Here is a 53,532-nt window from a genome sequence, read left to right on the forward strand (position 1 = left end):
CGGAACACCACGATGTTCTCGCGCGCCAGCATCAGGTTGCGCCAGGTTTCGCTGAAGGGGTTCCAGTTGATGACCAGACTCGGGTCGGTGGCCGGCGCGGGCGGAATGGCCTGCGCCACGCCGCGCCCCACCAGCGCCAGCAGCAGGCAGGCCACGGCCACCGTGGTGTGGCCGATCTGCGGCATCGCCACCAGCAGCCCGCCCGCCACCTGGCCCAGCAGGATGGCGACGAAGGTGCCCATCTCGACCATGCCGTTGCCGCCCGTGAGCTCGCGCGAATCGAGCACCTGCGGCAGGTAGGCGAACTTGACCGGCCCGAACAGCGTGGAATGCAGCCCCATGAGGAACACGCAGCCCAGCAGCACCACCGCGTCGGCGCGCACGAAGCCCCAGGCGGCGATCACCATGATCGCGATCTCGAGGTTCTTGACGAAGCGGATCATCTTCGTCTTGTCGAACTTGTCGGTCAGCTGCCCGGCCGTGGCCGAGAACAGCAAGAAGGGCAGGATGAACAGCGCACCGATCACCAGCCCCGCCATGGCCGGCGGCATCCAGCTCAGTTGCAACTGGTAGGTCACCATGACGGTGAAGGCGAACTTGAAGAGGTTGTCGTTCGCGGCGCCCGCGAACTGGGTCCAGAAGAAGGGCGCGAAGCGCCGCTGGCCGAGCAGGGCGAACTGGTTCGCGTGGGCGTTGGGCTCATGCACCACGGGCGCGGGCGCGGCGGCGGCGGGGGTTGTCATGCGATGCAATCTCCTCTTTGTCTTCTACCGCTGCGCCACCGGCGTTCCGGTGGTCAGGCCGCGTCACACCGCGATCGCGGCAGGGTCGGGATTGTGCCGCAGCAGGGTGGCGCGCCAGCCCTTTTCGAGGCGGTACAGCGCCATCAGCACGGGCAGACCGGCCAGCGACGCCACCAGGTGCTTGAGCGTGTGACCCGACACGAGGTGGCCGGTGGCTTCGTAGATGGCGTGGTCGCCCAATTCGAAGGCCTTGGCCACCACATAGAACGCGATCACCCAGCCCAGCTTGAGCCCGACGGCGCCGCGCATCGGCGTGGCCAGCGCCAGCGTGAGCACCACCGCCATGCCGCCGAACTGCACCAGCGCCCAGGGCAGCACATTGCCGGTTTCCTGGCAAACCTCGGCCGCCAGCAGGCCGGCCGTGAGCACGAACCAGGCGGCCGGCCAGCCGGCGCGCTGGCTGACGCGCTCGCAGACGGCGATGCCGATCAGGCCCGCGAAGGCCACGGCCATGCCGGCGCGGTCGGCCGCGAGGCGGGGCGCGTCGGGCAGCAGGTGATAGAAGGCCGAGCCCGCGGCGGTGGCGATCAGGCCGGCAAAGAACAGCCAGGCGCAATCCAGCGTGTTGTCGGGCGGGTCGTTGGCGGGCGGCGCCAGCGGGAACCCGGCCAGCGCCTCCTGGTGCGAGCGGTCGATGCGGTTGAGCCGGTACAGGCCCAGGCAGCCGATGGCCAGGAACGGCAGGTTGCTCAGCACGTCCATCGCGTTGGGCAGGTGAAACAGCGGCCGGTTGTCGGCGAACACGGAGGCGATCGCCACGTCGGCGGCCGGCAGCGCCGGGCCGAAGAAGGCGACGAGCAGGAGCAGCGCGAAGGTGAACAACAGTCCGCGTTCGCGGCGTGTCAGGGTGGGCAGAAGCATGGCGTTCCTCGGTGGGGTGGTGGCTGGCGGGTGGAATCTAGTTGCCAGCCCTTCCCCAGGCATCGAGAATCGATACGAGGCACTATTTCACTCCCTTCGGTATCCTTTTCCAATACCTTCAACCCGTACCCTCCCTTCATGAGCACCACCGTCGATCTGGTCCAGGCCCTCAAGAACGAACTCAAAAGCGCCCGCATGACGTATGCCGACCTGGCCCGGTCGCTGGACATGGCGGAATCCAGCGTCAAGCGCATGCTGGCCAAGAGCGACATGCCGCTGTCGCGCGTCGATGCGATCTGCCGCGCCCTGAAGATCGATTTCGCCGAGCTGGCGCGGCGCGTGGCCGACGCCCAGCCGCTGCTGAAGGAGCTGACGCACGAGCAGGAGAAAGCCGTGGTCAAGGACAAGAAGCTGCTGCTGGTGGCGATCAGCGTGCTGAGCCAGTGGACGCTGGAGCAGATCGTGGCGTCGTACCGGATCACCGAGCCCGAGTGCATCGGCTGCCTGGCGCAGCTGGACCGCATCGGCATCATCGAGCTGCGCCCGCTCAACCGGTACCGCCTGAAGCTCGCGAAAACCTTCCGCTGGCGCCCGCACGGCCCGGTGATGGAGTTCTTCCGCGAGAACGTGGTGCTCGACTACTACAAGGGCGGCTTCGACGGCCCGGCCGAGGGGCTGCTGCTGGTGCACGGCTCGATCAGCCGGTCACTCGCGCCGGCCTTCCTGGAGCGGTTGCAGCGCGTGGCGCAAGACTTCGCGCAGCAGCACCAGACCGACCAGAAGCTGTCGGCCAAGGACCGCGAGGGCTACACCCTGCTACTGGGCATGCGCAACTGGGAGTTCGAGGCGTTCACGCGCCTGCGCAGAAACTAAGGCTTGGCGGCTTCGAGCGCGTCGCGCGTGGTGCGCGCGGCGTTCTTCGCCGCATCGGCGAAGTCTTCGCCCGACGAGGCATAGATGATCGCCCGCGACGAGTTCACGATGATCGGCGCGTCGGCGCGCCAGCCGGCGCGCACGGTGGCAACCGCGTCACCGCCCTGGGCACCGACACCCGGGATCAAGAGCGGCACCGTCGGTGCGAGCTCGCGCACACGCTCGATTTCGGCCGGATAGGTCGCGCCCACCACGAGGCCGAGCTGGCCGTTGAGGTTCCACGGGCCCTGCGCCAGGCGGGCGACGTGCTCGTACAGGAAGGGCTGGCCCTCGACGCTCGCAAGCCGCTGGCCCTGCAGGTCCGAACCGCCGGGGTTGCTGGTGCGGCACAGCAGGAAGGCGCCCTTGCCTTCGTGCTTGAGGTAGGGCGCGACCGAGTCGAAGCCCATGAAGGGCGACAGGGTCACGGCGTCGGCGCCGTAGCGCTCGAAGGCTTCGAGCGCGTACTGCTCGGCGGTGGAGCCGATGTCGCCGCGCTTGGCGTCAAGAATCGTGGGCACGTGAGGCGCGTTGCGGCGCATGTGCTCCATGAGGCGTTCGAGCTGGTCTTCGGCGCGGTGGGCGGCGAAGTAGGCAATCTGCGGCTTGAAGGCGATGACTAGGTCGGCCGTCGCATCGACGATGCGCGCGCAGAAGTCATAGATGCGGCTGGCGTCGCCCTTGTACGCCCCCGGGAATTTGGCGGGCTCCGGGTCGAGGCCCACGCAGAGCAGCGAGCCGTTGGTTTGCTGTGCAGCGGCCAGCTTGTCGAGGAAAGTCATGGGGCCCGATTTTACGGACCCCGCCCAACAGGCCTTATTCCGATGGCGAGGCTGCTTGCTGCTGCTCTGCCGCCAGGCACAAGTCGGCCCAGGCGCGGGCCTTGTCGGCCGGGTTGCGCAGCAGGTACGCGGGGTGGTACGTGGCGACCACCGGCACGCCATTCGCCGACGCCAGCGGCACGGCGCGACCGCGCAGCTTGCCCAGCGGATCGCGGCTTTGCATCAGGCTTTGCGCGGCCAATGGGCCCATCGCCAGCACGACGCTGGGCGCCAGCGCCGCCGCGTGGGCGTCGAAGGCCGCGTCGATCGGCTGCGGGCTGCCGGGCTGGCCGGCGGCCACGCCGCGGTGCGTGCGCATCAGGTGCACGGGCGTGCGGCCGTCGTGCAGCTTCAGTGCGCGCAGCATGTTGTCGAGCAGGCGGCCGGCGTCGCCCGCGAAGGGCTCGCCGTGGCGGCCGTCGGCTTCGGGCGGCATGTCGGCCACGACCAGCCAGCCGCCCTGCACCGGCGCCGTGGCATCGGCCTTGTCGGCATACAGGCGGCAGGGCGCTTCGACCAGCACGGCGGCGCCTTGCGCCACGGGCGGTGCTGCGACCGGACGCGGGGCCGGGGCGGCCACGGGGCGGGCGACGGGCGCCGGTGCCGGGCGCTGCGGAGGCGGCGCGTCATAAGACTGGTCGCGCTCGTCGAGCTCCAGCGGCGGGCCTTCGGGCATGTCGGGCATGCCGGAATCAGCGGCCACGGGGGCTTCTGGCTCGGCTTCGACTTCGATCTCGGGTTCCGGCGGCACGGGCCACCAGACCTTCACGCCCATCTCGTCGAGCATGGCGCGCTGGCGCGCGTCCAGGCGCAGGGTGTGTACAGCGGCGGTGTCCGTCATCGCAAAGCTCCCCAGGCGGAGCCTGTTTCGTTGAGGCGCATGCTCATGACGACCGCGTCTTCACGCTTGCCGTCGAACGCCGGGTAGTAGCCCTTGCGCACGCCGACGCTGCGAAAGCCTTGCCGCAGGTAGATGTCGAGCGCGCGCCGGTTGCTTTCGCGCACCTCGAGCCAGAGCCACAGCGCGCCCTCGCCGCGCGACCAGCCGGCCAGCGCCTCGAGCATGAGCGGCGCCCAGCCCTGGCGCTGGAAAGCCGGCGCCACGGTGATGTTGAGCAGGTGCACCTCGTCCACGCCCTTCATGGCGACGAAGTAGCCGATGAGCGTTTCGCCCAGGCTGGTGCAGGGCGACTCGACACCCGGCGCCACGCCGGGCGCCAGCAGGCACTGGCAGTGGTAGCCCACGGCCATCGAATCGGTGAAGTTGGCGCGCGTCCAGGGGTGCGTGTAGGCCGTCTGCTCGACCGCGCACACGGCGTCGATCCGCTCGACGGTGAGCGGTTCAAGACGGGCTTCGACGGACTGGAGGACAGCGCTCATACGGGGCTTGGCGGAACGGCGACAGCAGCGGCAGCGGCCTTGATGGCGGCGCGTTCCTCGGTGGTTTGCGCCACTTTATCGCGAACATAGAGCGGCCAGGCCTGTGCGGCGGGCACGGTGCGTCCGGCCGCGAGCAGCGCGGGCGCCAGCCGCAGCATGGCGACGGCGGTGGGCAGCACCTCGTGGCGGGCCGTGGCGGTCGCCAGGCGCGGGCCGTAGGCGGTGAAGGCATTGCCGGCGAGCGCCCAGCCGGCCGGCACCTCGAGCGCCTCGGGGGCGAGCAGCAGCGGCTCGGGATCACCGCCGAACGGGCCGGCGGTGTCGAAGTCGTAGTGCGCAGCGTAGAGCTGGTCCATGCGCGCGTCGAGCACGGCCACCACGCGCTGCGCGCCGAAGGCGTGGCGTGCCTCGTCGGCCACGGCCAGCAGGGTGTCGACCGGCAGCAGCGGCACCTTGGCGCCGAAGGCCAGGCCCTGCGCCACCGAGCAGGCGGTGCGCAGGCCGGTGAAGGAACCCGGGCCGCGCCCGAAGACGATGGCGTCGAGTTCGGCCAGCGCGAGCCCCGCGTCGGCGAGCAGCTGACGAATCAGCGGCAGCAGCGTACTCGACGCCTGCGCGCCGCCCACGCCGCTGTGCGCCAGCACGCGGTCGCCGTGGCGCACCGCCACCGACAGGTGCTCGGTGCTCGTGTCGAAGGCCAGCAGCTTGTCAGACATTGGGGCGCCCCATTCCTGCCGGGCACGGCGTCGGGCAGACCGGCGCCACGCGCACGGCCGCTGCCTTGCGCACGCCGAACAAAATGCCGCCCGTCACCAGCGCTAGGCCGGCGATCAGGCTCCAGTGCATCGGTTCGCCCAGCCACAGCACCGCGCCGAAGGCCGACAGGCCCGGCACCAGCGCCGTGATCATGGTGGTGCGCACGGGCCCGAAGTGCTGGATCATTTTTGTGAAGGTGATGCCGGAGATCACGACCGAGCCGAGGCCCTGGAAGGCCATCTGGAAGGCGACCTCGCCCCACGGCGCGCTGCCGATGTGGCTGACGACGGCACCCGAGGCCACGAGCAATGTGTAGACCGGCACATAGGTCATGAGCGCGAACACGGTGATGGCGATGGTCGCGCGCACGGCGTCCAGGCCGTGGCGGCGCGCCACGATGCTGTAGCAGGCCCAGCAGAAGGCGGCGCCCATGAACATCAGGTCGCCCTTCCAGACCTCGCCGCCCTCGAAGGCATGCAGCAGGCTGCGCCCGCCGACCACGAGGTCGCCCGCGACGATCATCGCCAGGCCGATGGCGCGCGTGGGCGTGATGCGGTCGCGCAGCACCAGCGCGGCCAGCAGCGTGGTCCACAGCGGCAGGCTGCCGGGCATCAGCACGGCGGCATGGCCGGCCGGTGCGAAGAAGAAGCCGCTGTAGGCGATGAGGGCGTAGGCCACGCCGCCGAAGATGCCGGCCGTGGCCGTCACGCGCAGCGACAGCGGCGACAAACCGAAGAACGACGACACCGCGCCGCGGTGCTTCGTCGCCAGCCACGCGCCCCAGGGCACCAGCACCAGGCTGGCGCCGCAGACGCGCGCAAAGGCGAGGTCGAAGGGCGTGAGCGAACGCGCGGCCGAGGCGCGCGCGATGAGGATGAAGGCGGTCCAGACCACGACGGTGACCACCGCCGCGCCGATGCCGAGCATGCGGGGAGACAGGAGGGGCGGGGAGGTCTGCGGGGGCGCGGCGGGCATCCCGCCATTATCGAGGGCGGACCTCGGCCGCGCAGGGGCGGGGCGAATCAACCAGCCTCGTCGGCGCGCAGGATCGCCAGGCCGGCCGCGCGCAGCGGCGCCAGCGCCTGCTCGGAGGCCTGCGGCGCCACCAGCAGCTGCGTTGCGTCCGCCAGCGGGTTGACCACCCAGGCCGACGCGGCCCCGAGCTTTTCGGACGAGGCCAGCACGACGGTCTCGGCCGCCGCGGCCATCAGCGCGCGCTTGATCTCGGCCTCTTCCGCGTCGCCCGTGGTCAGGCCCGCCTCGGCGTGCACGCCGGTGACGCCCATGAAATACGTGTCGGCATGGATGCGCGAAATGGCCGCCATGGCCGCCGCGCCGACCGCCACCATCGAATGCCGGAAAAGGCGCCCGCCAATCAGCACCACCTCGATGCCGGTATGCGCCTGCAGCTCGACCGCCACCGACGGGCTGTGCGTGACCACCGTGGCCTGCAGCGTGGGCGGCAGGTGACGCGCCAGTTGCACGGCCGTGGTGCCGCCGTCGATGAACACCACCTGCCCCGGCTTCACGAGGCGCGCGGCGGCGCGGCCGATGGCCACTTTTTCGTCGGGCGCAAGATGCTGGCGCCCGGTGAAGTCGGCCTCGGCCGCCGCCACCGGCAGCGCGCCGCCGTGCACGCGCTGCAGCAGCCCTTCGGCCGCGAGCTCGCGCAGGTCGCGGCGGATGGTGTCTTCGGACAGGGCCAGTTCCTCGCTGAGTGCCTTGGCGACGACCTGGCCGTCGCGCCGCAGGACCGAGAGGATGTGTTGCTTGCGCGGGCGAGTGAGCATGGGCCGATGATAGCGAGTTTGCACGCTATTGCACGAATCATCTTGATATTGCACGAATCAGGTTTTATGCTCGCCGCCATGACCATCCACGACCGCGTCCGGGTGCACGAAGTCACCCTCCTGTCCGACAACTGGTACACGCTGCGCACCACCGCCTTCGACTGGCGGCGCAACGACGGCGAGTGGCAGCGCATGCACCGCGAGACCTACGACCGCGGCAACGGCGCCACGCTGCTGCCCTATCACCTGGGCCAGCGCACGGTGCTGCTCACGCGGCAGTTCCGCTACCCGGCCTTCGTCAACGGCCACGACGACCTGCTGATCGAAGCGGCCGCGGGCCTGCTCGACAACGCCGCGCCCGAGGAGCGCATCCGCGCCGAAGTGGAAGAAGAACTGGGCTACCGGCTCGGCGCGGTGCAGAAGGTGTTCGAGAGCTTCATGAGCCCGGGCTCGGTGACCGAGAAGCTGCACTTCTTCGTCGCGCCCTACGAGGCCTCGATGCGCGTCGGCGCGGGCGGCGGGCTGGCGGAGGAGGGCGAGGACATCGAGGTGCTCGAGCTGCGCATCGACGAGGCGCTGGCCATGGTGGCCGACGGCCGCATCGCCGACGCCAAGACGATCATGCTGCTCTACCACGCGAAGCTGCACGTGTTCGCGCCGGGATAATCGGCGGATGCCTCTTGCCTTCCGCCACGCGCCCCGTGCGCAGACTCTTGCGCTGACCCTTGCACTGCTGGCCCCGCTCGGCGCCCTCGCCCAGCAAGCCCTTCCGCCCCAAGTCGATGCCGCCCTTGCGCGTGCCAAGGTGTCGCGCGACGCCGTGACCTTGCTCGTGGCCGATGCCGACGCCGGCCGCGCGCCGCGCCTGGCCTGGCGCTCGCAGGTGCCGGTGAACCCGGCCTCGATCATGAAGCTGGTGACCACCTACGCGGCGCTCGACCTGCTCGGCCCGGCCTACAGCTGGAACACGCCGGTCTACGTCGAGGGCTCGGTGGCCAACGGCGTGCTCAACGGCAACCTCTACATCAAGGGCCAGGGCGATCCCAAGCTGGTGCTCGAGCGCGTGTGGCTGCTGCTGCGCCACGTGCAGGGCCTGGGCATCACCACCGTGAGCGGCGACATCGTGATCGACCGCAGCGCCTTCGAGACCACGGTCGAGAACGACCCGGCCGCCTTCGACGGCGAGCCGCTGCGCCCCTACAACGCCTCGCCCGACGCACTGCTGGTGAACTTCAAGTCGGTGAACATGACCTTCGCGCCCGACCGCGCCGGTCAGTTCGCACGCGTGAGCTACGAGCCCCCGCTGGCCAGCGTGGCGATGCCGCCGACCGTGCCGCTGGCGCCGGGCGAATGCGGCGACTGGCGCGGCGCGCTCAAGCCCGACTTCAGCGACGTGAACCGCATCCGCTTCAACGGCGGTTTTCCCACCGGCTGCGGCGAGAAGAGCTGGGCCGTGGCGTACGCCGACCCGCGCACCTACAGCCTGCGCGCCATCGGCGGCATGTGGGCCGAGATGGGCGGGCGCGTCGGCGGCCAGATGCGCGAGGGCCGCGTGCCCGCGGGCCTGAAGCCGGCCTTCGATTTCGAATCGCCGCCGCTGGCCGAGGTGGTGCGCGACATCAACAAGTACAGCAACAACGTGATGGCGCAGCAGCTGTTCCTCACGCTCGGCCTCACGCAGAAGCAGCGCGGCACCTTCGAGGCCTCGCGCAGCGCGATGGGCCAGTGGTGGCGCGACCGCATCGGCACGGGCGAGGCGTCGCCGGTGTTCGAGAACGGCTCGGGCCTGTCGCGCGACGAGCGCATCAGCGCCGCCGCGCTCGGCAAGATGCTGCAGGTGGCGTGGCGCTCGCCCGTGATGCCCGAGCTGATGGCCTCGCTGCCCGCGATGGGCGTGGACGGCACGCTGAAGCGGCGCACGCTGCGCTCGGGCGGCGCGGCCCACCTGAAGACCGGCACGCTGCGCGACGCCTCGGGCGTGGCCGGCTACGTGCACGGCGCGAGCGGCCGGCGCTACGTGCTGGTGGCCATCGCCAACGGCGAGAACGCCGGCGCCGCACGCGCCGCCTTCGATGCGCTGATCGACTGGACCGCGCAGGACCAGTGACTCGGACGGGGCCTGGCCCGTTCGGCTACTGAATAGGTTCTGCTGGCAAACGCGGCTTGCGCGCGGCCATGGCGCTGCCCAGAATAGGACGCTCGTTCGTTTTCGATACAAATCCAGGAGACGCGTCTTGACCTTGCACCCACGGCATTCTTCCCTCTCGGCCCGCCGGGTCACCGCCACGGCGACGCTCGCCGGCGCCACGCTGTTGCTCGCCGCCTGCGGCGGGGGCGGCGGCGGTGGGGGCGGCATCGGCATCGGCTTTCCGCCGCCGGGCGGCGGCAGCGACACCGGGCGCGGCTCGGTCGTCACCAGCCCGCCCGAGCAGGGCACCAAGCTCACGGCCGACCAGTTCCGGGCCAGCCTGCAGGCCTCCGACCAGGGCAAGGCGCTGCTGCAGGTCACCGGCGCGCCCAAGTGCGGCGTCGACATGCGCTACCTCGAGTACCGCACCGTCGGCGGCAAGAACGAAGCCACCAACGCCACCGCCGCGATCATGGTGCCCTCGGGCTCCGACGTCGCCTGCAGCGGCGGGCGCCCGGTGGTGCTGTACGCGCACGGCACCACGCCGGCGCGCAACTACAACCTCGCCAAGTGGACCGACACCACCCAGCCGGCCGCCGGCGAGGGCCTGATGGTGGCGGCCATGTTCGCGGCGCAGGGCTACATCGTGGTGGCGCCCAACTACGCGGGCTACGACAAGTCGACGCTGCCCTACCACCCGTACCTCAACGGCGAGCAGCAGGGCAAGGACATGGTCGATGCGCTCACCGCGGCGCGCAAGACCTTCTCGGACATCGGCGCGAACGACGCCGGCTCGCTGTTCATCACCGGCTATTCGCAGGGCGGCTACGTGGCAATGGCGGCGCACCGCGAGATGCAGGCCACCGGCAAGACGGTGACGGCCTCGGCCCCGCTGGCTGCGCCCTCGGCCATCAGCCTGCTGACCGACTACACCTACCTGGGCTGGCCGGCGCTGGGCTCCACGCTGTTCGTGCCGCTGCTGTCGACCAGCTGGCAGCAGCAGTTCGGCAACGTCTACGGCAGCCCCAGCGACGTCTACGAAGCGCAGTACGCCACCGGCATCGAGACGCTGCTGCCGAGCCTCACGCCGGGCACGCTGTTCTCCAGCGGCAAGCTGCCGCAGCTGGCGCTGTTCCCGGCCGACGGCAAGCCAGGTCCGGTGAGCCCCGAACTGTCGATCTTCTACGGCGCCAACAACCTCATCAAGCAGAGCTTTCTCACGCAGGCGGCCACCGACATCCAGTCGAACACCTGCCCCGGCAACGCACTGCCGGCCACGGCCGCGTCACTGGGTTCGGCCACGCCGCTGGACTGCAAGCCCGCCACGGGCTTCCGCAAGGCGGCCATCGCCAACGACCTGCGCAACTGGGTGCCGACCAAGCCGATGCTGCTGTGCAGCGGCGCGAACGACCCGACCGTGAACTTCCTGAGCACCCGCGCCACGGCCGGCTACTTCCGCGCCAAGGGCATGCCGGCCGCCGCGCTCGCGGTGGTCGACCTGGAAGACCGCGGCGCCACCGACAGCTATTCGGCGGCACGCGCAGGCTTCGCGCAGGCGAAGGACCTGTTGGCACAGAGCACGCCGGGCAGCGCCGCCGACAAGGCGCGCGCCGTGACCGCGGCCTACCACGGCACGCTGGCGCCGCCGTTCTGCCTGGCGGCAGCGCGCGGGTTCTTCCAGGGTGTGTTGGCGGCCGGGGGCTGAGCCCCGCGGCAGCGATCAGGCGTTGATCAGGCCGCTGCAGCGCGCTGCAAGCGGTCCTTGACGCCTTCCCACTCGGGCGTGTCGGGCGGCGTCTCGACCCAGATCAGCTTCACGCCCTGCGCGTCGAACTCGCGCAGCACCGCGAACAGCTGCTGCGCGGCGGCGGCCGCGTCGTCGGGCATGCGCCGCAGCAGCACGCGCTGCGAGCGGCTGCGCACGTTGCTGCGCGTCCACACGGCGATGTGCGCGGCGTTGGCGCCGAGCACGTCGAGGCCGGTCTGGATGGCCTTGGGGTCCATCAGCCGCACCTTGGCATCGGGCGCGTAGTGCGCCTCCAGCGTACCCGAGGCGCGCGGGTCGGGCGTGTCGAGCACCTCGCGGTCGCGCAACGGCTCGCCGGCGGCGGCCTCGATCTGCGCGCGCGTGATGAGGCCCGGGCGCAGCAGCACGGGAGCGCCGCGGCTGCAGTCGACGATGGTCGATTCGATGCCCACTTCGCAGGCACCACCGTCGATGACGAGCAGCGCATCGCCGAACTCGTCGTGCACGTGCTGCGCCGTGGTCGGGCTGACGCGGCCGAAGCGGTTGGCACTGGGCCCCGCGAGGCCGGGCACGCCCTGTTCGGCGCAGACCTCAAGCAGTGCCTGCGCCACCGGGTGCGCGGGGCAGCGCAGGCCGATGGTGTCCTGCCCGCCGGCCGCCGCCGTGCCCACGCCGGGCTGGCGTGTGACGATCAGCGTGAGCGGGCCGGGCCAGAAAGCCTGCACGAGCTTCTGCGCGAAAGGCGGCAGCGGCTGGGCGAAGCGCGACAGCGCCTGCGCGCCCTTGGCGCCCGCCGCCACGTGGACGATCAGCGGATGGTCGGCCGGCCGGCCCTTGGCCGCGAAGATGCCGGCGACGGCGGTGTCGCTGCTGGCGTCGGCGCCCAGGCCGTAGACGGTCTCGGTCGGGAAGGCGACCAGCCCGCCCGCGCGCAGCACGCGCGCGGCCTCGGCGATGGCGTCGGGAGCGTGGCCGTCGAGGATCATGCGAGCGCCGGCAGGCCCAGCAGCAGCGCGGCCTGCGAGGCGTTGGCGCGCACGCTCTCGAGCGTGGCGCCGGTGAGGGTCAGGTGGCCCATCTTGCGACCGCGGCGCGGTGCCAGCTTGCCGTACAGGTGCAGGTGCGTGCCGGGCACGGCGAGCACTTCGCTCCAGCGCGGCGCGACCGGCTTGATGCCGTCGCCTTCGCCGTCTGGGAACCACAGGTCGCCCAGCAGGTTGAGCATGACGGCGGGGCTGTGCTGGCGCGGCGCGGTCAGCGGCAGGCCGGCGAGGGTGCGCACCTGCAGCTCGAACTGCGACACGTCGCAGGCCTCCATCGTGTAGTGGCCGCTGTTGTGCGGGCGCGGTGCCATTTCGTTGACCACCAGCGAACCGTCGGCCAGCGCGAAGAACTCGACGCACAGCACGCCCACGTAATCGAGGCCGCTGGCGATGCTCTTGGCGGAATTGACCGCGCCCTGCGCCACGGTCTTGGGCATGTTCTGCGGATGCACCTCGGTCACGGCGAGGATGCCGTCGCGGTGCAGGTTGCGCTGCGGCGGGAAGTGCACGATCTGGCCGTCGCGGCCGCGCGCCAGGATCACCGAGCACTCGAACTCGAGCGGCAGCATCTTTTCGAGCACGCAGGGCACGCAGCCGGCGGCCTGCCAGGCCTCGACCAGCTCGGCGCGCGTCTTCACGCGCTGCTGGCCCTTGCCGTCGTAGCCCAGGCGGGCGGTCTTGAGGATGCCGGGCAGCAGTTGTTCGTCGATGGCGGCCAGTTGCTCCGCGGTCTCGATGACGGCATAGGGCGCGCAGGGCACGCCGCAGCGGGTGAAGTGCGCCTTCTCGGCGATGCGGTCCTGTGCGATGGCGATGGCCGAAGCGGCGGGCGACACCGGCCGCGCGACGGCCAGGTGCTCCAGCGAAGGCGCGGGCACGTTCTCGAACTCGGTCGTCACCGCGTCGGCCAGGCCGGCGAGGCGGGCGAGGCCGTCGACGTCGGCGTAGTCGGTGTGGATGTGGTGGTGGCTCACGCGGCCGGCGGGGCTGTCGGCATCGGGGTCGAGCACCGCGGTGAAGTAGCCCATGCGCTGGGCCGCGTGCGCGAACATGCGCCCGAGCTGGCCGCCGCCGAGCACGCCGAGCGTGGCGCCCGGGAGGATGGGCAGGTCGCCGGCATGGCCGGTGACGCCGCTCACAGTGCACCCCCGCCTTGCGGCGAAAACGGTGACACGGGAGACACAGCGCCCGCTTCGGGCGGCGGCAGCACCATGGCCTCGGCGGCGGCGGTCTGGGCCGTGCGGAAGGCGTCGAGCTTCGCGCGCAGCGCGGGGTTGTTCACCGCCAGCATCGCCACCGCGAACAGCGCCGCATTGGCCGCGCCGGCGGTGCCGATGGCAAAGGTGGCCACGGGCACGCCCTTGGGCATCTGCACGATGCTGTAGAGGGAATCGACGCCCTGCAGGTGGCGGCTGGCCACCGGCACGCCGAGCACCGGCACCGTGGTTTTGGAGGCCAGCATGCCCGGCAGGTGGGCCGCGCCGCCCGCCCCGGCGACGATCGCCGTGAGCCCGCGCCCGGCGGCGCTTTCGGCGTACGCGAACAGCGCATCGGGCATCCGGTGGGCCGAGACCACCTTCGCTTCGTGGCTGATTCCGAATTGCTGGAGAATCTCGACCGCGTGGCGCATCGTCTCCCAATCGGAGTTCGAGCCCATCACTACACCGACCTGAATGGTTTCGTTCATGGTTTCAATTTTACGTTTCACCCCCAGCTGTTCCCGATGATCGACATCACTCTCGAAAATTTCCAGTCCGAGCTGATCGAAGGCTCGGTCGCCACGCCGGTGCTGCTGGACATCTGGGCCGAATGGTGCGGCCCCTGCAAACAGCTCGGCCCGGTGCTCGAAAAACTCGAAACCGAGTACGCCGGCCGCTTCACGCTGGCCAAGCTCGACGCCGACAAGGTGCCGCAGATTTCGTCGCAACTGTCCGAAATGTTCGGCGTGCGCAGCATCCCGTTCTGCGTGATGTTCAAGGACGGCCAGCCGGTCGACGGCTTCGTCGGCGCCATTCCGGCCGAGAAGATCCGCGAATTCCTCGACAAGCACGTGCCGGGCGCCGACGAGGCCGAAGCCGCCTCGGAAGGCGCTGCCGCGCAGGAAGCGCTGGCCGAGGGCGACACCCTGGGCGCGCTCGAGAAGCTGCAGCACGCCGTGGCCACCGACCCGGCCAACGACGACGCGCGCTTCGACTACATCAAGCTGCTGCTGCAGGAAGGCCGCATCGACGACGCCAAGGTCGCCTTTGCGCCGGTGATCGCCAAGACCACGCTGGTGCGCCGCTTCGATTCGCTGCAGCGCTGGATGGACGCCATCGATTTCGCAGCACCCGTCACAGGCTCCGCGCCGACGCTGGGCGATTTCGACGACAAGATCGCGGCCAACAAGCGCGACTTCGACGCCCGCTTCAACCGCGCCCGTCTGCTGATGGCCGCCCAGCGCTGGACCGACGCGATGGACGAGCTGCTCGACATCCTCATGCGCGACAAGAGCTGGAGCGAAGACCTCGCGCGCAAGACCTACATCGCGATCCTCGACGTGATCGAGCCGCCGAAGGTGAAGGTCGCCGACGGGCAGATTCCGCCGGACGATCCGGTCGTGGCCACTTACCGTCGCCGCCTGAGCAGCGTGGTGTTGAGCTGAACGGCTGAACGACGCATTGCGCCTTTCAGTACGCAATTGAACAAGAAAGCGACCCGAGGGTCGCTTTTTTATTGCCGCCACCACCCCATATAGATAGTATTGCTACTCAATTTCCGATAAAAGCGCATTGCAATGCTCCAACTCACTGAAGAACTCGAAAAAGCCCGCAAGGCCGGCGGCCTGAGCCAGGAGGCGCTGGCCACGCGCGCCGGGCTGTCGCGCATGACGGTGCAGCGCATCGAAAGCGGGCAGATCGATCCGCGCCTGTCGACGCTGCTCGAAATGGCGCGCGTGCTGGGGCTCGAACTCATGCCCGTGCCCGCCAGCCTGCGCCCGCAGCTCGAAGATTTCGTGCGCTCGGGCGGTCGCCTGCTCGGCCAGCCGGCGGGCGTGGGCGCGCCGCCGTCCATCGCGCAGAGCCTGGCTGACGAGAACCGGTGAGGCGGTGAGCACGCGCGCCGTCTTCAGCACCGGCATCCGCTACCTGCGGATGCACCTGCACCTGCCCGGTGGCGGGCGGCGCGCCATCGGTTACCTCTCGCAGTACGGCGACATCCTGCGTGTGTCGTTCGACGAGGCCTACATCGCCGACCCGGGCCGCCCCACGTTGTCGCTGGCCTACCGCGGCGCGGATGAGGCCGCCACGCGCGCCATCCTCGCGTCGGCGCGCGACACCCGCGTGTCGCGCAGCGACGGCCGCTGGCCCAGCTACTTCCAGAACCTGCTGCCCGAGGGCCACAACCGCGAGCGTCTGGCGCAGCTGCGCGGCTGCGCGGCCGACGACGAGTTCGAGCTGCTGGCCGCCGCCGGCCACGACCTGATGGGCGCGCTCGAGGTCGAGCCCGTGCCCACGTCCGAAGGCATTCCGGACACCGTGCGCCACTGGCACACGGCGCTGGGGCTCGACGTGCTCGAACCCGGCTTTGTCGAGATGCCGGTGGAAGACGCCGCCGCCATCCCCGGTGTGGTGACCAAGTTCTCGGCGGTGCAGGACGGGCGGCGCTACGTGGTCAAGCGCCACGGCGCGGCGGGCTCGTTCATCCTCAAGCTGCCGAGCACGCGCCACCCCGACCTGGTCGCCAACGAATACACCGGCTACCGCCTGTGCGGCGCGCTCGGCCTCGACTGCGCGCAGGCCCACGTGATCGACCGCGCCGATGCCGACCTGCCCGAACAGGTGCCGTTCGCGCAGATCCTGGCGGTGCGCCGCTTCGACCGCACGCCCGAGGGCGGACGCATCCACATGGAAGAGTTCGCGCAGGTGCTGCAGTACGAGCCGCGCCAGAAGTACGGCCGCGGGCTGGCCACCGACTGGCCCGCGATGCTGCGCGTGCTCGACCGCCTGTCGCCCCACCCGGTGGCCGACGTGCGCGAGTGCGTGCGCCGCCTGGTCGCCTTCATCCTGCTGGGCAACAGCGACGCGCACCTGAAGAACTGGGCGCTGCGCTACCCCGACGGCGTGGCGCCGGTGCTCGCGCCGCTGTACGACCCGGTCTGCGTGGCCGCCTTCTTCGAGGACGTGCCGGCGCACGACTACGGCGTCAACCGCGCCATCGACGCCACGCTGCGCGCGTTCGACGGGCCCGCGCTGGAGGCGCTGCTGCGCGCGGCCGGGCTGCTGCGGCCGGCACGCTTGATGGCCATCGCGCGCGACACCGTGCGCCAGGCCCAGGCCGAGTGGCCCTCGCTGCTGGCACAGGACGGCACGCCCGCCAGCGTGCGCCGCTGCGTCGAGGCGCGCCTCGCGGGCGGCGTGGCCCTCGCGGCGCTGGCCGCCTGAAGAAGAAGCCCGGACGCGCCGACGGGCCTGTCTTCGCACCGGTCACGGCGTCGCATACGATGGCGCCGGTTTTAACTTGTTGCAGATTGAAAAGGAAAATTGGCCATGCGTTCCTTCGCCCGCCGTACCGCGCTTCCCGCCGTTGCCTCGGCCGCGCTGCTGCTGACCGCGCTCACCGGTTGCGGCAGCGGCATCAGTCTCGACGAGCCGATCGAAGGGCCGGTGTGGCGCCTGGTGCAACTGGGCGACGAGCCCATCGCGCCGGGCGGCGATGCCCAGCTGCAGTTCGACCGCAACAGCGGACGGGTCAGCGGGTCGGGCGGCTGCAACCGCGTCACGGGATCGTTCACGCGCGCGGGCGTGTCGCTCAAGCTCGGCCAGATGGCCGCAACGCGCATGGCCTGCGCCGACCCGGTGCGCGGCGCCAACGAGGCGCAGTTCCTGTCGGCGCTGCAGAGCACGGCCAGCTACCGGCTGGCGCCGGGGCGGCTCGCGCTGCTCGATGCGGGCGGCCGCACGGTCGCGCTGCTCAGCAGCGGCAACCGTTAAGCAAAAAAAGGATCGATCAGCCGTGGGTGAGGCGGTCCAGCGCCTCACGGTACTTGGCGGCCGTCTTCTCGATGACTTCGGCCGGCAGGCGCGGCGCCGGGGGCGTCTTGTCCCAGGGCTTGCCGTTGATCTTGGTGGCTTCGAGCCAGTCGCGCACGAACTGCTTGTCGTAGCTCGGGGGGTTGGTGCCGGCGGCCAGAGCGGCCTCGTAGCCCTCGACCGGCCAGTAGCGCGAGCTGTCGGGCGTGAGCACTTCGTCCATGAGCACCAGCGTGTCGTTCTCGTCCAGGCCGAACTCGAACTTGGTGTCGGCAATGATCATGCCCTTGGTGAGCGCGATCTGGGCCGCGGCCTCGTAGATGGCGATGCTGATCTCGCGGATCTGCTGGGCCAGCTTGGGGCCGACGATCTCGACCACGCGCTCGTAGCTGATGTTCTCGTCGTGCTCGCCGGCCGCGGCCTTGGCAGCGGGCGTGAAGATCGGGCGCGGCAGCTTGCTCGCGTTGGTCAGGCCCTCGGGCAGCGGCACGCCGCAGACGGCGCGGTTGTCCTGGTATTCCTTCCAGCCGCTGCCGGCCAGGTAGCCGCGCACCACGGCCTCGACCGGGATCGGGCGCAGGCGCTTGACCAGCATCGAGCGGCCCGTGACCTGCGCCACCTCGTCGGGCTGCACCACGCTCTCGGGCGCTTCGCCCGTCAGGTGGTTGGGGCACAGCGCGCCCAGGCGGTCGAACCACCACAGCGCCATCTTGGTGAGGATCTCGCCCTTGCCGGGGATGGGCTCGCCCATGATAACGTCGAAGGCGCTGAGCCGGTCGCTCGCGACCATCAGGATGCGGTCTTCGCCGACGGCGTAGTTGTCGCGCACCTTGCCGCGCGCAAGCAGGGGCAGGCTCTGGATGGAGGAGGTGTGAACGGTGGTCATGGACGGATGCTCGGCTGGGAAACGGTGACGGGGAAAGCGGATTGTGCGCGCAGAAAAAAGCCACCGCGAGCGGTGGCCTGCGGCGCGCAGTCTGTCTTCGTTAGATGACTTGCTGCGCCAGGTCGCCCTTGGCGTACTTGGCAGCGACGACCTGCAGCGTGTCGCCCTTGATCTTGGCGCCCTGGCCTTCGCAGCCGAACTCGATGTAGCGCTGCTTGCAGATCAGCTTGGCGGCTTCGCGCGCGGGCTTGAGCCATTCGCGGGCGTCGAACTTCTCGGGGTTCTCGGCCAGGAACTTGCGCACGGCGCCGGTCATCGCCAGGCGGATGTCGGTGTCGATGTTGATCTTGCGCACGCCGTGCTTGATGGCTTCCTGGATTTCCTTGACGGGCACGCCATAGGTTTCCTTCATGTTGCCGCCGTACTGGCGAATGATGGCCAGCAGCTCTTGCGGCACGCTCGACGAGCCGTGCATCACCAGGTGGGTGTTGGGAATGCGGCGGTGGATTTCCTTGATGCGGTCGATCGCCAGGATGTCGCCGGTGGGCTCGCGCGTGAACTTGTAGGCGCCGTGGCTGGTGCCGATGGCAATGGCCAGCGCGTCGATCTGGGTGCGCTTGACGAAGTCGGCGGCCTGCTCGGGGTCGGTCAGCAGTTGCTCGCGCGTCATGGTGTCGTCGGTGCCGTGGCCGTCTTCCTTGTCGCCCTTCATGGTTTCGAGCGAACCGAGGCAGCCGAGCTCGCCTTCGACGGTCACGCCCAGGCGGTGGGCCATGTCCGACACCTTCTTGGTGACGTCCACGTTGTAGTCGTAGCTGGCGATGGTCTTGCCGTCGGCCTCGAGCGAGCCGTCCATCATGACCGAGCTGAAGCCCAGTTCGATGGCGCCCTTGCAGACGTCGGGGCTCTGGCCATGGTCCTGGTGCATCACCAGCGGGATGTTCGGGTACTGCTCGATGGCGGCCTGGATCAGGTGCTTGATGAAGGCTTCACCCGCGTACTTGCGGGCGCCGGCGCTGGCTTGCAGGATGACGGGCGCACCGGTTTCCTTGGCGGCCTCCATGACGGCCTGGACCTGTTCCAGGTTGTTGACGTTGAAGGCCGGAATGCCGTAGCCGTTGGCGGCGGCGTGGTCCAGCAGTTCGCGCATCGAGACGAGTGCCATGGGAAATACCTCGTGGGAATAGAAAAAACGGGAAAAAAGAGAAGGCGGAAAGTCGGGAGAAAACTACCCCGATTCTACCGAGCCCCCTTGTGGGACAGCACCGACGCCACCCCGGGCGTCACGGGTACTGCCGCGCAGCTCTTTTTCAACTTTTTCAGATCGGCAACTGCGTGGTCGACAGCACCTGCTTGAGCACCACGAACGTCCGGATCTGCCGCACGCCCGGCAGGTACAGCAGCTGCTCGGCATGCAGGCGGTTGAAGCTGTCGTTGTCGCGGGTGCGCACGAGCATGAAGTAGTCGAACTCGCCCGTGACGACGTGGCATTCGAGGCAGCCCGACACCTTCTGCGCCGCCTTCTCGAAATCGGCAAAGGAGTCGGGCGTGGAGCGGTCGAGCACCACGCCGATCATCACGAGCATGCCGACGTCGAGCGCATCGGGGTCGAGCAGGGCGACCACGCCCTTGATGAGCCCGCTGGCCTTGAGCCGCTCGACCCGCCGCAGGCAGGCCGGAGCGCTGAGGTTCACCTTGGCGGCCAGCGCCACGTTCGACACCGAGGCGTCGCGCTGCAGGGCGCGCAGGATCGCGCGGTCGGTGCGATCGAGCTCGGTCGGGGCGCGCAACTTTGTTGTGCTCATGGCTTCCTTCCCGGATGAAAAACTGTCTTCCTGGCCATCCTGCCTTCTTTTGAGCAGCGAATCCAGCGAACTTCGCAAGCACATTGCAAACCCTTCTTCCTACGATCGACAGCTTCACCCCCACCTCTCGGAGCCGCGTCGATGAACCTGAAGAAATTCCCCCGCCACGTCCTGACCTTCGGCCCCACGCCGATCCAGCCGCTGAAGCGCCTGAGCGCCCATCTCGGCGGCAAGGTCGACCTCTACGCCAAGCGCGAGGACTGCAACAGCGGCCTGGCCTTCGGCGGCAACAAGACGCGCAAGCTGGAGTACCTGATTCCCGAGGCGCTCGAAGGCGGCTACGACACGCTGGTGTCGATCGGCGGCATCCAGTCGAACCAGACGCGGCAGGTGGCCGCGGTGGCCGCACACCTGGGCCTGAAGTGCGTGCTGGTGCAGGAGAACTGGGTCAACTACTCCGATGCGGTGTACGACCGGGTCGGCAACATCGAGATGTCGCGCATCCTCGGCGCCGACGTGCGGCTGGACGCGGCTGGCTTCGACATCGGCATCCGCCAGAGCTGGGAGCAGGCCATGGCCGACGTACGCGCGGCCGGCGGCAAGCCCTTCCCGATTCCGGCCGGTTGCTCCGAGCACCCGCGCGGCGGCCTGGGCTTCGTGGGCTTTGCCGAGGAAGTGCGCCAGCAGGAGGCCGAGTTGGGCTTCAAGTTCGACTACATCGTGGTCTGCTCGGTCACGGGCAGCACGCAAGCCGGCATGGTGGTGGGCTTCGCGGTCGACGGCCGCGCCGACCGGGTGATCGGCATCGACGCCTCGGCCAAGCCGCAGCAGACCTATGACCAGATCCTGCGCATCGCCAAAAACACGGCCGAGCTGGTCGAGCTGGGCCGCGACATCACCGAGCAAGACGTGGTGCTCGACCGCCGCTTCGGCGGGCCCGAGTACGGGCTGCCGAACGAAGGCACGCTGGAGGCGATCCGTTTGAGCGCGCGCTTCGAGGGCATGCTGACCGACCCGGTGTACGAGGGCAAGTCGATGCACGGGATGATCGAGAAGGTGCGGCTCGGGGAGTTTCCGGCGGGCTCGAAGGTGCTGTATGCGCACCTGGGCGGCGTGCCGGCGCTCAACGCCTACAGCTTCCTGTTCCGCAACGGCTGAACCCAACCGCGCAATGAAAAAGGCCGGCATGTGCCGGCCTTTGCTTGGCTGCGAGTGAACGAACTCAGCTTGCGCGGCAGATCTTGAGCATGTTGGTGCCGCCGGGCGCGCCCATCGGCTCGCCGCAGGTGATCGCGTACACGTCGCCGGTTTGCACGATGCCGCGCTTCTTCAGATGGGCTTCCGCCTGTTCGAGCGCGGTGTCGCGGTCGGTCTGCGAGTCCATCAGCAGCGGGCGCACGTTGCGGTACAGCGCCAGCTTGCGCTGCGTGGCCAGGCGCGAGGTCAGTGCGTACATGGGAATGTGCGCGCGGTGGCGGCTCATCCACAGGATGGTGGAGCCCGATTCGGTGAGCGCCACGATGGCCTTGGCGCCCAGGTGGTGCGCCGTGAACAGCGCGCCCATGGCGATCGACTGGTCGATGCGGCTGTAGGTCTTGCCGCTGAAATCGGCGTCGAGCGTCTGGTCTTCGGCGCCTTCGGCGGCTTCGCAGATGCGGCTCATTTCCTGCACGGTCTCGAGCGGGTAGCGGCCCGAGGCGGTTTCGGCCGAGAGCATCACGGCGTCGGTGCCGTCGAGCACGGCGTTGGCCACGTCGCTCACCTCGGCGCGCGTGGGCACGGGGTTGGTGATCATCGACTCCATCATCTGGGTCGCGGTGATGACCACCTTGTCCATGTCGCGCGCCATGCGGATCATCTTTTTCTGCAGCGCGGGCACGGCGGCGTTGCCGACTTCCACGGCCAGGTCGCCGCGGGCGACCATGATGCCGTCGCTGGCACGCAGGATTTCTTCGAGCTTCGGAATGGCTTCGGCGCGCTCGATCTTGGCGATCATGCCGGGCTTGTGGCCGTACTCGGCCGCCGCCACGTTGCACAGCTGGCGCGCCATTTCCATGTCGGTGGCGTTCTTGGGGAAGCTCACGGCCACGTAGTCGGCCTGGAAGCTCATCGCGGTCTTGATGTCTTCCATGTCCTTGGCCGTCAGCGCGGGCGCCGTGAGGCCGCCGCCCTGCTTGTTGATGCCCTTGTTGTTCGACAGCTCGCCGCCCAGCTTGACGGTGGTGTACACCGCGTCGCCCTTGACGCCGTCGACCGTGAGCACGATCAGGCCGTCGTTCAGCAGCAGCTTGTCGCCGGGCTTCACGTCGCGCGGCAGGTCCTTGTAGTCGAGGCCGACGGCATCGATGTCGCCCGGCTCGGTGCGCGAGGCGTCGAGCACGAACTTGGCGCCGGGTTCGAGCCAGATCTTGCCCTGCGCGAACTTGCCGACGCGGATCTTCGGGCCCTGCAGGTCGGCCATGATGGCCACCTCGCGGCCCACCTTGCGGGCCGCTTCGCGCACCATGGCGGCGCGGTTGATGTGGTCCTGCGCGGTGCCGTGGCTGAAGTTCAGCCGCACCACGCTGACCTTGGCCAGGATCATCTGCTCCAGCAGTTCGGGCGTGTTGGACGCCGGGCCGAGGGTGGCGACGATCTTGGTGGCGTGGCGGGGAATGCGGTCCGTGCTCATGAAGGGGGTCTCCGTTTTGTATTCGCTACTGTATACACTTTGTGTGTCGAACGGAAGTCAGTCGCCCCGAGGGATTTCCCCTCCGTCGCCGGACCGCCGCCGAAATCAGCCGGCCGCGCGCTTGGCCAGGATCTCGAAGGCCGGCAGGGTCTTGCCCTCCAGCACCTCGAGAAAGGCGCCGCCGCCGGTCGAGATGTAGCCGACCTGCTTTTCGATGCCGTACTTGGCGATGGCCGCCAGGGTGTCGCCACCGCCGGCGATCGAGAAGGCGCTGCTCTCGGCAATCGCCTGCGCGATGGCCTTGGTGCCGCCCGCGAAGGCGTCGAACTCGAACACACCGACCGGGCCGTTCCACACGATGGTGCCGGCTTCGCGCAGCTGCGCGGCCAGGATGGCCGATGTCTTGGGGCCGATGTCCAGGATCAGGTCGTCGTCGGCCACGTCGGTGGCGGCCTTGACGGTGGCGGGCGCGTCGGCCGCGAAGGTCTTGGCCGTGACCACGTCGACCGGGATCGGCACGTCGGCGCCGCGCGCGCGCATGGCGTCGATCACGGCCTTGGCCTGGTCGAGCAGGTCGGGCTCGGCCAGCGACTTGCCGATCGAAAGGCCCGCGGCCAGCATGAAGGTGTTGGCGATGCCGCCACCGACGATCAGCTGGTCGACGTTGGCCGACAGGCTCTTCAGGATGGTGAGCTTGGTGCTGACCTTCGAGCCCGCCACGATGGCGACCAGCGGGCGCTTGGGCTGGGCCAGCGCCTTGCTGATGGCGTCCATTTCGGCCGCCAGCAGCGGGCCGGCCGCGGCAATCTTGGCGAACTGGGCGATGCCGTAGGTGGTGGCTTCGGCGCGGTGGGCGGTGCCGAAGGCGTCGTTCACGTAGATGTCGGTGAGCGCGGCCAGCTTGCGGGCCAGCGCTTCGTCGTTCTTCTTCTCGCCCTTGTTGACGCGGCAGTTCTCGAGCAGCACGACCTGGCCGGGCTTCACGTCGACGCCGTCGACCCAGTTGGCCACCAGCGGAACTTCACGACCCAGCAGCTCGCCCAGGCGCTTGGCGACGGGGGCCAGCGAGTCTTCGGGCTTGAACTCGCCTTCGGTCGGACGGCCCAGATGCGAGGTGACCATCACGGCCGCGCCGGCATCGAGCGCCAACTGGATGCAGGGCACCGAGGCGCGGATGCGCGTGTCTTCGGTGATGTTGCCGGCGTCGTCTTGCGGCACGTTGAGGTCGGCACGGATGAAGACGCGCTGGCCGGCGGCCTTGCCTTGCGCACAGAGGTCGGTGAATCGAATGACGTTCATGGGTCTGAGGATGGTGAAAGACGGAAAGGCGGGACTGCGTGCATTGTAGTTTTCACCCTCCGGCGCCTCTGTGCGCCTGTTGCGCCGCTTCGATGTTTTTCAGGCTTTCGGCTGCGCGGTCGCAAACTGCGCGAGGATGCCGACGAAGCTCGCCGCCGCGGGCGACAACGAACGCCGCGCTGCGCTGTACACGCACACCTCGCGGTGGAAGTCGGGCGACTCGAGCCGCACCATCTGCAGCCCGTGCGCACGCACCAGCGACGCCGAATACGTCGGGCACACGGTCAGCCCCAGCCCCGAGGCCACCATGCCGAGCGCGGTGGTCATGTACGACACCTCCTGCGTGCCGGGCCGCAGCATGTACGCGCGCTCCTCGGGCCCCAGCTCGGGCAGCACGCGCTGGCGAAAGTCGCGCGTGGGCGCAATGAAGGTGTAGGGCGCCAGCTCGTGCCAGCGCACCTTGCGGCGCTTGGCAAAGGCGTGGCCGGGCGGGCAGATCAGCCAGTGGCGGTCGCGGAACAGCGTGCGGCGCTCGATGGCGGCGGCGTCCACCGTCACGTCCTGGCCCACGGCCAGTTCGACGTCGCCGGCCGCCACGCCCAGCAGCAGGTGCTCGGGCAGCGTGTCGGCCAGGCGCACGTCGACATCGGGATAGGCCTCGCGGTAGGCGGCGATCACGCGCGGCATCAAGGTGCAGGCCATGAGCTGCGGTGCTGCAAGCCGCAACAGCCCTTTCTTCTTGTCACGCAGATCAGTCACGCCGGCTACCGCGCTCGTGAGGTCGCCGAGCAGGCGGTGCACCGACGGCAGGAACTCGCGCCCCGCCTCCGACAGCTGCACGCGCCGCGTGTTGCGGTCGAGCAGCTGCACGCCCATCTCGCGCTCGAGCTCGCGCACCAGCACGCTGAGCGCCGACTGCGTGAGGTGCAGCTGCCCGGCGGCGGCGGTGAAGCTGCCGGTTTCGGCCACGGCGGCGAAGGCGCGCAGCTGGCGCAGGGTGAGGTTCATATATATGGTTATTTCATCAATCGATGAATTAATTTCGATTGCATCATAAGACGCGGCATTGCCCAATCGCGGCCTCAACGGAGACACGCATGCCGACGACGACCGCCCCCACGTCCGCGCCGCCCATTCGCGGGCTGCACCATTTCGCCTGGCGCTGCCGCGACAGCGAGGAAACCCGCCACTTCTACGAAGACCTGCTGGGCCTGCCGCTGGCCCACGTCATCAAGAACGACCACGTGCCGAGCACGGGCGAGTACTGCCCCTACGTGCACATCTTTTTCCAGATGCGCGACGGCGCGTACATCGCCTTCTTCGACCTGGGCGACGACACCGCCGCGCTGCCCTCGCCCAACACGCCGTCGTGGGTGAACCACATCGCGCTGCGCGTCGACTCGGGGGACGACCTGCTCGCCGCCAAGGCGCGGCTCGAAGGCGCCGGCATCGAGGTGCTGGGCGTGACCGACCACCACATCATCGAGTCGATCTACTTCTTCGACCCCAACGGCATCCGCGTGGAACTCACCACGCCGACCGTGCCGCAGGCCGAGATGGACGCGCATGCGCGCCATGCCCACTCCGACCTTGACGCGTGGACCGCACGCAAGGCCGCGCTGCGTGCCGCCGCCGGAGGCGCCTCGCATGTCTGAGCTGCAACTCGCCGTCATCGACGTGAAGCCCGGCGCGGCCATGGACAGCCAGTCGGGCCTGCAGTTGCTGCGCCCGCGCATCTACGGCGCCTTCCGCGCGCCGCCGGGGCCGAAAAAGATCGCGGCCATCGTGATGCACCCGACCAGCAACTTCATGGGCCACTACCTGATCGGCCCGCTGGCCGAGCGCGGCATCTGCTGCATGGGCCTGAACTCGCGCTTCGTCGGCAACGACACGGTGCTGCTGATGGAGCGCGCCATCCAGGACCTGGGCGCCGGCGTGCAGTACCTGCGCGCGGCCGGCTACGAGAAGGTGTTCCTGGTCGGCAACTCGGGCGGCGCGGCGCTCGCGGCCTTCTACCAGGCGCAGGCCGAACAGCTCACGGCCACGCACCTGCCCGACGGGGACCCGACCCACCTGCACCAGAGCGACCTGCCCCCGATCGACGGCCTCGCGCTGTGCGCCGCGCACCTGGGCCGCACGCGGCTCATGCGCGACTGGATCGACCCTTCGGTCACCGACGAGCACGACCCGCTCTCGGTCGACCCCGAGCTCGACATGTACGACCCGCGCCACCGCGTGCCCTACGAGGCCGACTTTCTCGCGCGCTTCAGCGCAGCGCAAAAAGCGCGGCTGGACCGCATCGAACAGTGGTGCCTCGACCGCCTCGCATTGCTGCGCAGCACGCCGGGCGCGCCGCGCGACCAGACCTTCGTCGTCTACCGCACGCACGCCGACCCGCGCTGCATCGACCTGTCGCTCGATGCGAACGCGCGCCTGCCCGGCAGCGTCTGGGGCGATGCGCGCCAGGTGAACTACTCGGCCAACGCGATGGGCCGCACCACCTCGCTGACCGCGTTCCTCTCGCAGTGGTCGTCGCGCTCGCAGGCCGACGGGCCCACCAACCTCGCGCGCACCACGGTGCCGAAGCTGCTGCTGACCTACACCGGCGACCAGTCGACCTTCCCGAGCACGCGCGACGCCTGGATGGCCGCGGGCGGCGCGCGCATCCGCAACGTCGACATCGTCGGCGGCAACCATTACCTGGCGGGCCAGCCCGAGCTGATTCCGCAAGCGGCGGACGCCATCGCCGAATTCGCCCACGCGCTGTGAGCCCCGACACCATGGAAAGCTTTGCATTCGCGCCGGCCTACGAGCTGCCGGTCTGGCCCTTCACGCCGCCGCCCGAACTCGGCAGCGCACAGGTCGTGCGCCACCCGGTCGTGATCGTCGGCGCCGGCCCCTCGGGCCTCACGCTGGCCTGCGACCTCGCGCAACGCGGCGTGCGCGCCGTGCTGCTCGACGAGGACGACACCGTGGGCGTGCGCGGCGCCTCGTCGCGCGGCATCTGCTACGCGCAGAAGAGCCTGGAGATCTTCGAGCGCCTGGGCATCTACGCGCGCATCGCGGCCAAGGGCATCACCTGGTCGTTCGGTCGCACCTTCTCGGGCGACGAAGAGGTCTACAACTTCAACCTGCAAGCCACGAGCGTCTCGAAGCAGCCGCCTTTCGTGAACCTGCAGCAGTTCTACATCGAGTGGTTCCTGGTCGATCGCATTCTCGAACTCGGCGTGACCGACCTGCGCTGGAAGAGCCGCGTGACGCGTGTCGAGCCATTGGCCGACGGCGTGCGCATCGACATCGAGACGCCCGCCGGCAGCTACACGATCGAGGCCGACCACCTGATCGACGCCACGGGCGCGAACAGCCCGATCCGCACGCAGCTCGGTGTCGAGTCGCATGCCTCGCGCAGCACCGACCGCTGGTGCATCTCCGATGTGCGCTTCGAGAAGCCGCTGCCCACTGAGCGCTGGACCTGGGTCGACGCACCCTTCAACGAAGGCCGCGGCGTGTGGCAGCACCTGATGGCCGACGGCGTGTGGCGCATCGACTACCAGATGCCCGAAGACTGCGACCCGGCCGAAATCAGCCGCCCCGAGGTGGCCGGCGCGCGATTGCGCGAACAGCTCGGGCCCGACGTGGCTTTCGAGTTCGTGTGGATCGGCCCCTACGGCTACCGCGACCACTTGCTCGAGCGCTTCCGCCACGGCCGCGTGTGCTTCATCGGCGACGCCGCGCATGTGGTGAGCCCCTTCGGCGCGCGCGGCGGCAACACCGGCATCCAGGACGCGGCCAACCTCGGCTGGAAACTCGCGCTGGTTGCGCAAGGACAGGCCGGCGATGCGCTGCTCGACAGCTACGACGCCGAACGCCGCCCGGCCGCGCAGGAGAACCTGACGGTCACGAGTCGCTCGGCGCGTTTTCTTGCGCCACGTTCGCCGGCCGAGCACACGCTGCGCCGCGCCGTGGTGGCGCTGGCCAAGCGCCACACCTTCGCGCGTGCGCTGGTCAACACGGGCCGCATGTCGGTCGCCAACGACTATCCCGCCGCGCCGCAGTTGCCCGAAGGCGCGCGCACGGTGCAGAACCTGCCGCTGCAGTGGGCCGACGGACGAGAGACCACGCTGATGCAGCTGTTGGCCGAGGGCACGCAGTGCCTGGGCCTGTGGTTCGCACCGACGCGCGCGCAGGCGCAGGCGGCGTGCGACGCCACGGCCGGATTGCCGCTGCGCCTGCTGGCCGTGGGCGGTGACAGCGGCCTGCCGACCTTGCAGGCCGACGAGACGCTGGCGCGCCACCTCGGCATCGACCCCAACGTGGGCGGCTTCGTGCTCGTGCGCCCCGATGCCTACCGCGCTGCGCTCCTTGCGCAGGCCACCCCCGACACGATCACCGCTGCCGTGCGCACAGCGCTCGCACTCACCGCTTCGTCCTCATGATCACCGAGCCCCGCATCCCCGACCCCGACGGCTTCTACGCCGCCCTGCTGGCCGCGCACGAAGGCCGCACCGAGGCGCAGAGCGCCGACCTCAACGCCCGCCTCGTGCTGCTGCTGGCCAGCCAGTGCGCCGACCAGGCCGTGCTGCTCGCGTGCATCCGCGCGGCGGCCGAGGCCGACGAAGACATCCCCACGACCACGACAACACTTCCATGACCGCTCCCGTCTCTTTCGCTTCCGCCTCCGACACCCGGGAGCAGAAGCCCCGGCTGCAGGAACTCGCGCCGGGCGCCTACGGCTACATCAGCGACTTCGATCCCAACTGCGGCTTCGTCGTCGGCGAGGAGCACGTGGTGCTGATCGACACCCGCCCCACGCCGCGCATGGCGCGCGACTTTCTCGCGGCGATCCGCGGCGTCACCGACAAGCCGATCCGCACCATCGTGCTCACGCACTATCACGCGGTGCGCGTGATGGGCGCGAGCGCCTTCGACGAGGTGCAGGAGATCATCGCCAGCAACGGCACGCTCGACTGGATCCGCACGCGCGGCCAGGCCGACTTCGAATCGGAGGTGGGCCGCTTTCCGCGCCTGTTCGCGGGCGTGGAAGAGATTCCGGGCCTGACCTTCCCGACCACGGTCTTCGAACGCGAGATGACGCTGCCGCTCGGCGGCGGCCGCGAGCTGCAATTGATGGCGCTGGGCCGCGGCCACTCGGGCGGCGACACCGTCGCCTGGCTGCCCGACTGCGACGTGCTGTTCTCGGGCGACGTGGTCGAGAACCACTGCGGCGTGTACGCGGGCGACGCCTACATCGGTGACTGGGCCGGCACGCTCGACGCGGTGCGCGCGCTGCAACCGCGCGTGCTGGTGCCCGGGCGCGGCGCGGTGCTGCAGGGCGAAGCGACCTGCGCCGAGGCGATCGGGCTCACGAAGGATTTTCTCTCGACGCTGCTCGACAGCGTGCGCGCAGGCATCGCCGCGGGCGACACGCTCAAGGGCTGCTTCGCGCGCGCCGAGGCGGCCATGACGCCGCGCTTCGGCGGCTGGCCGGTGTTCCAGCACGTGCTGCCGTTCGACGTGTCACGCGCGTATGACGAACTGCGCGGCATCGAGCACCCGGTCGTGTGGACCGCCGAGCGCGACCAGGAACTCTGGCAGGTCCTGCGCGGGACCTGAGCCGACCTTCACTGATTTTTTCAACAAAGCAACGGAGACAAAACGATGAAACGCTTCCTTCCCCTGCTGGCCGCAGCCCTTGCGCTCGCCACCGCACCCTTCGCGTCGGCGCAGCCGGCGGCCTACCCCAGCCAGCCCGTGAAATGGATCGTGCCCTACGTGGCCGGCGGCGGCACCGACAACCTCGCGCGTTCGCTGGCCGAGGCCATGCAGCCGTCGCTCGGACAGCCGCTGATCATCGACAACCGCCCCGGCGCATCGACCAACATCGGCGTGTCCGTGATGATGCAGGCCAAGCCCGACGGCTACACGATCATGCAGGCCGAGAACGCGGCACTGCTGTTCAACGAGCACATGTTCGCCAAGCTGCCCTACAAGCCGGCGACCGACTTCACCTACATCGGCACCATCGGGCGCTTTCCCGTGGCGCTGGTCGTGCACCCGGACTTTCCCGCGAAGAACGTGGCGGAGTTCGTGCGCTACGTGAAGGCCAACCCCGAGAAGGTGAGCTACGCCTCGCCCGGCAACGGCTCGCCGCACCACATGGCGATGGAGCTGTTCAAGCAGAAGGCCGGCCTCACGATCACGCACGTGCCGTACAAGGGCGCCGCGCCCGCCATGACCGACGTGATGGGCGGCCAGGTGCCGACGATGATGCTCGACCTGGCCTCGGGCCTGCCGATCATCAAGTCGGGCAAGGTGCGCGTGCTGGCCATTGCGCTGCCGCAGCGCGCCAGCGCCCTGCCCGAGGTGCCGACCTTCGTCGAGGCCGGCTTCAGCGACGTCAACGCCTACGCCTTCCACGGCCTGATCGGCCCGGCCGGCATGCCGCCCGAGGCCGTGGCGCGCATCAACACCGAGCTGCACAAGGCGATGAAGGCACCGAAGGTGGTGAAGCTGTTCTCGGAGTTCGGCTTCGAGGCGCTGCCCGGCACGCCGCAGGACTTCTACAAGCTCTCGCGCGCGGAGAGCGAGCGCTGGGGCAACATCATCAAGACCGCGGGCGTGAAGCTCGATTGAAAGGCCCCCCGGCTTTTCACTCCGCTTCGCTGCGTGTAACTCCACCCCCCGAGGGGGAGGCGCGGCCCGCCTTGGGGCGGCCCGGCGGCGGCCGCCCGGCCTACCAGCCCAGGCCGAGGTGCAGGGGCAGGTAGACCGCCATGCCCGCCAGCATCGTGCCGAGCACGCCGCGCCGCCAGAAGTAGTAAGCACCGCCGACGACCGCCGCATAGAGGCGGGCGTCATGCAGCGTGGTGATCAGGTGGCCCTGCGTCATCACGATCTCGGGCGCGATCACGCCGGCCAGCGCGGCGGCCGGTGCGTAGTGCAGCGCGCGGTGCGCCCACTCGGGCAGGCCCCAGGGCCGGTCGAGGATGAAGAAGAAGCAGCGCGTGAGCACGGTGACGGCCGCGAGGCCCGCGATCACGGCGATGGACCACCAGTCGGTGCCGCCGCTCACTTGTCGTCCTCCGCGTCGGGGTCGAGCCCGAACTGCTTTTCGAGCCAGAAGCACAGCAGCACGGCCACGCCGATCGCGACCACGATGTTGAGCTTGAGCGGCAGCGCGTAGGCCGCGACCGCCGTGGCGCCCGCGATGAGCGCGGCCAGCACGCGCAGCCGGGTCGTCGCCATCGAGCAGACGATGGCCACCAGGCTCAGCACGCCGGCAAAGCCCAGGCCCCAGGTCTGCGGAATGAAGTTGGCCAGCGCGATGCCCAGCAGGCTCATGCCCATCCACGCGCACCAGGTCACGAAGTAGTTGCCGGTGAGGTAGGCCTCTTGCGACAGCTGCTCGACGGCCGTCGTCGGTGGGGCCGTGTACTGCTTCGTGAAAAGCGCGTAGCTCAGGTCGGCCGTCAGGTAGCCGTGCAGCAGGCGGCGCCAGCGCGGCATGTGCATGAGGTAGGGCCGCAGGTGCAGGCTGAACACCACGAAGCGCAGGTTGACGCAGAAGCCCGTCGCCAGGATCACCCAGGCCGGTGCGCCCGCGGCCAGCAGCGGAATGGCGGCCAGTTGCGAGCTGCCAGCGTAGACGAACAAGGTCATCGCCACGGCCTCGAGCACGCTCATGTCCGACTTGACCATGGCCACGCCGGTCATCAGGCCCCAGGCGCCGATGCCGAGCGCGGCCGAGGCCATGTCGCGCATGCCGGCGCGGAACTCGGGCTGGCGGCGCAGTGTGGGCGAGAGGAACATCAGCCGAAGACCTGGCCGGCCTTCAGGTCGAAGCCGCGCAGGAAATCGGCCGCGGGCAGGCGTTTGCCACCCGGACGTTGCAGTTCGGTGAGCACCACGGTTGCATCCGACGCCGCCACGGCGACGCCGGTTGCGTCGGCCGAGACGATGGTGCCGGGCGCAGCGCCTGCGGTGCCGGGCGCCACGTGCGCGGCCCAGAGCTTGACGGTCTCGCCGCCGAGCGGGCTGTTGGCGCCGGGGAACGGATCGAAGGCCAGGACACGGCGCACGATGGCGCCGGCCGGCTGCGTCCAGTCGATCAGCGCTTCGTGCTTCTCGACCTTGTGGGCGTAGGTGATGCCTTCGGTGGGCTGCGGCGTGCGAACCAGTTGCCCGATCTGCGCCAACGCCTCGACCACCATGCGGCCGCCGAGCGCGGCCAGCCGGTCGTGCAGGCGGGCGGTGTTGTCGTCGGGGGCAATGTCGACCGACTCGCGCAGCAGCATGTCGCCGGTGTCCAGGCCCGCGTCCATCTGCATGATCGTGATGCCGGTCTGCGTGTCGCCGGCCTCGATGGCGCGGTGGATCGGCGCGGCGCCGCGCCAGCGCGGCAGCAGGCTGGCGTGGATGTTGAGGCAGCCGTGCAGCGGCAAGTCGAGCACCCACTGCGGCAGGATCAGCCCGTAGGCCGCGACCACCATCACGTCGGGCTGCCACGCCAGCAGCGTGTCGCGCGCGGCGGTGGCCTCGTCGGGGTACTTGCCATCGAGCCGCAGGCTGCGCGGCTGCGCCACGGGCCAGCTGTTGGCAACGGCGCACTGCTTGACGGGCGAAGCCTGCAGCTTCATGCCGCGACCGGCAGGCCGGTCGGGCTGGCTCATCACGCCGACGATGTCATGGCCGGCGGCGGCAATGGCCTCCAGGGCGACGCGCGCGAACTCGGGCGTGCCCGCAAAAACGACTTTCAACGCGCTCAATCCCGGACCCGTTCGAATTCGAGGTCATCCCCCGTGTGATAGCGGCGAACCACGCCGGTGGGGTCGATGTAGATATAGAGCATGCGGCGCTCGTTGATGGCCTTGTAGCGCCAGGTCCAGACGGCGCCGTCGAAGGAGCTGACCCGGCTGACTTCATACGGCTTGCCGTAGAAGGCCAGCACGTCGTTCTGGCGCCAGCGGTCGACCTGGATGTCGTGGCCGAAGCGCACCTCGCTCAGCACCTGGGTCACCGAGACGACCTTGCCGGACGCGTCGAGGTCGATGTCGACCACTTCGAAGCCCGCCGGCATGCGCGAGTACTGCAGCCGTTCGCCACCGCCGTTGAGCGGGTAGCGGCCCGTGGGCGCACCGAGGCGCTGCAGGGTCTCGGCGGCGGAGGTGCCGGGCTGGATGCGCGTGGGTTCGCTGACGCAACCCGCCAGGAACAACAGTCCGGCGGCGGCCAGCGCGCTCGCAGCCCGGTGGCTCATACCCGTGCGTCTTTCAGGTCCTCGCGCTGCTGCTTGAGGAGCTTGCTCTTGATGCGGTTGCGCTTGAGCGGCGACAGGTATTCGACGAACACCTTGCCCAGCAGGTGGTCGAGCTCGTGCTGGATGCACACGGCCAGCAGGCCGTCGGCCTCGAGGGTGTGGCTGTTGCCGTCGGCGTCGAGCGCCTGGACCTTCACCGAGGTGGAGCGCATCACGCCGTCGTAGATGCCGGGCACCGAGAGGCAGCCCTCTTCGTTGAGCACCTTGTCGTCGCTGGCCCAGGTGATTTCGGGGTTGATGAGCACGATCGGCTCGTTGCGCTCTTCGGAGACGTCGATCACCACCACGCGCTCGTGCACGTCGATCTGGGTCGCGGCCAGGCCGATGCCGCTCGCGTCGTACATCGTTTCCAGCATGTCGGCCACCAGCGTCTTGATGCGCGCGTCCACGCCCTGCACCGGCTTGGCCACCGTGTGCAGGCGCTTGTCGGGGTAACTCAGAATGATTCGTTTGGCCATGAAATCGGGGGGAAGTTGTGGCTATTTTCGCCAATTCCGCGACGCGTCGCGGCGCAATGACGCGAAAACGTTGCCCTTGCAAGGGCTTCGGGCGCAGAATTCGTAGCAAATTGTGAGATTCGTATGCGCCACGATACTTCGTGCGCTCACCCATCCAGACATGACACAGCCCAGCTCCACCGAACACCAGCGCCCGACCCTCTTTGCCTTCTGGACGGCCGCCTTGGCGGTGGCCAGCAGTTGCGGCGCCACGGCGGCCTGGGCGCAGACGACCTACCCGGTCACGCCCCAGCAGCGCGCCACCGCCCAGCAGACCGCCCAAGCCGGCGTGCCGCTGAGCGAACTGTCGCCGAAGGCGCCCGACGAATACACCGTCAAGCCCGGCGACACGCTCTGGGCCATTTCGCGCCTGTACCTGCTGCGCCCCTGGCGCTGGCCGGAACTCTGGGGCATGAACATCAATGACATCCAGGACCCGCACCGCATCTACCCGGGCCAGGTGCTGTACCTGGACAAGAGCGGCGGCCGCGCCCGTCTGACCACCCGCCGCGGCGCGGCCGGCGGCGACGGCGGCACCATCAAGCTGTCGCCGCGCACCCGCTTCGACTCGCTCGCGGGCATGGCCCTGCCCACGCTCAACCCGAGCCTGATCGAGCCCTTCCTCAGCGAACCCATCGTGGTCGACGCCAACACGCTCGACGCCGCACCGCGCATCGTGGCCGGCAACGACAGCCGCGTGCTGCTGTCGCGCGGCGACCGCGCCTATGCGCGCGGCAATGCCGAGTCGCCGCTGGTTGAAAAGCCCGGCCCGGTGCAGCACTACCGCATCTTCCGCAGCGCCACGCCGCTGAAAGACCCCGGCACCGGCGAGATCCTCGGCTACGAGGCGCAGTACCTGGGCAAGGCGCAATTGCAACGCGGCGAATCGACCACCATCGAGACGACCGGCGACAAGGATGTCATCACGGTCGTGCCGGCCAGCATCGACATCATTGCGTCGCGCGAGGAAATGCGCGCCGGCGACCGCCTGCTGCCCGAGCCGCCGCGCCAGCTGCTGAGCTACGCACCGCGCGCACCGTCGACGCAGGTCGACGGACGGATCATCTCGGTCTATGGCAACGCGGTGCAGTACGCGGCGCAGAACCAGGTCGTGGCCATCAACAAGGGCACGCGCGACGGCGTCGACAACGGCCACGTGCTGGCCATTCTGAAGAACGGCGAGACCATCCTCGACCGCACCGGCGCACGCAAGGAAACGATCAAGCTGCCGAACGAACGCATCGGCCTGCTGATGGTGTTTCGCACCTTCGAGAAAGTCTCTTACGCATTGGTGCTCGAAATCAACGACACTCCCCGCGCCGGCGACTTCCTCGTCAATCCTTGACACGCGCCTGAGGCTTTTTTCTCGCACACTCGTTTGGAACGCGCAGAACTCGCAGGCTGGCTGCGACTTTCACTGACACCTGGCGTCGGCGACGGCGCCGCACGCCGTCTGCTCGCGGCCTTCGGGCTGCCTGAAGCGATCTTCGCGCAGCCCGAAGCGGCGCTGTGCGAAGTCGTCAGCAACGCCCAGGCCGCCGCGCTGAAGCAGCTGCCCTCCGGCCTGCAGGCGCAGGTCGACATGACCTGGCAATGGCTGCACCCCGCGGACGGCACCACCGGCGGCGCCGTCACGCGCCGCGTCGTGACGCTCGGCGATGCCGCCTATCCGAGTTCGCTGCTCGAGATGGTCGACCCACCGCTGATGCTCTACGTGCTCGGTGCCCCCGCCTTCGACCTCACGCAGCTCGGCCGCAGCCTCGCCGTGGTCGGCAGCCGCAACCCGACGCCGCAGGGCGCGAGCCACGCGCGCGCCTTCGCGCGGGCGCTGGGCGAAGCCGGCCTGCCCGTGATCTCGGGCCTGGCGCTCGGCATCGACGGCGCGGCGCACCTGGGCGCGCTCGACGCGGCCGGCGACGCACCGGTGCTCGCCACCGTGGCCGTGGTCGGCACCGGCCTGGACCGCGTCTACCCCGCGCGGCACCGCGACCTCGCGCACCGCATCACGCTGCAGGGGCTCATCGTGAGCGAGCTGCCGCTGGGCACGCCGCCGCTCACGCAGAACTTTCCCAAGCGCAACCGCCTCATCGCGGGCCTGGCGCGCGGCACGCTGGTGGTCGAGGCGGCACTGGCGTCGGGCTCGCTGATCACCGCGCGGCTCACGTCGGAGCAGGGCAAGGAAGTGTTTGCGATCCCGGGCTCGATCCACTCGCCGCAATCGCGCGGCTGCCATGCGCTGATCCGCCAAGGCGCGAAGCTGGTCGAGTCGGTGAACGACATCCTCGAAGAGTTGCCGCCGCTCGCGCCGGCCGCTCGCCCGGTTGCCAACGACACGCCTTCATCGGCCCCGGAGCATCCGCTGCTCGACGCCCTCGGCTTCGATCCCGTGAGCCTCGATGCGTTGAGCGCGCGCACCGGCTGGAGCGCGGCCATGCTGCAGGCGAAGATGCTCGAGCTTGAACTCGACGGGCATGTGGCGCGTTTGCCCGGCGGCCTGTTCCAAAGAGCCGCCGTCGGCTGACGCGCGAAGTGCACGAAAGCCTGGGGACGCACGACAGATTCCTGGGCTATATTGGCCCCATGTTCGAAGTGCTCGTGTTTGTGTATGAAAACTACTGGCGCGGCGATGCCTGCCCCGAACCCGAACAGCTGGGCCGCAAGCTCAGTGCGCACGGTTTCGAGGCGGAAGAAATTCGCGACGCCCTGCAGTGGCTCGACGGCCTGAGCCTTGCCACGCAAGGCCTGCAGTTCGAACCCCACCACGCCCCTGAAAGCGACGGCGACAACGCCATCACCGCCGCCCGCGTCACGCTGCGCGGCGCGCCCGAAGCGGCACTGCCCCAATCCAGCCAGTCGATGCGCGTGTACTCGCCGTCGGAACAGGAACACCTCGGCGCCGAATGCCTCGGCTTCATCCGTTTTCTCGAACTGTCGAACGTGCTGCCCTGCGGCCTGCGCGAGATCGTCGTCGAGCGCGCAATGGCCGCACCGGGCGACCCGGTGGCGCTGGACGAACTCAAGATCATCGTGCTGATGGTGCACTGGAGCACCGGCATCGAGCCCGATGCGTTGGTGCTCGACGAACTCTGCGAGAGCCGCGAAGGTCGCACAGCGCACTGAGCGCGCGCTAAGCCCCTACTGGGGCAACACCAACGGCCAGGCAGCGCCAGTTCCGTGGTGTTTCGCGAACAGAGAAAACAGCCGAGTTGGCTGACTAATTCAGAAGTCGCTCAGGATTCGCATCGAGCTTCGCCAGCGCCTCGCGCGTGGCGCGCACGGTGAGCGTTTCTTCCTCGGCCGGCACCAGCAAACCGGCCTGCAGGTACATCGCCAGCCGCCCCGCCTGGATGAGGAAGCTGCGGCCGTCGGCCGAGGCGAACAGGTGCAGCTGCTTGCGGTCGCTGCGCCACACGAACTGGACCTGGGTCACGCGGTCGTTGTGGTCCAGCATGAACCAGTTGCCCACCTGCAGCTCGTGGGTCCACGCGAGCATGTCTTCCGCGACCTTGACGCCGGCGGTGTCGGGAATGACCTCGATGGCGGTCGCGTCCACGCCGAGCAGCAGCTCGATGCTCTGCGCGTCGAGCGGCAGGCTGGAGGCGCTGCCGTCGTCGGTCACGAAGTCTTCGAGGTGCGCCAGCCGCTCGGCCATGGCTTCGATCTTGGCCTGGGGAATGGCCTCGGTCTTCGACATGAAGGCGTCGGTCAGCGTGGCGCCGATGGTCTTGATGTGGCTTTCCTGCGGCTCGCCGACGATGCCCAGCAGGTCCATGCCCTGGCGCAGGCGCTGCAGCAGCTGCGGCAGGTCTTGAATGACGCGGGCCCGGTCGGCGCGGTTGGGCTTGGCGCTCGCGGCCCAGACCAGTTCGGAGGCCACGCGCTTGAGCATCACGGTGTGCTCACCCTGCGCGCCATAGCGCAGCGCGGCGATGGCCAGCACCTCGGCCCAGACCTTGAACAGGAACTCGCGGATCTCGTCGCGCACCGGCATGTCGTTGAGCATCTTGCGCAACTCGATGGTGTACTGGATCGCCATCGTCTCCTTCTGCTCGACCTGCTGCGCCACGCTCATGACGCGCTGCGTGGCGTCGCTCTGCGTGAGGTAGCGGCCGAGAAAAGCAACGAACTCGTCGAACACCAGCTTGAACACGCGCTGGCCGGTTTCGGGGTATTGCTCGATCACCTGCACCACGCGCTTGATCTCGTTCTCGAGCGCGCTGCCGGTGATGGCGGCGGCGTCGAAGCCCATCACACAGGACCCCATGCGGTCGATCAGCATGCGGGCAGGGTGCTGCAGGGTGCCGAAGAATTCGGGCTCGGCGATGGCCACGCGCAGCACGGGCATCTGCAGCCGCGCGAACCACACGCGGGCGGAGAACGGAATGCGCTCTTCCGCGAGGATGGCCTGGAACATCAGCGCCACGATCTCGACCGTGGCCTTGTCGGCCGTGGTGGGCGCGCGCTTCTTGAGTTCGGCAGTGCGGCGACGCAGATCGACCGCGGTCTGCTGGATCAGCGTGGCCTGCTCGCCGCCGCCGTCCATGTACTGCGTGGCCGCCATGCGGTAGGCGACCTCGGCATCGGCGATGGCACCGGCAAAAGTGCGTGAAAACACGCGGGGTGCGGCCACGCCGCCGCCGGTGCCGGTCACCCCGCCCGGTTGCGAGGCACCGGCCTCACCACCGATGCGCGCGGCAACGAAACGCTTGAGGCTCAGCAGCGCGGTCTGCGCGCGCTGCCGTGCGAAGGCCAGCGGCGAGCTGGCCATCATCGAGCTGGAGGCCGGCCCTGACGCCGGCACCGACGCCGCATCCGACGCCTGGAAAGCGAAGCCTGGACGCTGTGGCTGCTGCGGCTGCGATGACTGCGGGCCGCGCGACACCGCCGCACCTGCCGGCGAAGCCTGCCCCATCGGCATGCTCGACGACGTCGGCATGCCCATGGACGAAGAACCGCCCGCATCGCCCGTGCGGCGCACGAAGCTCTTGAGGTCGATTTCCTGCATCACGCCCTGCGCGATCAGGAAGGCGTTGGCGCTTTCATAGGCCTTCACGACCACGTCGGCCAGCGCCTGCTGCACCGTGCCCTGCACGCGGCCCCAGGCCTCGCGGCTCAGGCCGGCGGCCAGCCACTGTTCCACCAGCAGCTTGGCCAGCGTCTCGGGTTTCAGCACGTCGCGGGCGTCGAGCTCGTGCGTGCCTTCGAGGTGCTGGATGCGCAGGCGCAGGTCGCTGAGTTCGAAGCTGGCCTTGTCGTGGATGGTCTGTGCGAGGCGCGAGGCGAGGATGTTGCTCTCGACCACCTCGTCGCCGATGAGTTCCAGCCGCAGTGCCGCGGGGGCCGAGGAGGTGGCGCCCGCCGGGCCCGTGCCCAGAGCCTTGCGCCAGCCGACTTGCGTGAGCGACACCCACTGCGAGGCGTGGCCCTGGAACGCCACGAGGTCGTCGCGGCTTTCCTGCATGGTGCGCGCGCTGCCGACATCGGAAGCCACCGCGCTCAGGCGGTCGCGGATGGCCTGGGCCATCGGAGCAATCGCACCTTCCGTGGCCGCCACGAAACGCTCACGCGCCTCGCGTGCGAGCTGCAGGGAGGAGGCGGACCGCGCAGTGCTCATTGAAGAATCGGAAAGGCCGGAGGATACGGTTCGTGGACGACAGCCCCGAGCTTGCATCGGGATGCGTCACCGCACAAGTGCGGGTGACGCGAAGCTGGCGCCGAAGTATCCCTCAGACCACCGCGCCGGCGTTCGGGTCGTCGCCGCCCGGATCGCCGTCGCGCTTGACCGGCGGGCCCTTGATCAGGTCTTCACGCTTCACGCCCAGCCACATCGCGATCGCGGCAGCCACGAAGCACGACGAGTAGATGCCGAAGCAGATGCCGATGGTCAGTGCCAGCGCAAAGTAGTGCAGCGTCGGGCCGCCGAAGAAGAACATCGACAGCACCACGAGCTGCGTGGAGCCGTGGGTGATGATCGTGCGGCTGATGGTCGAGGTGATCGCGTTGTCGATGACTTCGGTGGTCGTCATCTTGCGGTAACGCCGGAAGTTCTCGCGCACGCGGTCGAAGATCACGACCGACTCGTTCACCGAGTAACCCAGCACCGCCAGCACCGCCGCCAGCACCGCCAGCGAGAACTCCCACTGGAAGAAGGCGAAGAAGCCCAGGATGATCACCACGTCGTGCAGGTTGGCCAGCACGGTGGACAGTGCGAACTTCCATTCGAAGCGGAACGCCAGGTAGATCATGATGCCGATCACCACCATGGCCAGCGCCTTGATGCCGTTGGAGGTCAGCTCGTCGCCGACCTGCGGCCCGACGACCTCGATGCCGCGCTGCGTGGCCGACGGGTCGACCGACTTCAGCGCCTGCATGACCTGCGCGCTCTGCTGGTCGGAGTTCATGCCCTTCTGGGTGGGCAGGCGAATCTGCACGTCGCGCGAGGTGCCGTAGTTCTGCACCTGCACTTCGGGATAGCCGAGCTTGGTGACGGCCTCGCGCACCTTGCCGATGTCGGCCGATTGCTCGTAGGCCACTTCCATCACCGTGCCGCCGGTGAACTCCACCGACAGGTGCAGCCCGCGATGGAACAGGAAGAACAGCGCCAGCGCAAAGGTTGCGAAGGAAATGATGTTCAGCACCAGGGCATGGCGCATGAACGGGATGGTCTTGTGGATGCGGAAGAATTCCATGGCGATGGTCCTCGGCCGTTACTTGGTTTCGACCACGGCTGCGCCGTCGGTCTTTGGCCGCCAGACGGTGCCGATCGACACAGACTTGAGCTTCTTCTTCTGGCCGTACCAGAAGTTCACGAGGCCGCGCGAGAAGAACACGGCCGAGAACATCGAGGTGACGATGCCGATGCAGTGCACCACCGCGAAGCCGCGCACCGGGCCCGAGCCGAAAGCCAGCAGCGCGATACCCGCGATGAGCGTGGTCACGTTCGAATCGAGAATCGTGCCCCAGGCGCGTTCGTAGCCCGCGTGGATGGCGGCCTGCGGCGAGGCGCCGTTGCGCAACTCTTCGCGCACGCGCTCGTTGATGAGCACGTTGGAGTCGATGGCCACGCCGATGGCGAGCGCCATGGCCGCGATGCCGGGCAGCGTGAGCGTGGCCTGCAGCATCGAAAGGATGGCGACCAGCAGCATCAGGTTGACGGCCAGCGCGATCGACGAGAACAAGCCGAACAGCGCGTAGTACAGGCACATGAAGACCATGATGGCCAGGAAGCCGTACATCACGCTCTTGAAGCCTTTTTCGATGTTGTCGGCGCCGAGCGTCGGGCCGATGGTGCGCTCCTGGATGATCTCCATGGGCGCAGCCAGCGAGCCGGCGCGCAGCAGCAGGGCGAGGTCGCTGGCTTCGGCCACCGTCATCGAGCCCGAGACCTGGAAGCGGTTGCCCAGCTCGCCGTTGATCGAGGGAGCCGTGAGCACTTCGCCCTTGCCCTTCTCGAAGATCAGCATGGCCATGCGCTTCTTGTAGTTCTCGCGGCTGACGTCGCGCATGATGCGACCGCCCTTGGCGTCCATGGTCAGGTCGACCTTGGGCTGGTTGTTCTGCTGGTCGAAGCCGGGCTGGGCGTCGGTGAGGTTCTCGCCGGTGACGAGCACCTGCTTCTTCACGATCACCGGGCGGCCGCTGCGGTCGAGGAATTTCTCGGAGCCGAAGGGCACGGGCGCGCCGCTCAGTTCGGCCGCGCGGCCTTCGGCGCTTTCGTCCACCATGCGCATTTCGAGCGTGGCGGTGCGGCCCAGGATTTCCTTGGCCTTGGCCGTGTCCTGCACGCCCGGGAGCTGCACGACGATGCGGTCCAGGCCCTGCTGCTGGATCACCGGCTCGGCCACGCCGAGTTCGTTGATCCGGTTGTGCAGGGTCGTGATGTTCTGCTTGAGCGCGGCGTCCTGCAGGCGGCGGGCCGCCTCGGGCTTGATGGTGGCGGTCAGGCGCCAGTTGGTGCCGTCTTGCGTGTCGGTGGTGCTGAGGTCGGGGAACTGGTCCACGATCAGGCGCTTGGCGGTCTCGAGCGAGGCCGCGTCGCGGAAGGTCACCTCGACGGTCTGGCCGTTGCGGCTGACCTGGGTGCCGCGGATGCTCTTGTCGCGGAAGGTGGTGCGCAGGTCGCTCGCGAACGATTCGGCCTTCTTGTCGATGGCGCCCTTCATGTCGACCTGCAGCAGGAAGTCGACGCCGCCGCGCAGGTCCAGGCCCAGGTACATCGGGTACGCATGCAGCGACGTGAGCCACTTGGGCGAACGCGACAGCAGGTTCAGCGCCACCGTGTAGGGCGGGTCGCTGGCGTCGGGCACCAGGGCGCGCTGCACGACGTCGCGCGCCTTGAGCTGGTCGTCGGTGGTGGTGAAGCGGGCGCGCAGCGAGCCGGCGTCCAGCGTCACCAGGTCGGGCGTCAGGCCGGCCGCCTTCAGCGCCTCCTCGACCCGGGTCTGGGTGGCGGCATCGACCTTGACGCTCGTCTTGGCCGCGGACACCTGCACCGCGGGTGCTTCGCCGAAGAAATTGGGCAGGGCGTAAATGAGCCCCACGAGTAGCACGATCACGATGATCGCGTACTTCCAGACCGGGTAACGGTTCATGAGAAGGCGCTTTTCACAAGCGTTTCAGAAAGGGAACACGGCGTGACTTGGGGCCCTGCGCCGCGAAGCGCAAGGTTCAGCTCACGCTTTTATTGCTTGACGGCGCCCTTGGGCAGCACCTGGACCACCGCGCTGCGCTGGATCTTGATCTCGATGCCGTTGGCGATCTCGAGACCGAGGTACTGGTCGCTGATGGACGTGATCTTGCCGAGCACGCCGCCGGCCGTGGCGACTTCGTCACCCTTGGCCAGGGCTTCGATCATGGCGCGGGCTTCTTTCTGGCGCTTCATTTGCGGGCGGATCATGACGAAATACAGCACCACGAACATCAGCACCAGCGGCAGCATGCTGCCCAGCGAAGACAACATGTCGCCACCACCGGCGGCTGCGGGCGCGGTTTGTGCGAAAGCAGAGGAAATGAACAAGAGAGTCTCCAGCAGAGGGAAGAGAGAAGAAAAAGACTTCAGATGCGCAGGCCGGGCCCGCGGTTCCGCGCCCACGAAGGATGCGGGCCGCAAGTCAGAGGCTCGGCGGGGGAGGCCGCGCGCAGTCGGGCATTGTATTCGTCGCAGATGGCCGTTTCGCGCCCTTATCCGGCGCGGTGGGGAGGGCTTTTCGCTATTGTTTAAATAGCAAAGAGCGCCGCAAGGGCGCTCTTTGTCAGGGGAAACGGGCCTGTGGAATCAGGCCGCTGCGCGCTGCGCCTCGGGGTGGCGCCACTTGCCCAGCAGCTCGTTCCAGCGGGTGCGGGCCGCCGCCAGGTTGCGCTCCTTCACATGGCCGTAGCCGCGAATCTGCTCGGGCAGCGCCGCGATCTCCAGCGCCAGCGCGTGGTTGTCGGCGCGCAGGCCCTTGAGCACTTCCTCGATGCTGGCGCGGTACTCGCCGATGAGGGCGCGCTCGGTCTTGCGCTCTTCGGTGCGGCCGAAGACGTCGAGCGCCGTACCGCGCAGGCCCTTGAGCTTCGCCAGGAAGCGGAAGCCCGTGAGCATCCAGGGGCCGAACTTCTGTTTTTGCAGCTGGCCCTTGGTGTTCTTCTTGGCCAGCAGCGGCGGTGCCAGGTGGTAGTTGAGCTTGTAGTCGCCTTCGAACATGCCCTCGACGCGGTCCAGGAAGGTGCGGTCGGTGTGCAGGCGGGCGACTTCGTACTCGTCCTTGTAGGCCATGAGCTTGAACAGGTAGCGCGCCACCGTTTCGCTCAGGGCCGTGCTCTTGCTGCCGACGGCCGCCTCGACCTGCTGCACACGGCCGACGAAGGCCTTGTATTCCTCGGCGTAGGCGGCGTTCTGGTAGCCGGTCAGGAACTCGGCGCGGCGTGCCACCAGGGCCTCGACCGTTTCGCGCTTCTTGAACTCGATGACCTGGCCCGGGCGCACGCGCTTTTGCAGCTCGTCCGGGCGCACGGCGGCCTGGCGGCCCCATTCGAAGGCGGTCTTGTTGTTCTCGATGGCCACGGCGTTCAGCTCGATGGCGCGCATCAGCGACTCGTGCGCCAGCGGCACCCAGCCCTTTTGCCAGGCGTAGCCCAGGATCATCGGGTTGACGTAGATGGTGTCGCCCATCAGCGCGGTGGCGGCGGCATCGGCGTCGAAGGCGCCCAGGCCGTCGATGCCCACGGCGCGCGCAATTTCAGCGGCGCAGGCGTCTTCGGGGTTCTGCCAGTTGGCGTTGCGCACGAAGGCGGCGGTGGGCGCGCTGTGGCTGTTGAGCGCCACGTGCGTGCGCCCTTCGCGCATGCGCGCCATGGTCTCGGCGTTGATCGTGACGAGTGGGTCGCAGGCGAGGATCAGGTCGGCGGCCGCGGTGCCCACGCGGGTGGTGCGGATGTCGTCCTGCGTGTCGCCGATGAGCACGTGGCTCCAGGTGGCGCCGCCCTTTTGCGCCAGGCCCGCCGCGTCCTGCGTGACGATGCCCTTGGCCTCGATGTGCGCGGCCATGCCGAGCAGCTGGCCGATGGTGATCACGCCGGTGCCGCCGACGCCGGCCACCACCACGCCCCAGACCTTGCCGCCGACCAGCGACGGAATGACGGGCTCGGTCAGCAGGCCGAACTCGGCCGGCGTGGCCGCCTTGTTTTTGCCCTTCTTCTTGAGCTGCCCGCCCTCGACGGTCACGAAGCTCGGGCAGAAGCCCTTCAGGCAGCTCATGTCCTTGTTGCAACTGCTCTGGTTGATGGTGCGCTTGCGGCCGAATTCGGTTTCCAGCGGCTCCACGGAGAGGCAGTTGCTCTGCACACTGCAGTCGCCGCAGCCTTCGCAGACCAGCTCGTTGATGACCACGCGCTTGGCCGGATCGACGGCCGTGCCCCGCTTGCGGCGGCGGCGCTTCTCGGTGGCACAGGTCTGGTCATAGATGATGGCCGTGGTGCCGGCCATGGCGCGGAACTCGCGCTGGATGTCGTCCAGCAGATCGCGGTGTTTCACCTGCACGTGGTCGCCCGGAATGGTCACGCCCTCGTACTTTTCGGGCTCGTCGGTGACGATGACGACCTTCTTCGCGCCCTCTGCATGCAGGCTCTCGGCAATCTGCAGCACCGAGTGGCCCTCGGGGCGCTCGCCGACCTGCTGGCCGCCGGTCATGGCGACCGCGTCGTTGTAGAGGATCTTGTAGGTGATGTTCACGCCCGCCGCGATGCTCTGGCGAATGGCGAGCAGGCCGCTGTGGAAGTACGTGCCGTCGCCCAGGTTGGCAAAGATGTGCTGGTCGGTCGTGAAGGGCTGCTGGCCGACCCATGGCACGCCCTCGCCGCCCATCTGCGTGAAGCCGATGGTGGAGCGGTCCATCCAGGTCGCCATGAAGTGGCAGCCGATGCCGCCCATCGCGCGCGAGCCTTCGGGCACGACGGTGCTGGTGTTGTGCGGGCAGCCCGAGCAGAACCAGGGCTGGCGCGTGGCGTCGGCCACGCTGGTGGACGCCTGCTGCACCACCATCGCGCGTTCCTTGGCCTCGAGGATGGCCAGTTGCGCATCGATGCGGGCGGCCATGTCGGCGCCGGCGGCGGCCAGCAGGCCGGTCTTCTTCAGACGCGCGGCAATGGCCTTGGCGATGAGCGCCGGGTTCAGGTCGGCGTTGGCGCGCAGCAGCGTGTGCGAGGTCGGGTTGGGCATCGACCATTCGCCACCGGAGTAGCCGTCGTCCGTGGAGCTGGCGCCTTCGTCGAACTTGCCGACCACGTTGGGGCGCACGTCGGAGCGCCAGTTGTAGAGCTCTTCCTTGAGCTGGTATTCGATGACCTGGCGCTTCTCCTCGACCACCAGAATCTCTTGCAGGCCGGTGGCGAAGTCACGCGTGAGCTGCGCCTCGAGCGGCCACACCACGCCCACCTTGTGCAGGCGGATGCCCAGCTGGCGGCAGGCCGCGTCGTCCAGGCCCAGGTCGATGAGCGCCTGGCGCGTGTCGTTGAAGGCCTTGCCGCTGGCCATGATGCCGAAGCGGTCGTTCGGGCCTTCGATCACGTTGTGGTTCAGGCGGTTGGCGCGGATGTAGGCCAGCGCGGCGTACCACTTGTAGTGCATGAGTCGGGCTTCCTGCTCCAGCGCATGGTCGGGCCAGCGGATGTGCAGGCCGCCGGGCGGCATCTCGAAGTCGGTGGGAATGACGATGTCGACGCGCTCGGGGTCGATCATGGCCGTGGCGCTCGACTCGACGATCTCCTGGATCGTCTTCATGCCCGACCACACGCCCGAGAAGCGGCTCAGCGCAAAGGCGTGAATGCCGAGGTCGAGGATTTCCTGCACGTTGGCCGGGAAGAACACCGGCGTTCCGCAGGCCTTGAAGATGTGGTCGCTCTGGTGCGCGGCCGTGCTGCTCTTGGAGATGTGGTCGTCGCCGGCCACCGCGATCACGCCGCCGAATTCGGTGGTGCCCGCCATGTTGGCGTGCTTGAAGACGTCGGAGCAGCGGTCCACGCCCGGGCCCTTGCCGTACCAGATGCCGAAGACGCCGTCGAACTTGTTGGTGCCTTGCGGCGAGAAGCCCAGCTGCTGCGTGCCCCACAGCGCCGTGGCCGCGAGCTCTTCGTTCACGCCGGGCTGGAAGACGATGTTCTGTTCCTTGAGGAACTTGCTGGCCTTCCACAGCGCCTGGTCGTAGCCGCCGAGCGGGGAGCCGCGGTAGCCGCTGATGAAGCCGGCGGTGTTCTTGCCGACCTGCTTGTCGCGCAGGCGCTGCAGCATCGGCAGCTTGACCAGGGCCTGCACGCCGCTCATGAAGGCGCGGCCGTAGTCGAGACTGTATTTATCGTCGAGCGTGACGGTTTCCAGCGCTTTGCGAATGTGCTCGGGCAGCGGGGCGTTCATGCTGCACCTCCTTCGCAAACAGGCTCGACGCCAAATCCAGTACGGCCGACTGCGTCGCCCGCGTCATATTTGTGCCTACGGCGCAACCCGCGTTGCGGGTTGTCGTCGAGCGTGACGGTTTCTAGCGCGCGGCGAATGTGCTCGGGCAGCGGGGCGTTCATGTGTTCTGTCTCCGTATTGGCAGGGCTTTGTGGGCCTGGCTGATGGGGTGTGGGTCTGTGCCCGGTAGGGCGCGAGCCCATGGTCACGCAAAGTGTATGCCGGGGTCCGCGACAGGTGTTTGCGTTTTTCGTCCCCAAAAAGCGGCTTTCAGAAAGAATCTTGCTTAACATCCATGCCCATGGAAAGCATTGACAAGTTCGACCTCGCTATCCTGCAAGAACTGCAGACCGATGGCCGCCTCACGAACGCCGAGCTTGCGCAGCGCGTGGGCCTGTCGGCAGCGCCCTGCTGGCGCCGCGTGCGCGCGCTGGAAGACGCCGGCTTCATCAAGGGCTACCGCGCCGAGATCGACCGCCACAAGATCGGGCTGGGCGTGCTCGCTTTCGTGCGCGTGGACACCGAGCGCGTCACCCACGAAGCCACGCGCAAACTCGAAGACGCGATCCGCAAGATGCCCGAGGTCGTGGCCTGCCACTACATCAGCGGCACCGGCACCTTCGAGTTGCAGGTGGTGGCGCAGGACCTGAACGGTTTCTCGGCCTTCGCGCGGCAGAACCTCATGAACTTGCCGAACGTGAAAGACCTGCACACCAGCTTCTCGCTGGGCGAGGTGAAGGCGAACAGCGCGCTGCCGCTGGGGCACCTGGCGAAGTAGCCGCCCTCCAAAGAAAAAGGCCGCCTCCCGCGAGGGAGCCGGCCTTGTCATCCGCCCGAGGGCGGTGCACCTCTATTAGTTAGAAGGTGATTTCCTTCTCGACGTCCTGCAGCTTGCGGCGGGCCAGCGCCAGGTTCGACTTCGCCTTGTCGAGCACGAAGTAGATGAACACGCCTTCCTTCTGCGCCATCGGGCGCAGCAGGTGGTACTGCTTGCCCAGCGTGATCAGGATGTCTTCGATGGTGTCGCTCAGGCCCAGCGCGCGCATCGTCTTGAGCTTGGCACGCATCACTTCGGTGTTGCCAGCGGCAGCCACTTCGAGGTCCACGCCGGAGCCGGCGGCGCCGAGCATCATGCCGCTGGCGGAATCGACCACGGCAGCGCACAGGGCGCCGTCGGCGGTCAGAAGGTTGTCGAGGCTGGTCTGGATCGAGGCCATGTCAGTGAGTCCTGGTATTGAAATTCATGCGAATGAAAGAAGAGGGTGGAGACGTCGCATGCCAATTCGTCCCCGCCCGTGAATTCGTAGCGAAGGCCTAAGGCTGCGGCGCCTCGAGCGCCCGCACGCAGGCCGCCGTGCGGTACATCGCCTGCGCGAGCACCGCGTCAGCGTCGGCGATGACGTTCACGATCAGCGCGGTCTCGCCGTTGTGCACCGGGCTGACCAGCGCAAAGCCGTTGTCGGTCGCGACCGTGATGCAGGTGCAGCGGCCCAGGCCGGCCTCCTGCGACACCACGGCGCCGATGGCGGCGATCGAGCTGGCCATGGCGGCGATGCGCGCGGGCTCGACGTCGCGTCGGGCGACGCTGGCGATCTCGAAGCCGTCGGGCGTGGCCACCACCACCGAGGCGACGCCGCTCACCTCGTCGAGCACGCGGCGGGCTTCGACCGCGGCGCGCAGCTTCAGGGCGTGGGGAATCTTCATGGCGCGGTCTCCTCGTCGAGCACTTCGATCTGCATCAGCAGCGTTTCGATCAGCGCGACGACGTCGTCCTTGCGGCGCGGATCGACCGCCAGCAGCGGCAGCACCAACCCGCGCGCCGCCAGGGCCTGCGCGTAGTCGTCGAGCGTGGGTGTGGGGTGCGACGGCAGGCGGCTCACGCCCACGGCGCAGGGCATGCGCTCGAGCGCGCCGGCAAAGCCGTCCAGGTACTGGGCCAGGTCGGCCATCGGGTCGGGGCGGCTGTTGTCGAGCAGGATCGCCAGGCCCAGCGCATCGCGCACCAGGATCTTCCACATGAAGTCGAAGCGGCTCTGGCCCGGCGTGCCGTACAGGCGCAGGCGGTCGCCGTTGTCCAGCGTGACCTGGCCGAAGTCGAGCCCCACCGTGGTGGTGGCCTTGGCGACCGAGGTGTCGGCGTTGGCGACCTCGGTGGCGATCGGCGCGGTGTCGCTGATGGTTGCGATGGCCGTGGTCTTGCCCACGCCCATGGGGCCCGTGAAGACGAGCTTGAAGTCCCTCATGTCGGCGCCCTCTTCAGGCCAGCCCGAGGCGTCGGCGGATGCGCGAGAGCAGGCCCCGCTTGTGCTGCGCGGCCTCGCCGCCGGCAACGCCCCCCGAGGGTCGCGGCCCGCGGGCTTCCTCCGACCAGGTCAGCGCGCCTTCTTCCTCCAGCAGGCCGAGGAAGGTGCTGCACTCCTGCACGTCGATGCGGCCCAGCACGCTCAGGCTTTCGGCCGATTGCGCGCTCTTCGACAGGGCCGCCGCGAGCCGCACGTAGATCGGGTGGCGCTGCAGGGTCACCTGCGAGGGCCAGCGAATCAGCGAGGCGCGTGCGCGGATCGAGCGCACCATGGCGCGCGCCGCGTCGCCCGAGGCCCCGCTCGGCGTGATCTGGTTGAGCAGCGCGACCAGCTCTTCCGCGTAGATGGGACGCGCCAGCGTGCGGCGCGCGGGGGCTGCTGGCGCTGCATCGCCGCGCGCCACCATCGGCACCACGAAGCGTGCCGCCGGCGTCTGCCGCTCGGCGGCCGGGGTGTCGCCGTCCACCAGCAACAGGTCGCACGGTTGCGATTCGCTGACGGTCCAGAGGGACCCAAGATTGGAGCTGAGGCGAACGATGATCCTCAAGAGCTCGACCTCGACCTGAGGGAGCCCCATGACGCCCAAAACCAATGGCATAACCTTCTTCCCTGACCAATTGTTTTTAATAGTTCCTTATTGTTATATGTGTTAACTAATTGATGCGTCGTGTATCGAAACAATGCCCAAATATGGGTGCGCACCGAGAAGTAACGCACACGATTGGGAGCGCCGAACGGGCGTGGCCGCCCTCCGCAAGACCTCTGGGACACTTGGCCGCATGAACTCCGAAGCCACCGGCCTGCGGGCCCTGTCGCACCTTCACACCCTGGGCCTGCTGACCGACGCGGAACACGCGCAGGCGCTCGCGCACCCCGACCTGCCGAACACCGCGCTGCGCACCCCGAGCGAAGCACTGGGCTGGGCGGCGGCCAAGGACATCGTCGCGCGGGAATCGTTGCCGGGCCTGCGCGCCCGTGCCGCCCCCGGCGCGGAAGACGAAGCGCACCGCACCGTGGCGAACGCCGTGGCCATGGTCAGCGGGCAGGCGCCGGCCTGGGTGCTGTTCGAGATCGGCCTCATGGCCCACCGCCTCGAAGACGGCGTGACCGACAGCGCGCTCGACCAGTTGCAGGCGCTGCAGCTGATCGACCCCGTGCAGCACTTCCAGGCCCGCAGCCTGCTGCCCGAACAGGAACCCGAATGGGCCGCGCCCGCTTCGCCGGCCGCCACGCTGGCCTGGGCCGTGCGCACCGGCGTGCTGACGCCCGCGCAACTGCAGACCCTCGCATCGCCGACGTCCGCGGTCCCGCCGGAAGGTCGGCAAGTCGTGGCCGACGCGCTCGCCCGCACGGAACGCAGCAGCGGCGGCCACACGAAGACCGTGCACACCCGCAGCGTGACGTGGCACAGCACGGGCGCGCCCCGTACGTCGCGTGCCAGCAAGGTGATCGCCGTCGTGGCGGTGGTAGCCGTCGCGCTCTACTTCCTGTTCGCCCGGTAACCGGCAAGGGGTCCCGATAGCGACCGCCTAAAATGCTCGCCCACCGCTTCCCGCCGGCGGCAAGACACAAGGACCCCGAATGAACTCTCTCCGCCGCGCCCTGGCCCTCGGCCTCGCAGCCGTTTCGCTCACCTTCGGTGCCCAGGCCCAAGCCCAGTACCGCGAACTCACCGTGGCCTCCAGCGCCACCTACGCGCCGTTTGCCTTCGAGAACAAGGACAAGCAGATCGTCGGCTTCGACATCGACATCATCAACGCCATCGCCAAGCAACAGGGCCTGAAGATCAAGGTCGTCAACACGCCCTTCACCGGCATCTTCGGTGCGCTGAACAACGGCGACGTCGACCTGGTGATCTCGGGCGTCACCATCAACGAGAAGCGCAAGCAGAGCTACGACTTCACGCCGCCGTACTTCGCGGCGCGCCAGCTCATCGCGCTGCCGAAGAACAGCACCGTGGCCTCGCTGAAGGACCTCACGGGCAAGAAGATCGCCGTGGTCAGCGCCTCCACTGCCGACGACATCGCCTCGCGCGAGTTCGGCAAGACCAGCCCCAACATCCGCCGCTTCGAGAGCACGCCGCTCATCATTTCCGAGCTGGCCGGCGGCGGCGTCGATGCCGCCATGGGCGACAACGGCGTGATCGCCTACCGCGTGGCGCAGCACGCCGAGCTGAAGACGCTGGACGACAAGTCCTTCCCCGAAGAGGGCTTCGGCATCGTCGTGAAGAAGGGCGACAAGGCGCTGCTCGACAAGCTCAGCGCCGGCCTGGCGGCCATCCGCGCCGACGGCAGCTACGTGACGATCTACAAGAAGTGGTTCAACAAGGACCCGAACGTGCGCTGAGCCGCACGGCATTTTCCTGAACACGGCCGCCCTCACGCGGCCGTTTCGTTTTTTTCGCAGACAGACAGATAGACAGAGTGGAGGACGCAGGCATGGAACAACCAGTGCTGCTTTTTGGATGGTTCCGCTGGGACATCCTCGTGGAATACAAGGACCTGTTCTGGCAGGGCGCCTGGATGACGCTGCGCATGACCGTGGTCTGCGTGCTGCTCGGGTCGACCTGGGGCCTGTGCCTGGCGCTCGCGCGGCTGGCACAGGCGCGCCATGCGCCGTGGACCTGGGTCACACGCGTGCTGCTGCGCTGGCCGGCCACGGTGTACGTGAGCTTCTTCCGGGGCACGCCGCTGTTCGTGCAGATCCTGCTGATCCACTTCGCGGTGATGCCGGTGTTCATCCACCCGAGCACGGGCCTGCTCATCGACGGCGAACTCGCGCGCACGCTCAAGCAGGAGCACGGCGCACTCATCTCGGGCGTGGTCGCGCTCACGCTGAACTCGGCGGCCTACATCTCCGAAGTGTTCCGCGCCGGCATCCAGTCGATCTCGCGCGGACAGTTCGACGCCGGTCGCTCGCTGGGCCTGAGCCCGTCGCAGGTGATGCGCTACGTGGTGCTGCCGCAGGCGTTTCGCCGCATGCTGCCGCCGCTGGGCAACAACGCGATCGCGCTGCTGAAAGACACCTCGCTGGTGTCGGCCATCGGCCTGGCCGAGCTGGCCTACGCCGCGCGCACCGTGGCCGGCGCCTATGCGCGCTACTGGGAGCCGTACCTGGCGATCTCGGTCGTGTACTGGGTGATGACGCTGGTGCTGACCACGCTGCTGCGCCGGCTGGAACACCGTCTCGCCCGCAGCGACCGGGGCTAAGGTCGGTCGTTGGGCTCCAGGGATGGCGCACCCGCGCCTCCCCACTTGTGCGCATACAACGGATAGAGCCTGGCCCATTCCGCGCTCCCGAAAGCACCGCCGCTTTGGTGCTTCACGGAAATCGGCCATGTCCCCAAGCGCAGCCCCTGCCGGCGCGCGGTTCTGCAAAAGTCGATGTCGTAGAAGTGGAAGTCGAACTGCGGATCGAACGCCACCGCTTTGGCCAGGAGCGTGCGCCGGTTCGCCGCCAGGAACACGCCATCCAGCAGCTCGCAGTCGGCCGGAACCGTGCCAAAGCAGTCGATGCGGCTGAACGGTTTCTGCCCGTGGGCAATGATTCCCGAGAGGTGCGCCAGGTCGTCCCACACCAGGTCGGTGCCGATGTAGTTCCAGCTCACATGCTGTTCGGACTGGCGCCGGTTGCCTGCCAGGCCGATCACGTCGAAGGCGCGCAATCCCTGCGCGACACGGTCGGCCAGAAAGAAGTCTTCGAGCCACACATCGTCATGCACGAAGACGAGCATGTCGTTCGCATCGGGTGCCGTGAGCGCGCTGTTGTAGACCTCGGACAAACCCCGCCGGTTCTCGAAGCTCACGCGCGGCCTCAGGCGGCCATCGAACTGGAGGCGTTGCAGCGATTGCCCCAGGGCGGAATCGGCCCAGAACTCGGCTTCGGAACATCTTGTCGCGCTGACGATATCGATCATTTTTCTCTCGAGAAGATGAAGCCGCGGGCCTCCGCGGCAGTATTGCATAGGCCATGCGACGAGAGCTTCGCGCCACAATAACGCCACATGCCACCCATATCCCCCGAAGAGACACCCCTCCCGCCGGCCAAGCCGCAGCCCTCGAACCTCGCGGCGCTCGAGCCGCTGAAGCTCCCCGTGTTCCGCATGCTGTGGAGCACCTGGCTCATCGCCAACATCTGCATGTGGATGAACGATGTGGCGGCGGCGTGGATGATGACCTCGCTCACCACCTCGCCGATCTGGGTGGCGCTGGTGCAGTCGGCCTCCACCCTGCCGGTGTTCCTGCTCGGGCTTCCGAGCGGCGCGCTGGCCGACATCCTCGATCGCCGGCGCTGGCTGGTGGCCACGCAGTTCTGGCTGGCCGGCACCGCCGTCGTGCTGTGCGCCGCCATCGCACTCGACGTGATGACCGCGCCGCTCCTGCTGGCGCTCACCTTCGCCAACGGCATCGGGCTGGCGCTGCGCTGGCCGGTGTTCTCGGCCATCGTGCCCGAGCTGGTGCCGCGCCAACAGCTGCCAGCGGCGCTGGGCCTGAACGGTATCGCCATGAACGCCTCGCGCATCGTCGGCCCGCTCACGGCCGGCATGCTGATCGCGAGCGCGGGCAGCGTGTGGG

General features: G+C 68.7%; 56 protein-coding genes. 23 read left to right on the forward strand and 33 right to left on the reverse strand.

The window, feature by feature from the left end; translation table 11 throughout:
• Nucleotides 1–743 (reverse strand): MFS transporter (locus AAG801_RS09785; protein WP_341888221.1); only part of this gene is annotated, 743 nt, incomplete at its 3' end.
• Nucleotides 744–806: 63 nt separating this feature from the next.
• Nucleotides 807–1,664: a hypothetical protein gene (locus AAG801_RS09790; RefSeq protein WP_341888222.1), complete on the reverse strand. Its 858-nt coding sequence runs from the start codon at nt 1,662–1,664 to the stop codon at nt 807–809.
• 138 nt (nt 1,665–1,802) lie between these two features.
• Here AAG801_RS09790 and AAG801_RS09795 point away from each other — a divergent pair, with 138 nt between their 5' ends.
• Nucleotides 1,803–2,537 carry a helix-turn-helix transcriptional regulator gene (locus AAG801_RS09795; protein ID WP_099793925.1) on the forward strand — a complete coding sequence of 245 codons (735 nt, stop codon included), beginning with the start codon at nt 1,803–1,805 and terminating at the stop codon, nt 2,535–2,537.
• Here AAG801_RS09795 and pyrF read toward each other — a convergent pair.
• The 6 genes from pyrF to AAG801_RS09825 form a co-directional block, all read right to left on the reverse strand.
• Nucleotides 2,534–3,358 (reverse strand): orotidine-5'-phosphate decarboxylase, encoded by an 825-nt coding sequence (pyrF, locus tag AAG801_RS09800; RefSeq protein WP_056577070.1) that lies wholly within the window; start codon nt 3,356–3,358, stop codon nt 2,534–2,536. The genes AAG801_RS09795 and pyrF overlap by 4 nt on opposite strands.
• Before the next feature lie 34 nt (nt 3,359–3,392).
• Nucleotides 3,393–4,238: a uracil-DNA glycosylase family protein gene (locus tag AAG801_RS09805; protein ID WP_341888223.1), complete on the reverse strand. Its 846-nt coding sequence runs from the start codon at nt 4,236–4,238 to the stop codon at nt 3,393–3,395.
• Nucleotides 4,235–4,777 (reverse strand): ribosomal protein S18-alanine N-acetyltransferase, encoded by a 543-nt coding sequence (gene rimI / locus AAG801_RS09810; RefSeq protein ID WP_062483095.1) that lies wholly within the window; start codon nt 4,775–4,777, stop codon nt 4,235–4,237. The genes AAG801_RS09805 and rimI overlap by 4 nt, the downstream gene beginning before the upstream one ends.
• A complete protein-coding gene (tsaB, locus tag AAG801_RS09815; RefSeq protein WP_341888224.1) occupies nt 4,774–5,493 on the reverse strand; it encodes a tRNA (adenosine(37)-N6)-threonylcarbamoyltransferase complex dimerization subunit type 1 TsaB in 720 nt (239 codons plus the stop codon). The genes rimI and tsaB overlap by 4 nt, the downstream gene beginning before the upstream one ends.
• The gene (locus AAG801_RS09820) at nt 5,486–6,460 is read right to left on the reverse strand and encodes a DMT family transporter (protein ID WP_341888225.1); all 975 of its coding nucleotides are present in this window, start codon (nt 6,458–6,460) and stop codon (nt 5,486–5,488) included. The genes tsaB and AAG801_RS09820 overlap by 8 nt, the downstream gene beginning before the upstream one ends.
• 95 nt (nt 6,461–6,555) lie before the next feature.
• Nucleotides 6,556–7,323, reverse strand: coding sequence for a DeoR/GlpR family DNA-binding transcription regulator (locus AAG801_RS09825; protein WP_341888226.1), 768 nt, complete (start codon nt 7,321–7,323; stop codon nt 6,556–6,558).
• 78 nt (nt 7,324–7,401) lie between these two features.
• Here AAG801_RS09825 and AAG801_RS09830 point away from each other — a divergent pair, with 78 nt between their 5' ends.
• The 3 genes from AAG801_RS09830 to AAG801_RS09840 all read left to right on the forward strand — a co-directional run bounded on the left by AAG801_RS09830 (nt 7,402) and on the right by AAG801_RS09840 (nt 11,156).
• Nucleotides 7,402–7,989, forward strand: a complete 588-nt coding sequence (locus AAG801_RS09830) for a GDP-mannose pyrophosphatase (RefSeq protein ID WP_319358002.1) — start codon at nt 7,402–7,404, stop codon at nt 7,987–7,989.
• A gap of 7 nt (nt 7,990–7,996) precedes the next feature.
• Nucleotides 7,997–9,430: a D-alanyl-D-alanine carboxypeptidase/D-alanyl-D-alanine-endopeptidase gene (dacB, locus tag AAG801_RS09835; RefSeq protein ID WP_341888227.1), complete on the forward strand. Its 1,434-nt coding sequence runs from the start codon at nt 7,997–7,999 to the stop codon at nt 9,428–9,430.
• A 127-nt stretch (nt 9,431–9,557) separates the two neighbouring features.
• Entirely contained in the window at nt 9,558–11,156 is a 1,599-nt protein-coding gene (locus tag AAG801_RS09840; protein ID WP_341888228.1) for a prolyl oligopeptidase family serine peptidase, read from the forward strand.
• A 26-nt stretch (nt 11,157–11,182) separates the two neighbouring features.
• Here the strand turns inward: AAG801_RS09840 and AAG801_RS09845 are convergent, their stop codons facing one another.
• The 3 genes from AAG801_RS09845 to purE are packed head-to-tail and all read right to left on the reverse strand — an operon-like array spanning nt 11,183 to nt 13,928.
• The gene (locus AAG801_RS09845) at nt 11,183–12,184 is read right to left on the reverse strand and encodes an L-threonylcarbamoyladenylate synthase (RefSeq protein WP_192194091.1); all 1,002 of its coding nucleotides are present in this window, start codon (nt 12,182–12,184) and stop codon (nt 11,183–11,185) included.
• Nucleotides 12,181–13,380, reverse strand: a complete 1,200-nt coding sequence (locus tag AAG801_RS09850) for a 5-(carboxyamino)imidazole ribonucleotide synthase (RefSeq protein ID WP_341888229.1) — start codon at nt 13,378–13,380, stop codon at nt 12,181–12,183. Before AAG801_RS09850 ends, AAG801_RS09845 begins: the two co-directional genes overlap by 4 nt.
• Complete coding sequence (purE, locus tag AAG801_RS09855) at nt 13,377–13,928, reverse strand: 5-(carboxyamino)imidazole ribonucleotide mutase (RefSeq protein WP_101490892.1); 552 nt, start codon at nt 13,926–13,928, stop codon at nt 13,377–13,379. The genes AAG801_RS09850 and purE overlap by 4 nt, the downstream gene beginning before the upstream one ends.
• A 36-nt stretch (nt 13,929–13,964) precedes the next feature.
• On the opposite strand from purE, the gene AAG801_RS09860 reads away from it, so the two are divergent.
• From AAG801_RS09860 to AAG801_RS09875, 4 genes are all read left to right on the forward strand, one after another.
• On the forward strand, nt 13,965–14,885 hold the full coding sequence (locus AAG801_RS09860) for a tetratricopeptide repeat protein (protein ID WP_341888230.1): 921 nt from the start codon (nt 13,965–13,967) through the stop codon (nt 14,883–14,885).
• Between the two features lie 132 nt (nt 14,886–15,017).
• The gene (locus AAG801_RS09865; protein WP_062481916.1) at nt 15,018–15,326 is read left to right on the forward strand and encodes a helix-turn-helix transcriptional regulator; all 309 of its coding nucleotides are present in this window, start codon (nt 15,018–15,020) and stop codon (nt 15,324–15,326) included.
• A gap of 49 nt (nt 15,327–15,375) precedes the next feature.
• Nucleotides 15,376–16,665, forward strand: coding sequence for a type II toxin-antitoxin system HipA family toxin (locus AAG801_RS09870; protein ID WP_341888259.1), 1,290 nt, complete (start codon nt 15,376–15,378; stop codon nt 16,663–16,665).
• A 105-nt stretch (nt 16,666–16,770) separates the two neighbouring features.
• Entirely contained in the window at nt 16,771–17,214 is a 444-nt protein-coding gene (locus AAG801_RS09875) for an META domain-containing protein (RefSeq protein ID WP_192194095.1), read from the forward strand.
• Nucleotides 17,215–17,230: 16 nt separating this feature from the next.
• On the opposite strand, the gene AAG801_RS09880 is transcribed toward AAG801_RS09875, so the two are convergent.
• The 3 genes from AAG801_RS09880 to AAG801_RS09890 form a co-directional block, all read right to left on the reverse strand.
• Nucleotides 17,231–18,139 (reverse strand): phosphoribosylaminoimidazolesuccinocarboxamide synthase, encoded by a 909-nt coding sequence (locus AAG801_RS09880; protein ID WP_101490889.1) that lies wholly within the window; start codon nt 18,137–18,139, stop codon nt 17,231–17,233.
• A 100-nt stretch (nt 18,140–18,239) separates the two neighbouring features.
• Nucleotides 18,240–19,304 (reverse strand): class II fructose-bisphosphate aldolase, encoded by a 1,065-nt coding sequence (gene fba, locus AAG801_RS09885; RefSeq protein ID WP_101490888.1) that lies wholly within the window; start codon nt 19,302–19,304, stop codon nt 18,240–18,242.
• A gap of 154 nt (nt 19,305–19,458) precedes the next feature.
• Nucleotides 19,459–19,944, reverse strand: coding sequence for an Lrp/AsnC family transcriptional regulator (locus tag AAG801_RS09890; RefSeq protein ID WP_341888231.1), 486 nt, complete (start codon nt 19,942–19,944; stop codon nt 19,459–19,461).
• Nucleotides 19,945–20,085: 141 nt separating this feature from the next.
• Between AAG801_RS09890 and AAG801_RS09895 the strand changes: the two genes are divergently transcribed.
• Nucleotides 20,086–21,102, forward strand: coding sequence for a 1-aminocyclopropane-1-carboxylate deaminase (locus AAG801_RS09895; RefSeq protein WP_341888232.1), 1,017 nt, complete (start codon nt 20,086–20,088; stop codon nt 21,100–21,102).
• A gap of 64 nt (nt 21,103–21,166) precedes the next feature.
• On the opposite strand, the gene pyk is transcribed toward AAG801_RS09895, so the two are convergent.
• The 3 genes from pyk to AAG801_RS09910 form a co-directional block, all read right to left on the reverse strand.
• The gene (pyk, locus tag AAG801_RS09900) at nt 21,167–22,615 is read right to left on the reverse strand and encodes a pyruvate kinase (protein ID WP_101490885.1); all 1,449 of its coding nucleotides are present in this window, start codon (nt 22,613–22,615) and stop codon (nt 21,167–21,169) included.
• Between the two features lie 105 nt (nt 22,616–22,720).
• Nucleotides 22,721–23,914 (reverse strand): phosphoglycerate kinase, encoded by a 1,194-nt coding sequence (locus AAG801_RS09905; RefSeq protein ID WP_101490884.1) that lies wholly within the window; start codon nt 23,912–23,914, stop codon nt 22,721–22,723.
• A 99-nt stretch (nt 23,915–24,013) separates the two neighbouring features.
• Nucleotides 24,014–24,922: a LysR family transcriptional regulator gene (locus AAG801_RS09910; protein WP_341888233.1), complete on the reverse strand. Its 909-nt coding sequence runs from the start codon at nt 24,920–24,922 to the stop codon at nt 24,014–24,016.
• Between the two features lie 89 nt (nt 24,923–25,011).
• Here AAG801_RS09910 and AAG801_RS09915 point away from each other — a divergent pair, with 89 nt between their 5' ends.
• From AAG801_RS09915 to AAG801_RS09940, 6 genes are read left to right on the forward strand one after another with little or no spacing between them, the layout of a single operon-like run.
• Nucleotides 25,012–25,569 carry a VOC family protein gene (locus AAG801_RS09915; RefSeq protein ID WP_341888234.1) on the forward strand — a complete coding sequence of 186 codons (558 nt, stop codon included), beginning with the start codon at nt 25,012–25,014 and terminating at the stop codon, nt 25,567–25,569.
• Entirely contained in the window at nt 25,562–26,683 is a 1,122-nt protein-coding gene (locus AAG801_RS09920; protein WP_341888235.1) for an alpha/beta hydrolase, read from the forward strand. Before AAG801_RS09915 ends, AAG801_RS09920 begins: the two co-directional genes overlap by 8 nt.
• Before the next feature lie 11 nt (nt 26,684–26,694).
• The gene (locus AAG801_RS09925) at nt 26,695–28,350 is read left to right on the forward strand and encodes an FAD-dependent oxidoreductase (RefSeq protein ID WP_341888236.1); all 1,656 of its coding nucleotides are present in this window, start codon (nt 26,695–26,697) and stop codon (nt 28,348–28,350) included.
• Nucleotides 28,347–28,565, forward strand: coding sequence for a DUF2783 domain-containing protein (locus AAG801_RS09930; protein WP_341888237.1), 219 nt, complete (start codon nt 28,347–28,349; stop codon nt 28,563–28,565). The genes AAG801_RS09925 and AAG801_RS09930 overlap by 4 nt, the downstream gene beginning before the upstream one ends.
• Complete coding sequence (locus AAG801_RS09935; RefSeq protein WP_341888238.1) at nt 28,562–29,527, forward strand: MBL fold metallo-hydrolase; 966 nt, start codon at nt 28,562–28,564, stop codon at nt 29,525–29,527. The genes AAG801_RS09930 and AAG801_RS09935 overlap by 4 nt, the downstream gene beginning before the upstream one ends.
• A gap of 45 nt (nt 29,528–29,572) precedes the next feature.
• Nucleotides 29,573–30,547 carry a tripartite tricarboxylate transporter substrate binding protein gene (locus AAG801_RS09940; RefSeq protein ID WP_341888239.1) on the forward strand — a complete coding sequence of 325 codons (975 nt, stop codon included), beginning with the start codon at nt 29,573–29,575 and terminating at the stop codon, nt 30,545–30,547.
• A 100-nt stretch (nt 30,548–30,647) separates the two neighbouring features.
• Here the strand turns inward: AAG801_RS09940 and AAG801_RS09945 are convergent, their stop codons facing one another.
• The 5 genes from AAG801_RS09945 to def are packed head-to-tail and all read right to left on the reverse strand — an operon-like array spanning nt 30,648 to nt 33,688.
• Nucleotides 30,648–30,986, reverse strand: coding sequence for an AzlD domain-containing protein (locus tag AAG801_RS09945; RefSeq protein ID WP_101490876.1), 339 nt, complete (start codon nt 30,984–30,986; stop codon nt 30,648–30,650).
• Nucleotides 30,983–31,723: an AzlC family ABC transporter permease gene (locus AAG801_RS09950; protein ID WP_341888240.1), complete on the reverse strand. Its 741-nt coding sequence runs from the start codon at nt 31,721–31,723 to the stop codon at nt 30,983–30,985. Before AAG801_RS09950 ends, AAG801_RS09945 begins: the two co-directional genes overlap by 4 nt.
• Entirely contained in the window at nt 31,723–32,679 is a 957-nt protein-coding gene (gene fmt / locus AAG801_RS09955) for a methionyl-tRNA formyltransferase (RefSeq protein ID WP_341888241.1), read from the reverse strand. Before fmt ends, AAG801_RS09950 begins: the two co-directional genes overlap by 1 nt.
• Entirely contained in the window at nt 32,676–33,170 is a 495-nt protein-coding gene (locus AAG801_RS09960) for a hypothetical protein (RefSeq protein WP_341888242.1), read from the reverse strand. Before AAG801_RS09960 ends, fmt begins: the two co-directional genes overlap by 4 nt.
• Nucleotides 33,167–33,688 (reverse strand): peptide deformylase, encoded by a 522-nt coding sequence (gene def / locus AAG801_RS09965; protein WP_341888243.1) that lies wholly within the window; start codon nt 33,686–33,688, stop codon nt 33,167–33,169. The genes AAG801_RS09960 and def overlap by 4 nt, the downstream gene beginning before the upstream one ends.
• A gap of 160 nt (nt 33,689–33,848) precedes the next feature.
• On the opposite strand from def, the gene AAG801_RS09970 reads away from it, so the two are divergent.
• The 3 genes from AAG801_RS09970 to AAG801_RS09980 are packed head-to-tail and all read left to right on the forward strand — an operon-like array spanning nt 33,849 to nt 36,847.
• Nucleotides 33,849–35,072 carry a LysM domain-containing protein gene (locus AAG801_RS09970; protein WP_341888244.1) on the forward strand — a complete coding sequence of 408 codons (1,224 nt, stop codon included), beginning with the start codon at nt 33,849–33,851 and terminating at the stop codon, nt 35,070–35,072.
• A gap of 33 nt (nt 35,073–35,105) precedes the next feature.
• Nucleotides 35,106–36,248 carry a DNA-processing protein DprA gene (gene dprA, locus AAG801_RS09975; protein WP_341888245.1) on the forward strand — a complete coding sequence of 381 codons (1,143 nt, stop codon included), beginning with the start codon at nt 35,106–35,108 and terminating at the stop codon, nt 36,246–36,248.
• Between the two features lie 59 nt (nt 36,249–36,307).
• Nucleotides 36,308–36,847 (forward strand): DUF494 domain-containing protein, encoded by a 540-nt coding sequence (locus AAG801_RS09980; protein WP_341888246.1) that lies wholly within the window; start codon nt 36,308–36,310, stop codon nt 36,845–36,847.
• Between the two features lie 94 nt (nt 36,848–36,941).
• On the opposite strand, the gene AAG801_RS09985 is transcribed toward AAG801_RS09980, so the two are convergent.
• From AAG801_RS09985 to AAG801_RS10010, 6 genes are all read right to left on the reverse strand, one after another.
• Nucleotides 36,942–39,341, reverse strand: a complete 2,400-nt coding sequence (locus tag AAG801_RS09985; protein WP_341888247.1) for a DUF1631 family protein — start codon at nt 39,339–39,341, stop codon at nt 36,942–36,944.
• A 112-nt stretch (nt 39,342–39,453) separates the two neighbouring features.
• Nucleotides 39,454–40,416: a protein translocase subunit SecF gene (gene secF / locus AAG801_RS09990; protein ID WP_341888248.1), complete on the reverse strand. Its 963-nt coding sequence runs from the start codon at nt 40,414–40,416 to the stop codon at nt 39,454–39,456.
• 18 nt (nt 40,417–40,434) lie between these two features.
• Nucleotides 40,435–42,318, reverse strand: a complete 1,884-nt coding sequence (gene secD, locus AAG801_RS09995) for a protein translocase subunit SecD (protein WP_341888249.1) — start codon at nt 42,316–42,318, stop codon at nt 40,435–40,437.
• Nucleotides 42,319–42,407: 89 nt separating this feature from the next.
• The gene (yajC, locus tag AAG801_RS10000; RefSeq protein ID WP_099793994.1) at nt 42,408–42,743 is read right to left on the reverse strand and encodes a preprotein translocase subunit YajC; all 336 of its coding nucleotides are present in this window, start codon (nt 42,741–42,743) and stop codon (nt 42,408–42,410) included.
• A 258-nt stretch (nt 42,744–43,001) separates the two neighbouring features.
• On the reverse strand, nt 43,002–46,616 hold the full coding sequence (locus AAG801_RS10005) for an indolepyruvate ferredoxin oxidoreductase family protein (protein WP_341888250.1): 3,615 nt from the start codon (nt 46,614–46,616) through the stop codon (nt 43,002–43,004).
• Nucleotides 46,613–46,777: a hypothetical protein gene (locus tag AAG801_RS10010; RefSeq protein WP_341888251.1), complete on the reverse strand. Its 165-nt coding sequence runs from the start codon at nt 46,775–46,777 to the stop codon at nt 46,613–46,615. Before AAG801_RS10010 ends, AAG801_RS10005 begins: the two co-directional genes overlap by 4 nt.
• Nucleotides 46,778–46,956: 179 nt before the next feature.
• Between AAG801_RS10010 and AAG801_RS10015 the strand changes: the two genes are divergently transcribed.
• Nucleotides 46,957–47,433, forward strand: coding sequence for an Lrp/AsnC family transcriptional regulator (locus tag AAG801_RS10015; protein ID WP_062478228.1), 477 nt, complete (start codon nt 46,957–46,959; stop codon nt 47,431–47,433).
• Between the two features lie 79 nt (nt 47,434–47,512).
• Here AAG801_RS10015 and AAG801_RS10020 read toward each other — a convergent pair whose 3' ends face one another.
• From AAG801_RS10020 to AAG801_RS10035, 4 genes are all read right to left on the reverse strand, one after another.
• On the reverse strand, nt 47,513–47,872 hold the full coding sequence (locus AAG801_RS10020) for a hypothetical protein (RefSeq protein WP_099794000.1): 360 nt from the start codon (nt 47,870–47,872) through the stop codon (nt 47,513–47,515).
• Nucleotides 47,873–47,969: 97 nt separating this feature from the next.
• Nucleotides 47,970–48,359 (reverse strand): roadblock/LC7 domain-containing protein, encoded by a 390-nt coding sequence (locus AAG801_RS10025; protein ID WP_192194114.1) that lies wholly within the window; start codon nt 48,357–48,359, stop codon nt 47,970–47,972.
• Nucleotides 48,356–48,898, reverse strand: a complete 543-nt coding sequence (locus AAG801_RS10030) for a GTP-binding protein (RefSeq protein ID WP_341888252.1) — start codon at nt 48,896–48,898, stop codon at nt 48,356–48,358. Before AAG801_RS10030 ends, AAG801_RS10025 begins: the two co-directional genes overlap by 4 nt.
• 13 nt (nt 48,899–48,911) lie before the next feature.
• Nucleotides 48,912–49,424: a hypothetical protein gene (locus AAG801_RS10035; RefSeq protein ID WP_341888253.1), complete on the reverse strand. Its 513-nt coding sequence runs from the start codon at nt 49,422–49,424 to the stop codon at nt 48,912–48,914.
• A gap of 313 nt (nt 49,425–49,737) precedes the next feature.
• On the opposite strand from AAG801_RS10035, the gene AAG801_RS10040 reads away from it, so the two are divergent.
• The 3 genes from AAG801_RS10040 to AAG801_RS10050 all read left to right on the forward strand — a co-directional run bounded on the left by AAG801_RS10040 (nt 49,738) and on the right by AAG801_RS10050 (nt 52,167).
• A complete protein-coding gene (locus AAG801_RS10040) occupies nt 49,738–50,460 on the forward strand; it encodes a hypothetical protein (RefSeq protein WP_341888254.1) in 723 nt (240 codons plus the stop codon).
• A gap of 79 nt (nt 50,461–50,539) precedes the next feature.
• Nucleotides 50,540–51,304, forward strand: coding sequence for a basic amino acid ABC transporter substrate-binding protein (locus tag AAG801_RS10045; RefSeq protein ID WP_341888255.1), 765 nt, complete (start codon nt 50,540–50,542; stop codon nt 51,302–51,304).
• A gap of 92 nt (nt 51,305–51,396) precedes the next feature.
• On the forward strand, nt 51,397–52,167 hold the full coding sequence (locus AAG801_RS10050; RefSeq protein WP_341888256.1) for an amino acid ABC transporter permease: 771 nt from the start codon (nt 51,397–51,399) through the stop codon (nt 52,165–52,167).
• Here the strand turns inward: AAG801_RS10050 and AAG801_RS10055 are convergent.
• On the reverse strand, nt 52,164–52,874 hold the full coding sequence (locus tag AAG801_RS10055) for a glycosyltransferase (protein ID WP_341888257.1): 711 nt from the start codon (nt 52,872–52,874) through the stop codon (nt 52,164–52,166). The genes AAG801_RS10050 and AAG801_RS10055 overlap by 4 nt on opposite strands.
• 87 nt (nt 52,875–52,961) lie before the next feature.
• Between AAG801_RS10055 and AAG801_RS10060 the strand changes: the two genes are divergently transcribed.
• The coding region (locus AAG801_RS10060) for an MFS transporter (protein WP_341888258.1) at nt 52,962–53,532 on the forward strand (571 nt) is incomplete at its 3' end.

It is taken from the genome of Variovorax sp. YR752 (assembly GCF_943372545.1).

What these genes read in the sequence shown, in the direction of transcription:
- AAG801_RS09790 (WP_341888222.1), bottom strand. Translation starts at nt 1,664, where the DNA reads ATGCTTCTGCCCACCCTGACACGCCGCGAACGCGGACTGTTGTTCACC.
- AAG801_RS09795 (WP_099793925.1), top strand. Translation starts at nt 1,803, where the DNA reads ATGAGCACCACCGTCGATCTGGTCCAGGCCCTCAAGAACGAACTCAAA.
- pyrF (WP_056577070.1), bottom strand. Translation starts at nt 3,358, where the DNA reads ATGACTTTCCTCGACAAGCTGGCCGCTGCACAGCAAACCAACGGCTCG.
- AAG801_RS09805 (WP_341888223.1), bottom strand. Translation starts at nt 4,238, where the DNA reads ATGACGGACACCGCCGCTGTACACACCCTGCGCCTGGACGCGCGCCAG.
- rimI (WP_062483095.1), bottom strand. Translation starts at nt 4,777, where the DNA reads ATGAGCGCTGTCCTCCAGTCCGTCGAAGCCCGTCTTGAACCGCTCACC.
- tsaB (WP_341888224.1), bottom strand. Translation starts at nt 5,493, where the DNA reads ATGTCTGACAAGCTGCTGGCCTTCGACACGAGCACCGAGCACCTGTCG.
- AAG801_RS09820 (WP_341888225.1), bottom strand. Translation starts at nt 6,460, where the DNA reads ATGCTCGGCATCGGCGCGGCGGTGGTCACCGTCGTGGTCTGGACCGCC.
- AAG801_RS09825 (WP_341888226.1), bottom strand. Translation starts at nt 7,323, where the DNA reads ATGCTCACTCGCCCGCGCAAGCAACACATCCTCTCGGTCCTGCGGCGC.
- AAG801_RS09830 (WP_319358002.1), top strand. Translation starts at nt 7,402, where the DNA reads ATGACCATCCACGACCGCGTCCGGGTGCACGAAGTCACCCTCCTGTCC.
- dacB (WP_341888227.1), top strand. Translation starts at nt 7,997, where the DNA reads ATGCCTCTTGCCTTCCGCCACGCGCCCCGTGCGCAGACTCTTGCGCTG.
- AAG801_RS09845 (WP_192194091.1), bottom strand. Translation starts at nt 12,184, where the DNA reads ATGATCCTCGACGGCCACGCTCCCGACGCCATCGCCGAGGCCGCGCGC.
- purE (WP_101490892.1), bottom strand. Translation starts at nt 13,928, where the DNA reads ATGAACGAAACCATTCAGGTCGGTGTAGTGATGGGCTCGAACTCCGAT.
- AAG801_RS09860 (WP_341888230.1), top strand. Translation starts at nt 13,965, where the DNA reads ATGATCGACATCACTCTCGAAAATTTCCAGTCCGAGCTGATCGAAGGC.
- AAG801_RS09865 (WP_062481916.1), top strand. Translation starts at nt 15,018, where the DNA reads ATGCTCCAACTCACTGAAGAACTCGAAAAAGCCCGCAAGGCCGGCGGC.
- AAG801_RS09870 (WP_341888259.1), top strand. Translation starts at nt 15,376, where the DNA reads ATGCACCTGCACCTGCCCGGTGGCGGGCGGCGCGCCATCGGTTACCTC.
- AAG801_RS09875 (WP_192194095.1), top strand. Translation starts at nt 16,771, where the DNA reads ATGCGTTCCTTCGCCCGCCGTACCGCGCTTCCCGCCGTTGCCTCGGCC.
- AAG801_RS09880 (WP_101490889.1), bottom strand. Translation starts at nt 18,139, where the DNA reads ATGACCACCGTTCACACCTCCTCCATCCAGAGCCTGCCCCTGCTTGCG.
- fba (WP_101490888.1), bottom strand. Translation starts at nt 19,304, where the DNA reads ATGGCACTCGTCTCGATGCGCGAACTGCTGGACCACGCCGCCGCCAAC.
- AAG801_RS09890 (WP_341888231.1), bottom strand. Translation starts at nt 19,944, where the DNA reads ATGAGCACAACAAAGTTGCGCGCCCCGACCGAGCTCGATCGCACCGAC.
- AAG801_RS09895 (WP_341888232.1), top strand. Translation starts at nt 20,086, where the DNA reads ATGAACCTGAAGAAATTCCCCCGCCACGTCCTGACCTTCGGCCCCACG.
- pyk (WP_101490885.1), bottom strand. Translation starts at nt 22,615, where the DNA reads ATGAGCACGGACCGCATTCCCCGCCACGCCACCAAGATCGTCGCCACC.
- AAG801_RS09905 (WP_101490884.1), bottom strand. Translation starts at nt 23,914, where the DNA reads ATGAACGTCATTCGATTCACCGACCTCTGTGCGCAAGGCAAGGCCGCC.
- AAG801_RS09910 (WP_341888233.1), bottom strand. Translation starts at nt 24,922, where the DNA reads ATGAACCTCACCCTGCGCCAGCTGCGCGCCTTCGCCGCCGTGGCCGAA.
- AAG801_RS09915 (WP_341888234.1), top strand. Translation starts at nt 25,012, where the DNA reads ATGCCGACGACGACCGCCCCCACGTCCGCGCCGCCCATTCGCGGGCTG.
- AAG801_RS09920 (WP_341888235.1), top strand. Translation starts at nt 25,562, where the DNA reads ATGTCTGAGCTGCAACTCGCCGTCATCGACGTGAAGCCCGGCGCGGCC.
- AAG801_RS09925 (WP_341888236.1), top strand. Translation starts at nt 26,695, where the DNA reads ATGGAAAGCTTTGCATTCGCGCCGGCCTACGAGCTGCCGGTCTGGCCC.
- AAG801_RS09930 (WP_341888237.1), top strand. Translation starts at nt 28,347, where the DNA reads ATGATCACCGAGCCCCGCATCCCCGACCCCGACGGCTTCTACGCCGCC.
- AAG801_RS09935 (WP_341888238.1), top strand. Translation starts at nt 28,562, where the DNA reads ATGACCGCTCCCGTCTCTTTCGCTTCCGCCTCCGACACCCGGGAGCAG.
- AAG801_RS09940 (WP_341888239.1), top strand. Translation starts at nt 29,573, where the DNA reads ATGAAACGCTTCCTTCCCCTGCTGGCCGCAGCCCTTGCGCTCGCCACC.
- AAG801_RS09950 (WP_341888240.1), bottom strand. Translation starts at nt 31,723, where the DNA reads ATGTTCCTCTCGCCCACACTGCGCCGCCAGCCCGAGTTCCGCGCCGGC.
- AAG801_RS09960 (WP_341888242.1), bottom strand. Translation starts at nt 33,170, where the DNA reads ATGAGCCACCGGGCTGCGAGCGCGCTGGCCGCCGCCGGACTGTTGTTC.
- def (WP_341888243.1), bottom strand. Translation starts at nt 33,688, where the DNA reads ATGGCCAAACGAATCATTCTGAGTTACCCCGACAAGCGCCTGCACACG.
- AAG801_RS09970 (WP_341888244.1), top strand. Translation starts at nt 33,849, where the DNA reads ATGACACAGCCCAGCTCCACCGAACACCAGCGCCCGACCCTCTTTGCC.
- AAG801_RS09980 (WP_341888246.1), top strand. Translation starts at nt 36,308, where the DNA reads ATGTTCGAAGTGCTCGTGTTTGTGTATGAAAACTACTGGCGCGGCGAT.
- AAG801_RS09985 (WP_341888247.1), bottom strand. Translation starts at nt 39,341, where the DNA reads ATGAGCACTGCGCGGTCCGCCTCCTCCCTGCAGCTCGCACGCGAGGCG.
- secF (WP_341888248.1), bottom strand. Translation starts at nt 40,416, where the DNA reads ATGGAATTCTTCCGCATCCACAAGACCATCCCGTTCATGCGCCATGCC.
- secD (WP_341888249.1), bottom strand. Translation starts at nt 42,318, where the DNA reads ATGAACCGTTACCCGGTCTGGAAGTACGCGATCATCGTGATCGTGCTA.
- AAG801_RS10005 (WP_341888250.1), bottom strand. Translation starts at nt 46,616, where the DNA reads ATGAACGCCCCGCTGCCCGAGCACATTCGCAAAGCGCTGGAAACCGTC.
- AAG801_RS10010 (WP_341888251.1), bottom strand. Translation starts at nt 46,777, where the DNA reads ATGAACGCCCCGCTGCCCGAGCACATTCGCCGCGCGCTAGAAACCGTC.
- AAG801_RS10015 (WP_062478228.1), top strand. Translation starts at nt 46,957, where the DNA reads ATGGAAAGCATTGACAAGTTCGACCTCGCTATCCTGCAAGAACTGCAG.
- AAG801_RS10020 (WP_099794000.1), bottom strand. Translation starts at nt 47,872, where the DNA reads ATGGCCTCGATCCAGACCAGCCTCGACAACCTTCTGACCGCCGACGGC.
- AAG801_RS10025 (WP_192194114.1), bottom strand. Translation starts at nt 48,359, where the DNA reads ATGAAGATTCCCCACGCCCTGAAGCTGCGCGCCGCGGTCGAAGCCCGC.
- AAG801_RS10030 (WP_341888252.1), bottom strand. Translation starts at nt 48,898, where the DNA reads ATGAGGGACTTCAAGCTCGTCTTCACGGGCCCCATGGGCGTGGGCAAG.
- AAG801_RS10040 (WP_341888254.1), top strand. Translation starts at nt 49,738, where the DNA reads ATGAACTCCGAAGCCACCGGCCTGCGGGCCCTGTCGCACCTTCACACC.
- AAG801_RS10045 (WP_341888255.1), top strand. Translation starts at nt 50,540, where the DNA reads ATGAACTCTCTCCGCCGCGCCCTGGCCCTCGGCCTCGCAGCCGTTTCG.
- AAG801_RS10050 (WP_341888256.1), top strand. Translation starts at nt 51,397, where the DNA reads ATGGAACAACCAGTGCTGCTTTTTGGATGGTTCCGCTGGGACATCCTC.
- AAG801_RS10055 (WP_341888257.1), bottom strand. Translation starts at nt 52,874, where the DNA reads ATGATCGATATCGTCAGCGCGACAAGATGTTCCGAAGCCGAGTTCTGG.